Source organism: Phyllobacterium sp. LjRoot231, assembly GCF_964253365.1.
GTDB lineage: Bacteria > Pseudomonadota > Alphaproteobacteria > Rhizobiales > Rhizobiaceae > Phyllobacterium.
The window spans coordinates 1-56,901 of record NZ_CAXUQT020000001.1 but is presented as its reverse complement, the minus strand read 5'-3'; the positions used below and the strand labels follow the sequence as shown (position 1 = coordinate 56,901).

The window sequence follows — 56,901 nt, the reverse complement described above, 5'->3', positions numbered from 1 at the left end:
GAGAATGCCGGACCGAGCATGTTTTCCGGGGTCGATCGCGCGAAGATCGTCGAGACGTTGCGAACATCGGGCTTGTTTTCCGGTCTTGTTCTGCCGGACGCCGTTCACGAAGAGATTTCCCGTTTTGCCCGGCAGACGCCCTGCTTTGGCAATTTCGACCGCCGGCTTGAGTTTTTGCCCGGAGACCATGAGGAAGCCGAACAGAGGTTCAATCGCTCGATACTCAGTGGACACTATTTCGAACGCGCCCTCCAATGTGAAGCGGTCGTCGCGGTGCAACGGGATCCGTTGCTCTTCGACATTGCCGCGCACTATCTTGGCGGCCAGTCAAAACTGATCACGACGCGGATATGGTGGAGCTTTCCGACAAAGTCGGCTTCGCAGGCGGATATGAGTCTCGCTTCACAGGACAAGTATCACTTCGACCTCGACGATTGGCGGATGCTGAAATTCTTCTTCTATCTCACGCCGGTCGACGAAGAGTCCGGGCCCCATATTTATGTCCTGGGTAGCCACAAACGGCGGATACTCAAGCACCAGTTGACGCTTCTCGTTGGACATCCGGCGGACGAGGTCTTGGGCGTCTACGGCGATGAAAGCTCGGTGACGCTTACCGGGGACGCGGGTTTGGGTTTCGCCGAGGATCCTTTCGGATTTCATATGGGAACAGTGGCGCGCCGATCGCCGCGGTTGATGATGGAAGTCGGCTTCGGCGTTTCCCGTCCATCCCGTCGCCGCTTTCACGGAGAGCCGGTTGTTCGCTGATTGGCAACCGTTCACGGTGGTCACAGCAAAAGATTTATCGAAAGTGCGCGGATAGATGGGCCAGCGCTGTCTGGTCGCTATCCGCCAATATCGTTCACATTACGGGATAGAGTTTCATGAAAATCATTGTCGAGAACACGGTCTGCCTGAATACTGGCGACGCGGCAATCCTTCTCGCCATCAGGCACATTCTAAGGACAATCTGGGGCGAAGATTTGCGTTTTCAGGTCTTCGATAGCCAGCCAGAAGTGGCGGCAAGACTTTATCCCGAGAGCGAATATCCGGATCTTGAGTTTCACAAACTCCTGTCGGAATCGGTCTTCAAATACAACTATGATCAAAACGTCCTGAAAAATGCAGTCAAGCCGCTATACAATCGACTTGTGCTCCAGGCGTTGCGACGCTTCGGCAAAAGCGGGCGTATCGATGAGATGATGTTCAGCCAGAGCGACCGCCGTTCGCTCGAGATCTATCGGGACGCCGACCTTGTGATCACGACGGGCGGCACCTATCTCGTCGAGAATTACAACCTCGAAAGACGTCTCAATCAATTCCGGATCGACGCGATTCTCGGCAAGGATCCCGTATTCTTCACCCAGTCGCTGGGGCCCTTCAACAAGGACTACAATCGCCAGGAACTGAAACCCGTCTTCGACCGAAGCCCGCTCATTCTTCTTCGCGATTCCCGGTCCAGGGATCATATTCTCGATCTCGTGGACGATCCGAGCAAATGTCACGTGGTGGCGGATGCCGTGTTTGCGCTTGCCGACACGGACCGGATTGCAGGAATTCTGGCTTCGGGCCAGCCACCCATGACGGGCCGCGTCGCTATTTCCGTTCGGCACTGGAACTACGTGAAGGGCGGTGGAGACGGCATGCGCCGCTATCTTGATTCCATCCGCAACATCGTGACCATTCTGGTGAAGGAACAGGGGAAAGAGGTGACCTTCCTCTCGACTTGCCAGGGTGTGCCGGAATATGCCCATGACGACTCCAAGGCCGCACAGGCGATTGTCGCCGAACTCGACCCTGAGATTGCCAGCCATGTCAGCGTAGACACGTCATTTCATACGCCAGAGCAACTGATGGCGCTTGTGAAAGGGTTCGATTTTGTCGTCGCCACGCGCATGCACATGATGATCATGTCGCTGTGCGTCGGCACACCAGTGCTACCGATCGCCTATGAGTTCAAGACCAAGGAAGTCGCCAAGCGTATCGGTGTTTCGGACGTGCTGCTCGACATCGACACGGTTACGGCGGAAGAGGCGCGCGAAAAGCTCGACAGTTTTACCCAAAATCTGGACCAATACCGCAGAACAACGCTTCAGGCAGTTCTTGACGAACACGCTTCGGCAATGTCGGCGACCGAGCTTCTGAAGCCGCTTCTTGCCGCGCCCTCAGCGGATATTGCTCGCAACCTTGGACCAAGCGGCCAACAGAGCGCTGCGTGACTGGGGAAGAAGAAGCATAAGAGCCAGCGCGATCGCATAGTTTAACAAGACTGCCAAGATGACCGAGAGGAAGGCTGATCGAGCGGTCAGTGACAAGGGAAGCAACCAGTACGCGAGCCAAGAGAGCAAGGACGAAACGATGAAGAGCCCTTGCACCAAAAGGACATCCATAGCGGACACGGGACCGACACGCTGCACGAGCACGGCAAGGACAGGAACCCGAAGGATATAACCGCTGATCGCATAGGCCGCGGCGACGCCGACAGCACCCCAATGCAGGCCGACGATAAAAGAAACGACCGTCGTCACAGAAGAGTACATGCCCCACCGGAACATCGTCTTCGTTCTGTCCTGGCAAATGAAGATCCAGCCTGTCGTGCTTGAAATGGGCTGGATGAGACCGGCAATCCCAAGCCATGCGAAAATCGGAGCGACGGGCAGCCATCTGTCGCCAAAGAGAATCCCGACGACTTGCACCGAGGTAAGGGTTAGCGCAGCGATAGCCGGTACCGTGACGGCAGCAAGGACCCAGTTGGTCTGCATGTAGATATCGCGGAACCGTTTTTTATCGTCCTGGATACGGCTGAGCAGCGGGATCATCAGGCGTGTCAGCGGCTGATTTATGTTCTGTAACGGGAACAGCAGGAGCTTGTAGGCGCGGTCGTAATAGCCGAGTTCGACAACGCCCGAAAATTTGCCGATCAGGATGTTGTCGAGGTTACGCGAGAAGAAGTTGACGAGGTTGAAGCCCGTCAGATTGGCGCCGAAGGACATGATGTCGCGATCAATCTTGAAAACCGGCTTGTCCGGTCTAAATCGCGCCACCCGCCACGCTGCAAGCAACCCGACTGCTGCCGAGGCTGCCGGGCCAAGAACCAGCGACCAATAGCCCATCCCGGCATAGGCAGCCAACGCTGCCGTCAGAAAGCCGGCGATTGCCGTCACCACATCGTTTATCGCGAGCTGACCGAACTGAAGATGGCGGTTCATCAGGCTGAGCGGCATAGCCGCCAAGCTTCCGAGGAAGAGTGGCAGACCAGCGCCGATCGTGATCCCGACCATGCGCGCATCACCATAATAGGCGGCGACGGCCGGAGAGAGGGCTACAACAACTGCCGTGCTGGCCAAGCCGGCTATGGCGCTCATCCAGAAGACCTGATTGAGTTGCCGCTGACTGATCTCCTTGCGCTGAACGACCGCTTGCTGAAGTCCGAGATTCTGGAAGAGCGCAACGAAGGCCACGATCGGACTGACCGAAGCCACAAGCCCGAAATCTTCGGGGATAAGCAGACGCGCGAGTATGATGACCGAGAAAAACTGGACAGCGATTTTGATGCCTTGGGCTATTACGGTCAAAAGCCCGCCGCGAAGGGCAATTCGACCAAACTGAAGCGGTTCAGCACTCATGCGTTTAACTTCGCTTCGGCCAGACGCGTGATGATCTGCGCGAATTGATCATTCAGAACATCCGCGTTGAAATCCGCTTCGATCTTTCTTCTTGCTGCCAAAGCGATGTGCTCGCACTCCGTTGGATTTCCGGCGATCCATAATAGTTTGCCCGCGAGTGCCCCGATATCCTTTTCGGGCACAAGAAAGCCGGTCTTCTGGTCCTCTATGAGTTCGGGAATCCCCGAATGGTATGTACTGACCACTGTCAATCCTGCAGCCATCGCCTCCATGAGGGATACCGGAATACCCTCCACATCTCCGTCATCCGCGGTTACGCTTGGCAGCAGGAAGACATGGGCTTCTCGCAAGCGTTGTTTGACCTCGCTGTGCGGGCGCGGCCCGAGAAATATCACTCTGTCCGCAATATCCAGTGTTTTAGCGAGTTGCTTCAGGTCGTCGAGCAGCTCGCCGCCGCCTATTATCGTGTAGGACCAATCGAGATGCGGGTTTGAGTTTGAAAGCTCGCCCAACGCGCGCAAGGCAAACTCAATGCCCTTTTTTTCGGTCAAGCGGCAAACCGAAATGAAGTTCAACGTGTCATGTTCCCAAGAGCGCCATGAATATTCGATCTCGTTGATTCGTACGCCCATATGGTGCACGACAACTTTTGTTGCTGACGCGCCGGCGTCCACAAGAGCCTTTCGGAAATAATCGTTCACTGTCAGTTGCAGCGCCCCCTGATCGAACAGGACATTATATTGCCAGAGGGAGTTATCGCGAAGGGGACGGCCGACGTCGCGGCCATGGAATATGGTGACCAGGGGAGCGCCAAGTTTTTTCCGCTTCAACACGCGAGCTACACGTAAACCATTGTTCCCGAAATGGGCGATGATCACATCGAAATCTTGGAGCTTTTGGGAAAAAAGGATGTCGAAAGCCGTGGAAATCTTGTCCCAAAGGATTGTCGGCAATTTTCGCAGGGACGGGCGCAACGGCGCCAAGCCACCCCACCAGCAAACCGTATTGTCAGACAGTGCCTGCCAATTCGGCGTACGACTACCGCCGTGTTGCTTCAGGGTATTCGCGTTGCAGATGACGCCAACCTCAAATCCTCGCTCAAGAAATCCATTTACCTGATCCAAAATGAAAGTCTCGGACAATGATGGGAACTTGTCGACAACAAAACCAACTCTCATTACTGAGCATTCTTTCAATACAATTTTAGAATATTGGCGGCGTTTATCACGCCACCTGTTTGATATTTTGGGTGGCGGCTTGGTCGAGAACGCCGAGGAAGGTCGAAAACTGGCTCTTCGGGTCCATCTGCGGCCGTTCCGAGAATTTCCTTGCCGCTGACGAGAGCCGGTCGTACTCGCTCTTGTCGGTCCAGAGCCTGCGGATCGCGCCGACCCAATCCTTTACCGGCGCGGTATAGTCCAGAATCAGGCCACCCTCGCCAATCGCTTCCGGCAATCCACCACGCCTCGATCCCACGACAGGAATGCCGCTGCAATGCGCTTCCGACGCGACGCGGCCCCATGCCTCCTCCCATTTGCTGGGTGCAAGCAGGATTTTTGTGCGCCCGTAAACTGTCTTCATGTCGCTGGTGCGGCTTTCCAGCCTGATATTCTTGAAGGGTGCGATTGTTTTTTCGATGCTGGCCCGGTGGTCGTCGGCGAGTTTCCAGCTTTCGACAAAGAGAAACGGGATGTCAGGACACTGCTCGGCAATTTGGACGGCGAGCTCAAAACCCTTTTCGTTGTAGGGATTGATGAACGTCACATATTCGCCCGTCGTCGGCGTTCCATACAGCACGGGGTCGATCGTCGGAGGAATGACGGTAGAATCGATTCCGAACTTTTCCTTGTAGGTTCTCGCGGTGAATTCCGAGTTCGCAATGTACAGCGCTGGACCAAGGTCCCGCAGGTCGCCGGCAAGTTCATGGAATTCCACGTTTCTGAGATAGATGACGAGCGGTATGCCCTCAGCCTGTAGCGCTTTACCGATCGGGACCGACTTATGGCACTGAACAACCGCCACATCCGGCCTGAGCCTTTTGACCGCGAAACCAGCCGCCTCCCAGGGAAACCAGGCCCTGACCACAGGATATCCCGGAAAACTGTCGACTGCCGCGCGCTGGCCCATGATTTTCATCTTGGCGCGCGCCTTTAAACCGAACATCCCTTGGCCGAACAAAGCAGCCAAAACCGATGCCTCGTGTCCCTGATTGCGCAATTGTTCGACCAGATGATGGGTACTGGATTGAACGCCACCGCTGAACTGGGGATAGTATCCATTACCGCCCGCAAAAAGAACTTTCATCGCGTGGCTCCTTGTTATCCTATTTTCGGCTCTGCATGGCCTAAGCAGCCTGCCTGCCGATGCTGTGATACTCCAACCCATGGCGGGCAATGACCTTCGGGTCATAAAGATTCCGGCCATCGAAGATGATGGGCGTCGTCAGGGCATCCCTCATCAGGTCAAAGGACGGCGCCCGGAAACTCTTCCATTCGGTTACGATGAGCAGAGCGTCCGCGCCGCGCAACGCCGCTTCCTTGGTTCCGCAGAGGAGCAGGTCGTCGCGCTGGCCGTAGATGCTCTGGCATTCCTGCATCGCTTCCGGATCGAATGCCTGCACATTTGCTCCGGCTTGCCAGAGCGCCTCCATCAGCGTGCGGGACGGGGCTTCACGCATGTCGTCGGTGTTCGGTTTGAATGCCAGCCCCCAGAGCGCAAAAACCTTGCCCTTGAGATTGCCCTTGAAATAGCGGTGAACCTTTTCGAACAGGATCGATTTCTGCGCGTTGTTTCTCTCGTCGACCGCCTTCAGCATTTTGGCATCGAAACTGATGCCCTCCGCGGTCTGGATCATGGCGCGAACATCCTTCGGAAAGCACGAACCGCCATAGCCGATACCTGGATAAATGAAATCGTAGCCAATGCGCGGGTCACTGCCGATACCTTTGCGGACTTCCTCGATATCGGCACCGAGCCGCTCCGCCAGACCAGACATTTCATTCATGAAGCTGATTTTGGTCGCGAGAATGCAATTGGCTGCATATTTCGTAAATTCGGCGCTGCGCACATCCATGACGATCATTTTATCATGATTGCGGCTGAAAGGAGCGTAGAGCTCGCGCATCAGTTTTTCGGTTTTATCGCTGCTGGTTCCGACAATGATGCGGTCGGGCTTCATGCAATCCACCACAGCCGAGCCTTCCTTGAGGAATTCCGGGTTTGAGACGACGTCGAAATCGAGTTCTTCGCGCCCTCTCTCCTTGAGCATTTCAGCGATTTTCAACCTTATCTTATCACAGGTTCCTACCGGCACTGTCGATTTGCTGACAACGATCTTCGGATCCTCCATTTCGCGCCCGATCGCCTCTGCCACGGCGAGCACATATTTGAGGTCGGCCGATCCGTCCTCGCTCGGCGGTGTGCCCACCGCACTCATCAGAATCTGCCCATGTTTGACGGCAGCCGCTACGTCCGTGGTGAACGTGATGCGGCCTGCCGCATGATTTTCTCGAACGAGACTCTCGAGACCTGGCTCATAAATCGGGATTAGCCCCTGATTCAGCCGTTCTACCTTGCCGGCATCGATATCGACGCACAAGACATTATGTCCCACTTCAGCCAGCACGGCGGCCTGTACGAGACCGACATAGCCAATTCCAAATACCGTCAAATTCATCAGGTTGGTTCCTATGCAAGACGTCGGATCACCCTTGGATCCGGTCGTTTAAACCCGTTTGCCAATCGCTAAAGATCACAGACCATGTGAAAAGCCCGCAAGCGAGCCATCCAGTCCGTGATCGTAATTTTCCGATCGTATCAATAACTGCCTCTGGCCATGCAAACCGCAGGTACGGTCTTGATGATAATGTGTAAGTCGAGTTTGAGTGACCAGTTCTCGACATAGTGCCGGTCGAACGCGACGCGGCTGTCGTATGATATGTCGTTGCGCCCGCTTACTTGCCAAAGCCCTGTCAGGCCCGGGCGTGATTTGAGGTAGAAAACCGCGGCGTTGCCATAATTCTCCAGTTCGTCGTGCACGACGGGGCGGGGCCCGACAATGCTCATGTGACCCTGAAGAATATTGATGATCTGTGGCAGCTCGTCGAGGCTCAGCTTTCTAAGCACAGCTCCGACGCGGGTCACACGCGGATCGTCCCTGAGCTTGCGGGTAGCTTCCCATTCCGCCTTCGCCTCCGGATTGGCTCCGAAATAGCTGGCCAGCACGGCGTCGCCATCCTCCACCATCGTACGGAATTTGAGGCAAGGGAAAATGCAACCGCCGCGCCCAATCCGGCGATGACCATAAAACACGGACCCGCCATCGGACAACCTCACGAGGAGTGCAATGAGCAGGAACAGCGGACTAAGGGCAATGAGGCCTGCCAAGGCCCCAGCAATATCAAATCCACGCTTTAGGAATCCGCCCAGTGCCGGGTCGAAATCGGTATCAATATGTGAGAAGCTCAAATCGGACGATTTGACTGAATCGCTCATGGCACAACTCCGGGTCGGGGTAATTGAATGGCTGATGCGACGATATCAAATGGCTGATGCGACGATATCAATGGGTACATCGAATGGTGCATCAAAAATATGGTGCATCGCAACACACAAAGTTAAAGCCTGTGAAATACTTAGTGATGGCTACAAAATGCCCATAAGTTGCCCAAATTTTGACCTTTTCGACTGTCATATCCTCCCACTATCCTCGCACAACTTTGCCGACTACTATCAGCTGCGATGCCGCTTGCCGCGGATTGCAGCACAATAAAAGGGCAGAGTTTTCAATAGCGACGCGTCAGAGCCCGCTTCGGCGTAAATTTGGCGTCTGACTTGCCATTTAGCTTACGATGCTGCCCATTTTGGGAGCACCTGAGCGCGCATTTTGCTGCGGTGCAATAATTACATGTGTGCATAAAGAAGTGGCGCGGCACGTGGCGATAATTAACAATTCGGGCTACGATACGACCAAGCGGAATTAATCCACATATCGATCACGATATTGTTACGCCTCCAAGCGGGTTGGCTGCATCATTTTGAATGTGGTGCGTTGAGGGATCGCGAGCAGGCCGGCCGAATAGTACAGCAGGAATGATCCGATCGTGTAAGGCTGGATGAAGTCGATCTCGAAGAATGAACGGATCAACAACAACAGCGCGATGCCAAACATGAGGTGCCCTTGTGGCGTGTACTCCTCCGTCAGCAGACGTCGCAGGAAGCCGACCACCACCCCTCCCAGGAGCAAGGTGATCAGAACAACGCCGACATAGCCAAGTTCGACAAGCACTTCGATATAGGTATTGTGGAAATGAAATCCGGTGCGCGCAGGGATGTAGAACTCAGCCCATAGTCGCTCGGCTTCTGAGAATCCTTGTACCCAGTAAGCTTGATATCCAATTCCCATGAGCGGGGCCTGATGAGAAGCTTTAAACCCTTCCTGCCAGAGATAGGTACGTCCCGTCAGTGTGGAATTCTTGCCGAAGGCGCCGAGTATCAGATCAATCGCGCCAGAATTTACAGCCACGGCCGCGAGCACTAGTGCTAAAGCGAGGCCGACCAGGAAAAATGACCGGCGGTGTTTCGGCGAAAATTTCAGTGCAATGCCTACGATTACAGTGCTCATGAATATGGCAAGCGTTGCAATGACCGAGGTGGCGGAACTAGACGCCACCAGGCAGTAGGCAGACAGGATACCGCACACGACTGCGATGCAACGCCATAGAATGCTGGTGCGCAGGACGAAGAAACTGGCAAAGGCGAAATAGACACCCAAGGATGCGAAAAAGCCGAGCTGGTTCTTGGAGGCGAACGCTCCGACGAAACTATAGGAGCCGTCCAGCGCATCATATTGGTATTGGCCAAAGCCAAGCGAGTAAAGCAGGACGAGGGCGACACCCACGCTTACCCCGCTGGCAAAGGTCCGCGAGTCGATGATGCGAGATGCGATCAAGGCGCAGATAATCGTCGTCAAATATTGAATGCCAGCGCGCAGGGTGACCGAGGGCGCTGCCGACCACGAAAACGACATGCAAGCGAAGAGGACGAAGGGCAATACCCAATAGAAACGCGCGTAATTACCGATGACTTTTCGGTAATCCACGAGCACCAAGGGCAACCACAAAGCGTAGAAGACCAGAATGGATAGAAATCCAAAGTTTGTCGAATAGGCAAAAACGAAAACCGACAAGGCTACGGCTAGCGTTCCGTACCAAAAATTCGTACCTGGTTCGACAAACAAAGATTTTGCAATTCTCATCGTGATAACGTCCGTAGGGGAGCATTGTGTTTTTCTCTTGGACGGACTTCTGTTTTTGTTGTCCAGAGGTTGCGTCGAACTCTTTCGCATCCTTAAGTTCGGTCCGAGAAACTTGCACTATCAGCGGAATTTGTAAAATTCAAAAAACCGCAGCGTTTTTTTGGAAGGCTGAACGTGGATAAATCTGCCAAAAACAGGGGCTTCCGTTATCTGACTTGACAGGATTGAAACCGGAAACAACCATTGCGTAGCGCTAGAGCAAGTTTTGTCTGCGGCTCAGGATACGGTATTGCGGGCGCCTTTGCGTCTTAAGAAATGGGGTGAGAAATGGCGCTATTCAGCTTCCGGACAAGAAACCCCGAAAGGGATCGTCGATCAGACGCCACACGTCTCCAAAGCATCAAACAGGCGATAAGGGACGTGGTTGTTGAGACAGAGCGCGAGCGTGATGGCTTTCGCCGCCGCTATGATGACGCTTCGGTCAATGCTGCATTTTCTTTCGAAAACATGGAAAACGAAGGCGAAACAGAAAAGACGTCTGCACAGGTGGACGATCTCACGCAGGTGCTGACAAAGTTTTCCCAGCGCATCGATTTCCTGGAAAAGCAGATGGCGTTTATGCTGGAAATGGATGAGGCCATAACGAGATTTGAGAACGCGAATGGCATTGGCCAAACGGATACGAAATCCGACTGATACGACGAGTTTTGCACCGTGAAAGGCTACCTCCACGAGGAAAGAAGACTGCGTGAATGCGACCTTAAAAAGGCAAAGTTCTTCGCGCCGTTATCTGGCATCGCAACTTAACTTATTGATTTATAAGAAAAAAAGAATTGCGTTTTTCATTTTTTTACGCGGTTGACATGGCTTACCCCGCGTTGTGATAATGATGCAGTGCAGCAAAGAAGTGCTACACAATTAGGATTATGTCCAATTTCGGCTTCTGGCTGATGCGCCTTTTCTCAATTCAGAAAGGAAGATCGATGGTCGCCATGATTTCACGCTCTATCGCGTTTTCAGGCCTGGCGCTTGCCATTTCCGTGACCCCGGGTTTCTCGGTTGCTCACGCACAGGAGACGGGAAAATCCTTCGTCGAGAACTTCGCGAGCTTGAACAAGAAGCGATGGTATGTGTCCGACGGATGGTCCAATGGCGCTCACCAGAATTGCACCTGGTCTAAAGGACAGGTCAATCTCAAAGACAACACCTTAACCCTCGGCTTTGCACCTCAAAAAACCAAGGATCGCGACTATGTCTGCGGCGAGATCCAGACCAATGATCGTTTCAGCTACGGTACCTATGAAGCACGCATCAAGGCCGCCGCGGGTTCAGGCTTTAATACCAGCTTTTTCAGCTATATCGGGCCCACGCAAAAGCAACCATGGGATGAAATCGACTTCGAGTTTCTCGGAAAGGACCCGTCCAAGGTTCAGTTGAATTCTTATGTCAACGGAAAGGGCGGACATGAGAAGCTGGTTGAAGTGCCGGGAGGGGCGAATAGCGGCTATAACGACTTTGCCTTCGTTTGGGAAAAAGACCGCCTGCGTTACTACGTAAACGGCCATTTGATGCAGACGGTCACCGATCCGGCGGCACTGCCCACCCATCCGCAGAAGATATTTTTGAGCCTCTGGGCTAGCGACAAGATGAAATCCTGGCTTGGCGCTTTCAGCAATCCTGAAGAGCCTGTTTCAGCTGAGTTCAGCCGGGTTGCGTTTACTGCGCTGGGAGAACCTTGCCAGTTCCCGGAATCAGTTGCCTGTTCGCCGGATTAGTTTTCCAATGTCATCAAACCTGCGCCCAATTCGTTACGATAATGCCACAAGGTCCAATATGGATCTTGTTGCAGTGAAGCATAAATGTTGCACTGCGGCAAAAGGCGTACTAAGCTGCCTATGCAGATCAATTGTGGGATGACCTCATGCTGCATGTCTTGTACCTGGTGCATGATCTTTCCGACCCAGCGGTCCGGCGCCGTGTGATCATGATGCAAGCCGGCGGCGCAACCGTGACAATTGCCGGTTTCACGCGAAGCCGCGAGCCGATCACCAATATCGCGGCAGTCGCTCCGATCGATCTCGGCAGAACGAGTGACGGCAGGTTTACCCAACGACTCGCCGCCGTTGCACGCGCGGCATTGACGCTTGCCTCGACCCTCAAGGGTGTTGCCCGACCCGATCTCATCATCGGCCGCAATCTGGAAATGCTTGCGCTCGCCAATCGGGCGAAGACACTTTTTGCCGGTGATGTGCCAATTGTCTACGAATGTCTTGATATTCATCGCCTGCTTTTGCGCCAGGATCTGACCGGTAAGGCGTTCCGCTTCGTGGAGCGAACGCTCAGCAACAAAGCGCAGCTCCTTATCACCTCGTCGCCAGCTTTTGTCAGGCAGTATTTCTCTCCTTTCGGCCAGATGAATATGCCGGTCGAAGTGGTGGAGAACAAGGTACTGGAACTCGGGCCGCAGGAAACAGAAGCGATAAGCCATGCGGGCGAGTCCGATAATGACGGGCCGTGGAAAATCGGTTGGTTTGGTGCCTTGCGCTGCCGTCGATCACTGGAGCTTCTGTCTGCCTTCACACGAAAGATGGATGGCCGGGTCGAGATCGTTCTAAGGGGGCGTCCCGCCTATTCGGAATTTAAGGATTTTGACCGCTTCGTTGCCGATGAACCGTTCATGCAATTCCATGGCGCTTATGCAAATCCCGAAGAGCTGCGGACAATCTATGACGAAGTGCATTTTTCCTGGGCCGTTGATTTCTTCGAGGCAGGGCAAAACTCCGACTGGCTTCTGCCGAACAGGCTTTATGAAGGATGCCGCTATGGATGTATTCCGATCGCCATGCAGGGTACCGAAACGTCATTATTCTTGAAAGAACGGGGCATAGGTTTTTCGTTGAGAGAACCGACCGTCGACGCTCTTTCCGGCTTGTTCGAGCAACTCGACGCACAGCGTTACGAACGCGCTCGGCAAGACATTGTAGCGCAGGAACGTGGCACTTGGGTGTTTGATCAGAATGATTGCCGCGCTCTGGTGCAGCGTCTGGGACAGCTCACTCATGCACATGAGCGGGCCGCCGTACTGCAGGTCGCAGCTTGACCTCGGGCGAAATGAAAACAGGAGACGTAGTACCAATGCCAAGCGCTACAAAACCGGATTCTGTTGGCCGGTGCATTGTTATTGTGCCTTGCCTCAATGAGGCCGAGCACATTCGCGCGCTTCTTGAAAAACTGGGTGCCGAAGCCCAGCGTTTCGACTTGAAGATCATCGTTGCGGATGGCGGCAGCAGCGACGGAACGCAACAGATCGTTGCGGAAATAGCGCAGAGCGATCCACGTGTTGTTCTCCTGCACAATGAGAAACGCATCCAGAGCGCAGCCATCAATCTTGCAGTGGCAAGCTATGGCGACGGGTATGACTACCTGATCCGTATCGACGCGCATGGAAAATACCCGGACGATTATTGCGAGAAGCTGCTCGATGAGGTGGAAGCTACTGGGGCTGATTCGGTCGTCGTTGGCATGGCCACAGAGGGGTTTGGTACCTTTCAAAAGGCGACCGCCCTGGCACAGAATTCCAAACTCGGCAACGGTGGGGCCAGGCATCGCCACGGCGCAAAAGGGCATTGGACCGATCACGGCCATCATGCCCTGATGCGTGTTTCGATGTTCCGCCAAGTGGGCGGTTACGACGAGAACTTCACCCATAACGAGGACGCCGAGCTTGATTGCCGGCTGAAGGCTGCCGGTGCACGCATATGGATGACCGATAAGACTTTTATGGTCTATTATCCGCGCTCATCAGCCTTGGCGCTCTTCCGGCAATATCTCGGTTATGGAAGGGGTAGGGCAAAGAACCTCTTGAAACATCGCATGATTCCGAAGGTTCGTCAGGCGCTTCCACTTATGGTTCTTCCCGTAGTAGCGGGCGTTTTTCTCGCTGCCCTCAACTGGTGGGCGGCGGTACCAGCCGTACTATGGATGGCAATCTGCCTGGGCTACGGTGTCTGGATGGCTGTTGGCGAACGCAACCCTTATGGTCCGTTAGCATCCATATCAGCAATGATCATGCATTTTGCCTGGTCCACAGGCTTCTGGCTGCAATTGTTTGATTTGCGTAAGCGTGGGGATACCCATTGATGGCCGGCTTGAGCAAACATGCCCCTAATGCTGCCGGGGAAATTTGGATCGACATTTGCATCTGCACATATCGTCGTGAAGAGCTGAAGGCGACCCTGCTTTCGCTCGGCCAAATGACATTGCCGGAGAAGTGCCGCATACGTGTTATCGTCGCTGACAATGATGTCGAGCCCAGCGCAAAAGAACGGGTCACCCATATTGCGCCGCAGCTCCCGTTTGAAGTGCGTTATATCCATAGCCCGGCTGCAAACATATCATTGGCTCGCAATGCCTGCCTCGACGCCAGCACCGGCGATTACGTTGCCTTCATCGACGATGATGAAACGGCGTCGGAGGACTGGATAGCACGTCTGTTGACCACGGCGCGCGACACGAATGCCGTTGCAGTACTCGGACCGGTACAGGCATCCTATACGGCAGATGCGCCGCGCTGGATGAGGAGAGGTGATTTCCATTCGACCTTTCCGGTATGGGTGCGCGGCGAAATCCACACCGGCTATACGTGCAATGTCCTGTTGCGCCGCTCCTCGATATCCGTCGGGAGCCGGCGTTTCAGTTTGGCACTGGGACGCAGCGGCGGTGAGGACACGCAATATTTCACGGAGCTTCACGAAGCGGGCGGCAAGATATCGTTTGCGCCCGAAGCCTGGGTTTTCGAACCGGTACCCCAGACCCGAGCGAAATTTTCATGGCTTTGCAAACGGCGCTTCCGCGTGGGCCAGACGCATGGGCGGATGCTCAGGAGCAAGGTAGCAGGCCCCAAACTCGCCGGACAGGTCGTGCTTGCGGGTGCAAAGGCCGCTTTTAGTTTCTCTGGGGCAATCGCAACTGCTTTTTCTGCTACCCGACGCAACCGATGGTTCCTGCGCGGCATTATGCATATGGGTGTCGTCAGCGGCCTGATGGGCATCCGCGAGATCGAGCAATATGGTGAGGTAGCGATGGTTCCGGCAGGGAGAGACAAATCTCGTGCAGCCTGATGTCACCTTCGTCATTGCCGCCTATAACGCGCAGGACACTATCCGGCGCGCGATAGAAAGTGCGCTGGCACAGCGCGGAGTCAGCGTGGAAATCGTCGTGGCCGACGACAGGTCGTCCGACAATACGGCCGCTGTCGCCGGTTCGTTTCGGGACGAACGGGTCCGCGTCGTGACGCTGGAAAGGAATCGCGGCCCCGGTGGCGCGCGCAATGCCGCTCTTGCCATCGCGAAAGGCCGCTGGATCGCAGTGCTCGATTCCGACGACGAGGTATTTCCCGACCGCATTATGAAGATGATAACCGGTGCGGAGAATGCGGGGGCGAACGCCGCCGTGGACAATATCGAAGTGATAAAGGAGGGCGACACAAAGGGAGAGGCAATGTTCCCCGCCAACCATCTTGCGAAAATCCATGAGATTACACTCGCGGATTTCATAGCCTCGAACCTCGTTTTCAAGGCCACCTTCAATTTCGGCTACATGAAGCCGATCTTCGAGCGCCGGTTCATCGAGACGCACGGCCTGCGTTATGAAGAAAACCTGCGCATCGGAGAGGACTATATCTTTCTCGCATCCCTTCTGGCGAAGGGAGGAAAATGCATCGTGGAACCGTCAGTTGGATACGCCTATCATGTGCGTTCTGGCTCAATCTCGCGTGTCCTCGAAAAGCATCACGTCATCTCCATGTTGGAGGCGGATAGGACATTCCTCGCAAAATTCGAACTCGATGCTGAGGCGAAGGCTGCGCAAGCGCGACGGACGCGCAGCCTGGAGGAAGCGCAATCCTTCCTCTCTCTCGTCGATCATATCAAACGCAGATCGATCAGTGGTATCATCGAGGTGGTAATGAAGGACCCTGTGGCGCTGCGCCATCTTTCTATGCCCATCGGGGTGCGTCTCAGACGCCTGATCCCTTCGGTCCCATCCTAACGGCAGGCAGGTCCAGCTAATATCTTTTCCGAATGCAAACAATCGGCGGTAATATGCATCAAGGCAATAGACTCTTTAATGTTCGGCTGGCGGGGAACCCGGAAGGGGCAGCGAACGCCGACAATTTTATTGACCTCGAGCAGCTCATGGCTATCGCCCGGCGGCAGGCGAAAACAGTCGCCATAACCGCTGCGGTGGGCCTCTTGCTCGGCGTAATTTACATTATCGTTGCCACGCCAGGCTATACGGCCGCGACCAGCATTCTGCTTGACGACAATCTTGGCAGGTTCGCTGACGAAGTTTCGCCTGCAGCTGAAAATATGCAGACCGATACCACGATCCTCAGCCAGATCGCGATTTTGAAGTCTGCTGAGCTTGCGGAAAAGGTGGTGGAAAAAGAAAAGCTTGACGAGAACGATGCTTTTATGAGTCCGCCTCGTTCCATTTTCTCTACTGTCATCGCTAGCATGCGCACCATCATCGGGCTTTTTAGCAGTGATAAACCAACCAATACTGATGGTGTATCCGCTGCGGAACTCAAGCGCGAATATGCGGCATCACTCCTGCAGGCCAACCTGGATGTCGAACGGCAAGGCCGCAGTTTCGTAATCGACCTCACCTATACATCGAACGACGCGGAACTCGCTGGAAGAGTTGCGAAGGCCTATGCTGACGTCTATCTCTCGGATCAATTGGACGCAAACTTCGATGCGACGCAAAGGGCGACCGTCTGGCTTCAGGGACGCTTGAATGAACTGAAGGAAAGTTCGCAGGCAGCGGCACTTGAGGCCGAGCGCTTCAGGGCTGCCAATGGTCTGACTGCGGCGAAGGGAGCGCTGGTCTCCGAGCAACAACTCTCAGACATCAACAGCCAGCTGATCTTGGCGCAGGCGGACACTGCACGGGCACTTTCACTTTATAATCAATACAAGTCGATATTGTCCGCCGGTCCCGAAGGTGCTGTCAACAACGCGGCTGTAGTGTCGGATCAGGCCGGCACGTCCGTTATAGGGACGCTCAGGGCGCGCTATCTGACGATCACCAAGCGTGAGCAGGAAATTGTCAGCCGTTTCGGCCAGGATCATCCGCAAGCTGTCAGTCTTCGCACCGAGCAGCAGGACGTGGCACGGCAGATTTTCCAGGAACTCCAGCAAATAACCGAAAGCTACCGCAATCAGTATGAAGCCGCGCAGTCGCGTGAGAAATCCCTGCGGGAAGGTTTGAACAATGCCACTGGAAAAACATCCACTGCGAACGAAGCGCTGGTACATTTGAGGGATCTGGAACAGAATGCTCAAGCACTGAGTAATCTTTATCAAACCTATCTCGGTCGCTACCAGGAGGCTTCGCAGCAGCAGTCCTTCCCGATCGCCAAGGCGCGCGTGATTTCTGTTGCATCGACACCGACAGACCCATCAAGTCCCAAGAAGAAATTGGCGCTCGCAGCTTCCCTGCTGCTTGGCCTTTTTGGCGGTGCCGGCCTCGGTGCATGGCGTGAATACCGCGAACGTTTCTTCCGGGTGGCCGAAGAGGTCCGGGCTCTTCTCGGCGTCAAATTCCTTGGTTACGTGCCAAAGCTCGAGGGCATAGCAGAAGCCAAGAAATCACCTCTACCGGCGGAGGGACAAACGCAGCCTGCCCGTACCAACATCATCCGGATGGCTGTTGACAATCCGTCTTCGCTGTTTGCTGAAACATTGCGTAACATCAAGATCGCTGCCGACGTGGTGCTGCAAGGCAAGGACAGCAAGGTAATCGGTGTCGTTTCCGTTTTGCCGCACGAAGGCAAAACCACCATTGCGGCTAATTTTGCCGGGTTGCTGGCCGCAAAGGGCGCCAAGACGCTTCTTATCGATGGCGATCTGCGCAATCCCGGACTGTCCCGCGCCCTGTCGATTTCAACTCAGAGGGGGCTCGTGAAAGCGATCATGGATGATCAGCCATGGCAGAATTCCGTGAAGATCGAGAACAAGACCAAGCTCGCCATTATCCCGACAGTGCTCCACCGGAATTTGCGTCACACGAGTGAGATCCTTTCGAGCCCGGGTATGAAAAAGCTTCTGGATGAAGCGCGCAACGTATTTGAATACATTATCATCGATCTGCCGCCTCTGGGGCCAGTGGTCGATGCCAAAGCCTTTGCGCCATTCGCCGATGGTTTCGTCATGGTGGCGGAATGGGGTGTCACGCCCCGCGCGCTCGTTAAATCAGTGCTGCAATCGGAGACCGAGATTGCGCCGAAGGTTCTTGGGATGGTTTTGAACAAGGTCGATATGAAGCGGCTCGCAAAATATAGCTCCTATGGAAGCTCCGAGCATTTCATGGACCGATATTCAAGCTACTACATCGATACGCCTCGATCGGGTTCGGCCAAAACGTAGAGCCTTTTACGTAGTGAAGACGCGGCCCTTCTTATTCCAGAGCCGCAAGGCACTCAGTTTGCCCGTGTAGAAGGCGCCGGTATCAAGATTGAAGCGTTTGCCTTCCTGGCGCGGGTTTTTTATCGGCGTGTGGCCGTGAACGACCCATTGCTGCAGCAAATGAGCGTTTTCGAAAAACTCGCTGCGGATCGAAACGAGGTCTTCGTCCTTTTGTCCTTTCAGGGAAACAGAGGGCCTGATTCCCGCATGCGCAAACACGAAACCTCCCGCGTTGATCATGATAGGCAAGGAACGCAAAAATTGTTTATGCCGCTGGGGAATTGAAGCACGGATAGTGTCATCCAGCATTTGCGGTGTACGATGGACCAGCCGCAGACGTTCCACGTCAATGCCATAGGACAGCAATGTCGAATTGGCCCCCATGTACCACCATTGCGATAGAGACAGGCGCCTTTCCAGATAGTCGAGCATCGCCATATCGTGATTGCCAGTCAGGCAGATGCGCTGGAAATCAGCAAGCGGACGATGGATCAGGTGTTCGATAACCTGCGCGGAGGATGGCCCGCGATCGACATAGTCGCCGAGCATGATGATGAGTTTTCCGCCGGGCAATTTGGCCGCGTCTTCAGTGATCTTGCTTTCCAGCTCGAGCAACTGATCGTAGCAGCCATGCACATCTCCGATTATGTATACCGCGATCTGCGAGATATCGATCGAAAGACGGCGTCTGGCGACCCGCGGCACGGGCCCGCCGGACCTTAACAATCGAAGAAGTCTCTTCAATGCTGGTTCCCCGCTCATTAGCCAGCTATTCCAACACGTATAAGCGAGTGTGGTATCCAAGCCAGATTTGTCATCTTAATCGATTCGAGAAATATGACGCTGAAAACAACGGCTTATAACGAATAAACACGTTCAAATGCAATCTCTCCGAGCGGGTGGCACGAGATGCATCATTCGTTGGGCTAATTGGCGATTTTGGGGCTGTATCGGATTTGGAGCCTTTCCGGTCACATTGGCCGGAAAGGGCTCTAATGCCGGACATGCAGGCAGCAGCGTATGCTGACAGCTCTGGTATCCACTGTCTATGTCGTCAACTGTGGCCGGCGGTGGAACTCATCGCGGCCTAACAGCTATTTCGTTCACAGGTTTCTCTCGCTGATTGGTTGAGCTTTCACAGCACCGGCAATCGTCTGTTTGAAGATCGCGCGTTCAAGTGGCGCAGCCAGAGATTCCGCGTAAGGAGTCGCAATATGATGACGATCACGGAAGGTCAATTTGCCGTCGATCATGGCATGACAGAGCGTGTTGCTGCAGAAGAAATCAGTCATATCGACATATCTTGTATTCTTGATGCCCAGGATGATCCCCTTCTCTGTTTGGGCATCGCCGTCGTCGGCAGCTGCAGCCCGGGGCGTATCGCACACCGACGGTTCTCTTCCCTGCCAAAGAGCGCGTGCCACGCACTTGTCGAGATAGGAGGTGTGGGTCGGGACATCGCGAAGGAAAACGACCCTGATGCCGGCATTGCTCAGCGCCTCGACAGTCGATTTTATCCCATCCGCCCACTCCTTTTTGCGGGCGGAATACTCGGACGGATCATCAATTTCTTCAGTCAGATGGCTTATCGAGAGCTGGGAGATAATTACCATCCGTGGTTTCATTGCAATAATTTCTTTGATCGCAAGCTCTCTCCAGTCATTGCACTCCGTATAGTCCCGCCTCAGCTTTGAATCATGCGTGGTTATCCGCGTCGCACGGCACGATGATTTCAGGTAGGTCACGAGGCGGATATTATCCTTCTTTGCTATGTCGACGAGCGGTGTCGACCAATGATCTGCATGCGAATCGCCGAAAAGGACGACAGTTTCGTTTGAAGATGGCGAGCCGAATACGCAGGGTTTTGGCTTGACCGTTTCAAGGTCCAGCACACAACTTTCATCCTTTGCGCGCACTGCGGAGGGGCGTTCTGCCGTTTCAACGATCATTTCCTGCTGCGGACTGAGATTGTGTTTTGCGAGCGTGGCGCTCGCATACGCGACCGTAACGCCTGTCATCGTCAGCAGTGCAGCGAAGGCGAGGGAACGACGTGTGCCGGCCATCAGCCAGGCATTCCTGCGTATCGGGTTTTCAACGAAGTGGTAACTGAAAAGAGACAATACCAAGGTCAGCACCAAGAGCAGGAGGCGCTGAACGCTCGTCAGTTCAGGCATCAGCATCGTTGCGTAGACGATGACAGGCCAGTGCCAAAGGTAGAGCGAATATGACAGCTTCCCCACCCACTGAGCGGGTTTGACAGCGAGAATAGCCTTGGGTCCATAGAAACTTTGGTGCACGCCGCTGAGTAGCACCATGACAGTTCCTATCGCGGGCACCAGCGCAATAAAGCCAGGGAAGGGAGACTGCTCGGATATCGTTAAATAGGTTGCAGCGACCAATACGAGACCAATCCAGCCCATAACCGGCGAATATGGAAAGCGCTTCGCCCAATTGTTCAACAGCGCCATGGAGGCAAGGCCGCCCAGGGCAAATTCCCACGCCCGGAACGGTGAAAAATAGAATGCCCAGGGTTGGGAAACGGCGGTCAGCCACGCGCAAAGCGTAAACGAAATGGCGGCCACGGCAGCCATCAGCAAGAAAACACCATGCTTGCCTGGGCGTATCCAGGTAAACAGCAAGAGAAGCGCGGGCCAAGCGAGATAGAACTGTTCCTCGACCGACAGCGACCAGAAATGAATGAACGGGTTATTCGCGGCGTCGACGGCGAAATAATCAAGAGACCAACGAATAAGCCACAAGTTGATTATATAGGTCGAAGCGAACAGCGCTCCCTTGGAATAGAGCTGCTGCTCGGATGGAGCGAGGATAAAATATCCCGCCAAAAGGGTAACGAGAATGACGAAAAGCGAGGCGGGAAGCAGGCGGCGTGCCCGTCGTGCGTAGAAGGTCATGAGATTGACCGTCCCGTGCTTCGTGATTTCCTGCTGAAGATGCTGGGTAATGAGGTAGCCGGATATCACAAAGAAGATGTCCACGCCGACGAAGCCGCCGGGTAAGCCGGTGTAGCCGAAATGGAAGGCAATCACTCCAGAAACTGCCAGGGCACGCAGCCCTTCGATATCAGGGCGAAACGATTTTGATGCGGTGACGGCACTCATGGGTTCGTCGAACTCCCTTGTTCGGGGAAATCTTCTGGAGAGCAGCATAGGGGAGTTTTGATGCGTCGCAACACCTTTTGGTGCGACGCAATATCGCCTCAATAGACGAAAGCTGTTCAAGATTTCCCGGGAAATGATTGGCGGATTCTCGCCAACCTGTTGATGTAGTGTCGGGTTTGGCTGCAGAAGCCAACCGGTCGGCGTCATTGGTCAGGCGTTCATTCCTGTTCGGCGAAGAATGACGTTTTCTCCATCTTCGAAACTAAAATCTGGGCGCATTCGCAAGAATTCGTCTGTCGCGACCCGGCATCCGCCGTAATCATGATAGTCGTCGATCAAGATAACACCCTGCTGGCTTAGCCGATCAGCCACTTTGTTCAGGCAGTACATGACAGGATCGTACCAATCGCAGTCGATATGAGCAAAGGCGATCTTTTCCATCTTGGTGTTCGGCAGTGTATTTTCGAACAACCCTTTGTGTAGGCCGATGGTCGAATTGTCGATGTCGAGGCCATACTTCGTAAATGAGCGACAAACGTCGTCATAGAGATTGTCACGATATCCGTAATACTGATCGCCGCCGAGCCCGGTGGATTTCCCACTCACGATCTTTTGATAACGGTCCTTCGATTTCATATCGTCCTTCTCCGAAGTCGGAGGAGGGATCATCGCGAAAACATCGAAGCCATGAAAGCTCCGCCCATGGCGTGTTGCCGTCTTGGCCAGGACGATAGCGCTTCCGCCGAGGGCAACCCCGAATTCCGCCACGTCGCCGGGCACCTGCCGCTGGGTAACCTCGCCCAATGCGACCTCGAGGCGTCTCAGTTTACGTGGTGACAGGTAGGTGAGGCGATCGCGCCGGACCGATCGCGCCGTGGTACTCAAGAGAGAGGCGTCAATCACGCGACGGGCACGCCTGACAATAGCATTCATGGTAGCCATTACGTTCTCCTAAAGGTGTGCCCCCAATGTTCGAATCGTCTGCTCGCATATGCAACCGTACCACTAGCAATCGGTTGTGGTGATTGCATGACGATACAGATTAGCGTTGCCTAGCTAACGGCGGACTCTGGCCGAAGTTTGATCCTGTTCGACCTCAAGCCGAAAAGATTTGGGCGTCATGCGATCGGCATCTTCGCCTACTCTGGTGCTGATCCAAATGTGATCAGACCAACAGCCAGGATTGCGAACACGATCCCGAATGACTGAACCAACGTCAGCTTTTCACCAAAAAAAGTCAGGGCAATCAGATTTACTGCAATGAGCTGGATGACAGCCGACAAGCTAAAGGCCGATGCCATTCCGAATTCGCGCACCAACCGCAGCATGATCAGATTACCCACGGAGTACAAAACGATCGTGAGCACCAATTTGAACATGCTTGGTCCCATTGCCCAGGACTTCGCACATGTTGCAGCGAGCAGGAAAGTAGCCGTTGAGGCGGCCAGCTGAAGGGAGGCGGTGAGGGTCACGTCAAACTCCGGAATACTGGGAGAAAGGCAAACCATATTCTACGAGATTCGTTATTGCAATATTGTCGACAATCTGATTTTCTAAATATGCGCACAGGATTTTCAGCCAATGAGCGGAACTGATTTTGATCCGATAGTCGATACCACGCGGCGTGCAGAGATTGTCTCTTTGCTCAGGCGAGCTATCCTCACAGGCAAGCTGGAGCCGGGACAGAAGCTGAACGAGCTTCGCATTTCCGAGCAAATGCGGGTCAGTCGCGCGCCTTTACGCGAAGCGATGCGGGAACTGGTTCAGGAGGGTATCCTTACCAGCATTCCATACGCGGGTACCTTTGTCATCGAGGTTACGGCCAAGGATATCGAAGATGCTTATTCGCTCAATCAGGTGCTTGACGAATTCGCCATCGAAAAGACCTGGCCCAACAGGACAGAGCGGTTTTTTGACGAACTCGACCGGCGCCATGATGCTGTCAAACAGGCTACGCTCGAAGTGGATACAACCCGGCAGATCGAAACCGCGCTGCAACTGCACGGACTGATCTATGAGTGGGCGGATCATTCATTGCTGCTCGATACATGGCAGCGCCTGACCAGCCGGCTCCAGATGTATTTCGCCCTGCATCAGCGTGCGCGAAACGAGCCGGTTCCATCGGTTGATGTCCACGAAGAATATGTGCGGCTGCTCAAAGGCAACAACATGAAGGCTGCCCAGCGTCATGCCCGCGAGCACATAGGCCTCGACTTCGAGGAACTTGTTGCCTTCGCAAGGAGCCTTGAGAAGCGAAGCGCCGGTGGTGAGCCGGTTGAGCGTTCAACTGGCGGAAAGGGCAAAAACTCCGGCGCCTGATTGCTGGCAACGTTCGCCTGCTGTTCTTCCATTTACCAACCATAGGATCGAATACGCCGTGTATATCAAGACCATCAAAGCCTATCGCATGATGCAGCCTTTCGTTGATGGCCGCTACAATATGTCAAAAGGGCGCGGCGCGGATGGATTCGACGCGGTCATCGTATCGGTCACTTCAAATACCGGACTCACGGGCTGGGGCGAAATGGCACCCTTGGGAAATTTTTACTCGGCCGCTTTTGCTGCCGGCGCTCAGGCGGGTGTGACAGAAATCGCGCCGCATCTCCTTGGGCAGGATCCGCGTGCGCTTGCCCGGATCAACCGGCTGATGGACACGGTGTTCAAGGGCCACCCCTATATCAAGTCCGCGCTCGACATGGCGTGTTCGGACCTGACAGCACGCGCAGCTGGTGTACCTCTCGTCACCATGCTCGGTGGCCGGGAAAGCGATATGGCGGACCTTTACAAGGTCGTCACCCATGGCCCTGTCGACGCGATGATTGCCAACGCAAAAATAATAGTCTCCGAGGGCTTCCATCGGCTGCAGGTCAAGGTTGGCGGCAACGTACATGACGACATCGAACGCGTCACCGCGGTCACCGCGTCGGTTCCGAAAGGCACGGTGATCTTTTGCGATGCCAACGCCGGCTGGTCCGCCTATCAGGCGCGGCAATTCGCCGATGCGACGCGGGAAATCGACTACACGATGGAACAGCCTTGCGTCACGATTGATGATTGTCTTTCGGTTCGGCGCTCACTCAACAAACCCATGGTGCTCGACGAATCCGTCACCTCGCTTGAGGAGATGCTGGATATTCATCGCAAAGGCGCTGCCGACGGGCTGACATTGAAAATCTCCCGTCTGGGAGGGGTGACCAAAACACGGCATATCCGCGATCTCGCGGTCGATCTGGGTTTCATGGTCACTGTCGAGGATACGGGCGGAGCAGAAATCGACACCGCTGCCATGGCGCACCTGTCGCTCTCAACGCCAGAGGAACGGCGACTGCACGCCATCGCCTTTCACGAATGGGTCACCGTCCGTACGGCCAGGAACGCACCGCCTGTCATCGGCAGCCGGATGGGTATTCCCGATGGTCCAGGCCTTGGCATCGATGTCGACCCGGACCTGCTGGGTAAGCCTTTTCTCGAATTGAGCCAATGACATGAAGATTCGTCGTATCACCGCAACGCCGATCAATCTGACGCTCGAAGCGCCCTATGTCTGGGTGTTTGGCGAACTTGACGGGTTTTCGCCGACAATTGTCGAAGTCGAGACCGAGGACGGGCTGATCGGGCTTGGTGAAGCACCAAGTGCAACGGCTGCTGCGATTATTACGGACACGCTGGCGCCGCGGCTGATCGGGCGGGACGCCTTCGATATTGCCGGTGCTGAAAATGTTTGCCTGCCGTTCTGGACTGGCGTTCAAAGCATCAATGACCGCAATCGCATCATGGCATTCGGCGCGATCGAGATGGCATTGTGGGACCTGCGTGGCAAGGCTTGGAATCAGCCGCTCTACCAGCTGCTCGGCGGCGCTGTGCGCAAGGAGATACCGTTCACAGACTATTTTTCGCTTCGCGGTGACGGACCAGGGAAGAAGGGCGAGAAGACCGCCGAGGAAGTTGCAGACTATTGTGTCGAATTGCACGAGACGTACGGCACCACGTTCTTTGAAGGAAAGTTCTCGACCGGGGACCCAAGAGTCTCCCTCCGAATGCTCGAACTTATTCGTAGGAAACTAGGCGACGATGTGATGTTGCGCATCGATTCCAATCAAGCCTATTCGCTTGCGACAGCACGGCAACTGGTGCGGCCGCTGCAAGAACTCAACGTCCGCAACTGGGAGGATCCGGTCGCGACGATCGAAGAAATGCGCGAATTGCGGCGCCATTGCTCGATTCCGTTTTCAACCCACAATATCGATATTGCCCGCGCCATCGAATTGCGGGTGCCCGATGCCATCGTTGGCAATCCGGCAGTACATGGCGGAATTGGCAGGCTCATCCGCTTTATTGGCGCTTGTGAACACGCCGCGATCGATTTCTGGTGCTATAGTGGCGACTCCGGTATCGGAAGCGCCGCCTATCTTCATCTATGCGCTGCATTTGGCTGGATCAGGGAGCCCAACCAATCGCTGTTTCGCATGCAACTGACCGACGTCATCGAAGAGGGACCGTTCTCGCCTCGAAACAACGTGGTGTCTGTCCCGGAAGGTCCGGGCCTCGGCGTAACATTGGCGCGCGACAGACTGGCCGCCTGCCATCGCGATTATGTCGAGAACGGCCCGACGAACAAATATCATGATCCGGCAAAACCGGGGGCATACCGTCGCCTGCCCTTAAACTAAGGAATGATTTGTTTCGTACAAAATACCGGCATTGAAGACCGGAAACGTCGACAATCGGAGGAAATGGGATTTTAATCATGTCGGCCATGGACGGACCGGCAAGTTGGCGACCAAGGCGCCGGCAAATAGTCGTCCACTAAAAACCAGAACATAGGGGAAGACCAAAAATCATGAAGAATTACCGAATTCTCGACATTCTCCGGCGTGGCCGGACTGATCTCGAAAACCATCTGATCGATGGCCTCGTGGACGGCAGAGTGAGCCGCCGCGAGTTTATTCGGCATGGCAGCCTGCTCGGTCTGTCATTGCCCTTTCTCGGAAGCGTCGGGTTCGCCGCAGGTTTCGGCGGCATGCCGAGCCTGGCCCGCGCGCAGGGAACCCCGGGCGCGACCATTCGCGTGGCGAGCAGCGTTCCTGCCGCAGCGATAGAACCAGTTAGCGTTGCCGACGCCGGCGGTCTTTTGATGCTGCAGCAGGTTGGCGAATTTCTCTGCCTCGACGGTCCGGATCTTGTCTTGAAGCCGATGCTGGCGGAGAGCTGGAAACCTAATGACAAGGGCGATGTCTGGACGTTCACCTTGCGCAAGGGCGTCAAGTTCCACAGCGGCGGCGAAATGAAGGCCGACGACGTGGTGGCCAGCATCGACAGGCTCGCCGATCCCGCCAATTCGTCCAATGCATTGTCCGTATTTACCGGGTTCCTGCAGAAGGGTGCGACGAAAAAAATCGATGACTATACGGTCGAGTTCCATCTGGATGCGCCGAATGGCAATTTCCCGTATCTGGTATCGTCCGACAACTACAATGCGATTATCGTTCCCGCGGACTACAAGGGCGATTTCGAAAAGAATTTCAACGCGACAGGTCCGTTCAAGCTCGAAAAATATACGCCGAAGGTTGGCGCCTCATTTGTCAGAAACGATGATTACTGGGGTGAGAAGGCGCTGCCGGAGCGTACGGAATTCACCTTCTTTGGCGATATCCAGCCAATGATCCTGGCGCTTCAGGGCGGACAGGTGGACGTTATAAACCAGCTTCCGGTCTTGGCCGGTGTCGCTCTGCTCAACGATCCTAACGTTGAAATCCTCAGCCTCAAGTCGGTGGCTCATCACCAGGTCCACATGCGCACGGACATGGACCCGTTCAAGGATGCGCGTGTGCGCCGCGCTATCGCCCTGAGCATTGACCGGAATAAACTGCAGAAGGGATTGATGCGGGGACGCGCGTCACTCGGTAATGATAGTCCGTTTGCTCCAGTCTTCCCTTCGACGGACACGAGCGTCGCGCAGCGTCAGCAGGACATGACGCAGGCCAAGCAGCTGATGGAAGCTGCAGGTGTCGGCAAAGGCTTCAAGGTCACGCTGACGACGGAGCGCTATCTGGAAATCCCGGAATATGCGGTTCTTATCCAGAACGCGGTCAAGGAAATCGGGATTGATCTCGAACTCACCATCCTCGATCAGGGCGCATATTACGGCGACGCTGTTTTCGGCAAGTCGAACTGGCTCGATTCGGTCATGGGTATCACCGACTACGGCCATCGGGGCGTCCCGAATGTCTATCTTTCGGCCCCGCTGAAGAGCGATGGCACGTGGAATTCGGCGCACTTCAAGAATGCCGAATACGACCAGTTGGTCTCCGGCTACATTGCGGCTCTTGACCTTGAAAGTCAGAAGCAGACGGCAGGCAAGATCCAGCGCCTGCTTCTGGAAGAAACACCAGTCATCTTCGGTTATTTCTTCGACTATCTGACTGCTACGGCAAAGGGGGTCACGGGAGTGCAACCCACGGCGATGTCACAGAACTATCTCGACCGCGCGTCGAAGGCCTGACCGGGAGGAAACGGACTTCCTGCAACAGCCAGCTCCGATGGGAGCTGGCTAACCAAGGAGCACAGCCATTCTCCCCTTCCTGTTAAGACGCATTGCTTTGTCGCTTGTGACACTGTTCCTGCTCAGCATCATGGTGTTTCTGGGCGGTCAGGTGCTGCCCGGAAACGTCGGCCGTGCCATATTGGGACCGCTCGCCGACATCCGCGCTGTCGATGCGCTCAATCATTCGCTTGGCCTTGATCGGCCGCTTCTCGTGCAATACTGGGACTGGATCTCAAGTTTTCTCCAGGGCGATATGGGAACGTCCTATATTTTCCGGGCTCCGGTGGCGCCATTTGTCATTGATGCGCTGGGCAATTCCATGAAGCTGGCACTGGTCGCGTTCGTCATGGTGGTGCCATTGGGGATACTCGGCGGCATCATCGCAGCCTTGAATGTCAACCGGCCCATTGATCGCATCATCAGTCTCGGTGGACTGTCGGCAACGGTTTTGCCGGAGTTCGTCACTGGCATCATCTTCATCCTGATTTTCGGCGTCTGGCTGCACTGGTTGCCCATCGCCGCCACGTGGCCAAAGAACGCGGGATTTTTCACACAGATTTACTATCTGATCCTGCCGGCGCTTCCGCTTTTCCTGGTGCTGTTCGGCTACATCGCCCGCATGGCACGCTCCGGCATGATCGAGGCGCTCGATTCCGATTACACGCGAACCGCTGTCCTCAAGGGACTACCCTGGCGCGTCGTCATATGGCGGCATGTCCTGCGCAACGCGCTGCTTCCGACAATCACTGTTATCGCCACGCAAACCGGGTATCTGATCGGTGGTCTGGTCGTTGTCGAGACGTTGTTCCGCTATCAGGGGATAGGCTCGCTGATCTTCACGGCGGCGCGCGGCAAGGATTTTCCGATCCTCGAGGCCGGTATTCTGACAATCGGTATCGTCTATTCCGTCGCGACGCTGGTTGCCGACGTTCTCTATTCAGTCCTAAACCCGCGTATTCGGCTGGGGGCAGAACAATGAGCGCAATCGAAGCCAAACAACCCGAACTGCCGAGTTCCAGCACGCGCAGTCCCGTGACCGAAGTTCTGGTCTCACTCAGCCGTTCGGGGTCATTTTTGACCGGACTCGTGATTGTCGTTTTCTGGGTCGTCTGCGCGCTGTTCGGCGAACACTTCACGCCCTACGATCCGTTGGCGGATGACATCATAAATGCGCTCATGCCGCCGTCAGCAGAACGTTGGTTCGGAACCGATCAGCTTGGCCGCGATGTCTTCTCGCGCGTCATCGTCGGCTCTCGCGACATTCTGACCGTAGCTCCGCTTGCCACATTGCTGGCCACGGTCGCGGGGACGACGCTCGGCCTTTTCACCGGTTATTTTCGCGGCCTGGTCGATGATATTATCAGCCGTGTCCTCGAAGCTTTCATGGCGATCCCGGTCGTAATCGTTGCTCTTCTTGCCATCGTTGCTCTCGGTACTTCCAAGTCCACAGTGATCATTGTCATTGGCCTGAGTTTTTCGCCGATCATTGCCCGTACCGTGCGCTCGGCAGTCCTTTCCGAACGCGAACTCGACTATGTTGCCGCCGCACAGCTGCGCCGCGAAAGCGCACTGCATACGATGTTTGTCGAGATATTGCCGAACGTGGTGCCGCCGATCCTCGTCGAAACGACCGTCCGCCTCGGCTATGCAATCTTCGCGGTTGCGACACTGAGTTTCATGGGTTTCGGCATCCAGCCACCGTCGCCGGATTGGGGCCTGAGTATTTCCAGTAATTACGGAATGATCGCGGGCGGCTTCTGGTGGACCGTGCTGTTCGACGCTCTTGCCATCGCTTCGCTCGTTATCGGCGTCAATCTCGTGGCCGACGGAGTTCAGGGAGCTCTCAATGACTGAACCCACCATCAAGGACAACGCGCTTGAACTGCACAACCTTTCCGTCGCTTACCGTGTGGGTCGGCGCAATCGGGCAGTGCTTCGAGACCTTAGCCTGACCATTCGTCCCGGAGAGGCCTATGGTCTCGTTGGTGAGTCGGGCTGTGGAAAATCCACGGTTGCGCTTTCAGTCGTGCGCTACCTGCCGAGGAACGGCGTCATCACCGCCGGAGAAATCTTTCTCGCGGGCCAGAATGTCATGAAGCTCGACGGCGAAGCGCTGCGGCGGATGCGCGCCGAAAGTGTTTCCATGGTCTATCAGGATCCCGGCAAGGCGCTCAACCCGTCCATCCGTATTGGACCGCAATTGACCGAGATATTCGAATTGCGCGGCATTTCCGGGCAAATGGCATCGGATCATGCGATTGCCATGCTAACCCGGGTGCGCATTTCCGATCCAGTACGGGTGATGCAGCGATATCCGCACCAGCTCTCGGGCGGCATGCAGCAGCGCGTCGGTATCGCCATGGCACTCGCGAATGACCCGACGATGCTGATCCTCGACGAACCGACCACGGGGCTTGACGCGACCGTCGAGGCCGAAGTGCTCGATCTGATTGCCAAGCTTCGACAGGAGTTGTCAGCCTCTATTCTTTTCATCAGCCACAACCTCGCCGTGGTTTCGCGTATGTGCGACCGGGTTGGTGTACTTTATGCCGGCATGCTGGTGGAGGAGGGACCAACGGAGGAAGTCTTTAACAATCCTCGGCATCCCTATACGGTTGCACTGCTCCGTTGCCTGCCGCGAGGCGGACAGCGCAAGGATCAGATACGGCTGGATACAATTCCGGGATTCCTTCCAGCCCCCGGCGCGACAATCAATGGTTGCGCCTTCGCTGACCGATGCGCGCTCGCCGACAGAAAGTGCCACAGTGAACTGCCGCCGCTACATGATCTTGGCGGGCGGCTTTCCCGTTGCCATTACCATGAGAAAGCTCATACGCTTCCCCGTACCACGCCCGGCAACATCTCAATTTCGACTGCAGGTGCTCCGCTGGAACCCGTCTTGCGAATTGAGGGGTTGAACAAAACCTATGCCAGCCATGGCCATGCCTTGCGGGCAGTGAACGATGTTTCGCTCGACCTTCTGCCGGGTCAGACGCTTGGCCTTGTCGGTGAATCTGGAAGCGGCAAGACGACCTTCGCCCGTTTGCTCCTCGGACTCATTCCTGCCGATGCCGGCGGTACCATGCAGCTCGAAGGCAAACCTCTCGCTTCCAAACTCGAAAGTCGAACTGCGGATCAGGTAAAGGCGATGCAGATCGTTTTCCAGAATCCGGATTCGGCACTCAACCGGTCGCATTCCATCAGGCATATCATGGGGCGTGCTCTTCATACGCTTGCTGGGCTCAGCGGACCCGCATTGCGCACCCGCCTCATCGACCTTGTTCATTCCGTCCGCCTGACAGAGCGGCATCTGAGCGTCAAGCCGCGCCAGCTTTCCGGAGGTTTGAAACAGAGGGTGGCAATTGCCCGCGCCTTTGCCGGTGATCCTCGGATCGTCGTCTGCGACGAACCAACATCTGCACTCGATGTCTCGGTTCAAGCAGCAATTCTCAATCTGCTCGCTGACCTGCAGATGAAAGAGAGTGTGAGCTATATCTTTATCTCACACGATTTGGCTGTCGTTCGCTATTTGTCGGATCAGATTGCCGTGCTTTATCTCGGCCGCATCATGGAGCTTGGTCCTTCCGAGCGTGTATTCTCCGGCCCGCACCATCCCTATACGGAGGCGTTGCTTTCTGCGGTTCCGAAACTCAATGAAAGCGAACACGTTCGCGTCCGGCTTGACGGGGAGATTCCGAGCGCCGTCAATCCTCCCTCGGGCTGTGTTTTCCACACGCGTTGCCCCCGCAAGATCGGTGCAATTTGCGAGGAGCAGGAGCCTCCGTTGATCGTTGCGGAACCGGGTCATACGATCCGATGCCACATTCCCTACGAAGAACTCGCAAGACTGCAAAAAAAGACGCAAGAGGAAGTAAACGCATGACTGATTTGAGAGAGCTGACATTCGCTGAAATCGAATCCTTGGCGACGAAGGCCTTGATCTCTTCAAATGTCAGCATTGAAAACGCGTGGGCAGTCGCCAGATCAATCGCGGCCGCAGAGCGTGACGGGCAGGCGATCGTTGGCCTTTCATACTTGCCGACCTATTGCGATCACGCGGCATGCGGCAAAGTCGATGGCCACGCGCGGCCGCGTCTCGAAAATCTCTCGCCCGCTGTTCTGCGGGTAGACGCTGGAACTGGTTTTGCCCACCCCGCAATCGCATTGGGCTTGCAACCACTGGCCGAAGCAGCCCGGAAAAATGGAATTGCCGCATTGTCCGTCGGCAACTCCTACGCGTGCGGCTCACTTGGCTATTTTGTCGAAGAACTGGCGCAAATGGGTCTTATCGCGCTGATGGCCGCGAACGCGTCGCCGTCGATCGCGCCGTTTGGGGGGAAGACTCCTTTCTTCGGCACCAACCCATTGGCGTTTGGCGTTCCGCGCGAAGGACGCGAACCGCTTGTCATCGATCAATCGTCGAGCGTCGTTGCAAAGGTCGCCGTGATCGATGCCTATAATCGCGGCGTAGCGCTTCCCGACGGTTGGGCGATCGATGCCGATGGCGTGCCGACCAACGACGCGGCCGCCGCGATGGAGGGCAGCTTGTTGCCGATCGGCGGTTATAAGGGTTTCGGTCTTGCCCTGATGGTCGATATCCTTGCGGCGGGTCTCACACGGTCACACTGGTCCTTCGAGGCTTCTTCCTTTGGCGACTGCGAGGGCGGCCCACCCAGAACCGGCCAGTTGATCATTGCTCTTGATCCAGGGCTGTTTGCCGGCGACGACTTTGCGGCACGGTTGGAATTGATGTTGGGCGCGGCTCAAGAAACACCGGCCGTGCGCCTTCCTGGCGATCGCCGCATCGAAGCGCGCAAGAAGCACGGCTCAGGAATTCAGATCCCGGCCGCTGTGGTCGAAACGGTTGAGCGATATGCGCGCGAAGGCTCACCGATGCTTCGAGATATCGATGCTCAGGAAGTCTCGATTTAGCCCCTCATGGTGAGCGTGTCGAACCACGCATCTGCCAAACCAACTCTAGTTGTCGAATTTCTCGTCCGGGTAGGCGCCCCAGATGTCCGACTGGCGCATCCAGCCGCTGGCGCCGCTGAACACCACGCGGCAATAATCGCCATTGCAGGTCTTGAGACTGCCGAGAACACCGGGCTGTACCTTGGCGACGACGTTCGCCTTGTCATCGGCGCTGCGGTAGACATTCAGCATCACGCCATCCTTGTCGCGTTGCCAGGGCGCGGTCATCGCAGTGCGCTTGCCGGACAGCAGCGACTGGTAGACCCAACCCTCGGTGCCTTCCGAATCCCTGATCCGCCGCCAATTGTCATATTCCTGCACAATCTCGACCGGCAGGCCGGATTTAAGAAAGAGCCATGTCACCGCATAATCACGTCCCGGTCCGACGCGCAGATTGACGCGCCCGGGCTTCAAGCTGACGAAACGCGGCAGCGGCAGACCGCTTGGCCCAATTTGCGCCGCAGCTTCCGCTCGCGTAAGCGCCGGCATGCCGAGGGGAATTGCTGCAAGGAGTGCAACTGCAATACCACCTGCGATTGCGAAAAGGCGAAAATTTCGAATATTCAACAAGTCAGTCCTTCATCGTCCCGGGCTTGCAACCGCCAAATTGCGGCCGAATGGAGAACGATCTCTATTTTTCTTTGTCTTTGATGCGCCGCCTTGATAGACAGGTGCAGGCGCGGCACAAGAGCAATTGCAGTTTGCAATGACTTGGTTAAAGAGGTCTCAATGGTGCCGCCGAATGGAGGGGAATATTGGTGAGCAAGAAGCCTCTGGTCGTCATCACCCGTAAATTGCCGGATTCTACAGAGACGCGCATGCGTGAACTCTTTGAGGCGCGGCTCAACGTCGATGACCGTCGGATGACCAGGGCGGAACTGATCGAGGCTGTCAGCCACGCCAATGTCCTCGTACCGACCATTACCGACCATATCACCGAGGAGATCATCAGCGCGGCTGGTCCCAATCTCAAGCTCATCGCCAATTTTGGCAATGGCACCGACAATATCGACGTCGTTGCCGCCGCCAAACATGGCATTACCGTTACCAACACGCCGAATGTATTGACCGAAGACACGGCGGACATGACCATGGCGCTGATGCTGGCGGTGCCGCGGCGTCTGGTTGAGGGCGCTTCGATATTACTGGACGATGGCAAATGGGAGGGCTGGGGCCCGACCTGGATGCTTGGCCGCCGCATCTGGGGCAAGCGCCTCGGTATTGTCGGCATGGGGCGCATCGGCACGGCAGTCGCGCGGCGCGCCAAGGCGTTCGGTCTGTCGATCCATTATCACAACCGCAAGCCGGTGAGCCCGAAGACCGAAGAGGAACTGGAGGCGACCTACTGGGAAAGCCTCGACCAGATGCTGGCGCGTATGGATATCATTTCGGTCAATTGCCCCTCGACACCTGCGACCTTCCACCTGCTCTCCGCCAGGCGGCTAGCCCTGATGCAGCCGACGGCCTTCGTCGTCAATACGGCGCGCGGCCAGATCATCGATGAGCACGCACTGATCGAACAATTGGAACACGGCAAACTTTCCGGCGCGGCGCTCGATGTGTTCGAGCACGAGCCCGCGGTCAACTCCAAGCTGCGCAAGCTCGCCAGGCAAGGCAAGGTGGTGATCCTGCCGCATATGGGCTCGGCAACGCTCGAAGGCCGTATCGACATGGGCGAGAAGGTGATCATCAACATCCGCACCTTTATCGATGGGCATCGTCCGCCTGATCGGGTACTGCCTCGCGACCGGTGAGAATCCATCCTGACGGCCATCTGATGCGGTTTTCTCCGCTTCCGGTGCTCACGGACGAATAAGTCCGCTGCGCTCCGGTTCTCGAAAAACCACACCAGCTGACTCATCAGTCCGAATTCTCACAGAGCCTAGCTCCGTGTGATCAAGCCGTCGGCGCCGATTTGAAGATTTTGACCGGCAAAGCCCGCGAATTCCCCGCGATCCACCCGCAGTGCCATCGGCGTCTGGTGGCCCATCTCCTGCGCAACGATCAACCCGAGCAAGAGGATCGCGTCGGGTTCGTGCAGGATGATCGCGGCGGGCGCCAGCCCGGCGGTGACCAGTTCCAGGAGCACGGCGGCAGCAGAGGACGAGCCGATCGTGCCGGGCAGGCACAGCACCTTGCCGCTGATCGATACGCCATGCTGCGGGTGGCGTACATCGGCGATCAGGCCGGTCTTGGGATTGACCCCGCCCCAGAAGCTGATCGGCGCGGTGAGAACCAGCGCTGGCGCTTCCGCAGGCTGGCCTTCGACGAGGATTTCCGCCCTCATGCGGCGCCCTCGAACACCGGGCGGCCGAGAACGGCGCTTTCGACACATTCGGCCATGGAGCCATAGATGACGCCATAGCCGGTATTGCCCGGAGCATAATGGGCGAACTTGCCGGAATTGGTCATCAGCACGGCACCTTCGATATCCGGCAGGATTGGCGTGACGACGACGCAGGTATCAGCAACGACGACCACCCCCGCAGCTTCCAGCGCCTGGCGGCGGCCATTCTCCTCCAGCACAGCGAGCACATGGCGGCCGGTGCAGGCATAGAGCGTAACCTTGAGCTTACGCTTGCCGATCAGCGCTTCCAGCCTGTCGAATTCGGCAGCCGACAGATGCGGGCTGCCGATGGCGACGGCATCGATCCGGTCCAGATCAAGCGCTGTGGAGAGGCGGCGCCGCGAGTCCGCGATCATCTCCGCCGTCACCTTGATCACCGCTTGCGGCGGCTGGTTATGCAGGGCGGTGGCAAGGTCCGGCGCTTCCGGGGTGACGCCCGCCACGTGGAACAGGCCGACGGCGCCGGCCGAAGCGGAAGCCGCGCCGAAAGCCTTCAAGGCATCCTCGCCGGGATGGGAGGCGATGCCCGCCACCACGCCAACCGCATCGCCGATCTCGCGGCCGTAGAGGCTGCCGAGGATTGGCCAGGCGACTTCGGATGCAAGGAACGCCGGATCGAGCCCGGACACATCGAAAACCACTGTGGCGCGGCGGTTCTCCGGCCGGTGAAAACCGTAATATGGCGCAAAGCCGGATATGGCGCAGGCGATATCGAGGAAATCGCCATAGCGGTTGGTGCGCGCGCCGAGCACCGAATTGCAGAACACCACCGCGTTGGATTCGCCCCAGGCGACGTCGCTGCCGAAGGCCGGGCGGTGACCGGCCTGATAGGGTGCGCAGGTCCAGCTTGGTTCGCAGCCAAGCGTGCGATAGGCGTCCATCATGCGCCGCGCCATGCCGCGCTCATGGCTTGGCAGGCGGTCTTTCGAGCAGCCGGTCAGATCGAGCGAGCCGACATTCAGCGTCGCGCGCACCGCAACCCTGGCGCTGCCCTCGACCAGCTTTTCGGCAAACAGCGTGCCGCTATCGCCGTGATAAAGCGCGCCGTCGATATGCGCCGAAGCAATCGGGATCAGCGATGGCGCGCCCATCAGCCGCGCGGTGGCGGCGACGATGCGCATCGCCATGGCGGCACCTTCCCCGCGCGCGCCATTCGCAATCGCCTGCTGTTCGGCGGAAAGCGCGAGCGCCATCGCTCAGGCCTTGCGCGCTTTATACTTGATGGTCTCGAAGCGCGAGGTCAGCGCATCATAGAGCAAAAGCCGCCCGATCAGCGGCTCGCCGATTCCGGTGATGAGCTTGATCACCTCGGTCGCCTGCAAGGTGCCGATGACGCCCGGCAGGACGCCGAGCACCCCGGCTTCGGCGCAGGCGGGCAGCAGGCCCGGCGGCGGCGGATTGGGGAAAAGATCGCGGTAGGAGGGGTTCGGCTCGCCCGCCGCATTTGCCGCGTAAGGCATCAGCGTGGTCACCGACCCGTCGAAGCGCCCCAGCGCCGCCGAAACCAGCGGCCGCTTTTGTTCGAGGCAAATATCCGCCAGCATATAGCGCGTATCGAAATTGTCGGAGCCATCGACGACGATGTGATAACGGCTGACGAGATCGGCGACATTGTCCGGCGCGATACGCAGCTCATGTGTCTCGACCGTCACATGCGGATTGATCGCGGCAATGGCGCGCGCCGCGCTCTCAACCTTCGGAGAGCCGACAAGCTCGGTCGAATGGATGATCTGCCGCTGCAAATTCGACAGCGACACGCGATCGTCATCGACAATACCGAGCGTGCCGACGCCCGACGCCGCCAGATATTGCAGCACCGGCGCACCAAGCCCGCCGGCCCCGACAACAAGCACGCGGGCGCGCTTCAGCTTCTGCTGGCCGGGTCCGCCCACCTCGCCAAGGATGATATGGCGGGCATAGCGCTCGATTTCGGAAGAGGTGAGAGGCGTGATCTGCTGTTCGGTCATGAGATTACACTAAGATATCACGGGCACATAAGAAACCAATGCCGCTGCTTTATCTCTCCCCTTGCGGGAGAGTTTGCAAAACCATTGTGCGTGGTTCGACAAGCTCACCATGAGGGAGAAGGGTTGGTTGCAGGGAGCCACGATCTGAAACGTTGGTGATTATCTTTGCCATCAATCAATCTCCCTCATGGTGAGCTTGTCGAACCACGCACACCCAATATGCAAACTCACTTCAGCCTCTCACGCAAGAAATTTCAGCCCGCCGATTCCGGCAACGATCAGCCCGATGCAGACGAGGCGGATCACTGTCGCGGGCTCGGCGAAGAAGTACATGCCGAGCAGCGCCGTGCCGACCGTGCCGATGCCGGTCCACACCGCATAGGCGCTGCCGACCGGCAATTCGCGCAAGGCAAGGCCGAGCAGAACGACGCTGATGACCATGCTGCCGGCGGTGAGAACGGAGGGGGTGAGTTTGGTAAAACCATCGGAATATTTGAGCCCGATGGCCCAGCCGATTTCGAAGAGACCAGCCGCAACGAGAATAATCCAGGCCATGACGACCATCCTTTAACGTTCGATCGGGCCGTCCCGGATTGTTCTTGGAAACGCCGCAAGGGGTGCAGCGCGGAGGTCGTCCTCCGGGGATTTATGTAAGGAGCAGGGGAGTGAATGGCAAGGAGGCGAGGGGATGAGTAATTTTGAGGGTGAGGTTCAAGGGGAGTGGATGATAGACCCACCACATCTGCAACAGCTAGAATTGTTTTAATTGATGCGCTCTTCTATTGAGAGCGAATAATCAGTTCTTCAAGCAGGTCCTACGCCATGATAGTTCGTTATCCAATTGAGTGTAAAACATGCGGACAACCCCACACTCTCCGAATCGGAATGGGACAAGAACCCACTCAAACTCATCGCTTCTCTTGCAGGAAATGTGGCGAAGAAATAGTTGTACGGATGGATATTGACTATATCAATGTCTCCACAAGTACACATTGCGATGAGAACTGCAATCCTGCAGCAGAGGCAGCCGGCGCTCCAATTGTAAACTTGGACGCCAATTTTTTGGTTCCCTCGCATCAACAAGGCGTTGATCGTGTCTTCCCGCGTATGGGTCAAGGCAGAGAAATGTTCAAGATTGCTGAGAGGGCAGGGTCACTCGTCGATCCAAACGCCGTCCCCAAAGCTAGTCGAAATGCGCGCCCATATCGCGCCCCAGATTTCGCAGAAGAATGGAAGCTTTTGAAAAAAGCATGGTCGTTGACACGAAATGGCCATGCCAAATTAGCAGATCGACGCAAGACAGATGCATCTCAACAATACTATTCGGACGATCCACTGAAAGACTTACCAGATTGGATCTGGCGCTTCGCATTCTTCTCATCGCAGGCGAGTTATGAACCTAAGTTTCGATCAGTAATGATTGAAATACAACCAATCTTCAAGTCTGGCATTCCTCAAGGATTTCTGGATGAATATGAGAATACGAATGAAGAAAGAGGCCTAAAATACTACAGTGTTATTAGAGATTTTTATGCAGCATACTCAGACTTTGGACAGGTATATTTTCAGATATTGCGTGGAGTTAAAATCCCCGACGAGTTTGAAGCTGGATCCGTGAACTTTGATGCTGTAAAAATGTTCTATGGAAACACCTACGAAAGCTTTTCTGTATTGATTGAAAATATCGCATTTATGAATAATGTCCTTCTCGGCCGCAAGTTTGACCAGTTCGAAAAACTTAATAGAGAGGAGTACCGGAAACTCGACAAGCCCTCACGTTTCGGACCTTTTGCCGCGAACGCTGCATTTGCAGCGATTTCCAATGAGGCTGACAATCAGATACGAAATGCTTCGCACCATGGTTCCATGGCATTCGATCAGAAAAAACAGATCATTTCCTACCGATCAGGCAAAGGTGGCGCAGGTCCATTGGAGGAGATGACATATTCACGATATATCATTCGATGTGTTCATCTTTATTTGCAAGTATTATTGCTGCTTCGACTTGATTTAATTCTCTCGAACAAATTAAAAATTCGACCGCCGATATAGCTTGAATGCAGCTGGTCTCTAGAGGCCGATTACCTTGTTCCAATCAGAAATATACATGTATATCCTTTGAAATTCGCTCGGCAATAACATTCTGTTATGAGCAACAAAGTTGCGAGCCTTTTCAAGCTCCGTCATGCGTTGCTTTATCCAGTCCTGGCTTGGCATCAGGTCTTTGAAATGTTCCCAATTCTGCAAAATGATGCTGGCTAAGTCCCCAAAGTCAACAAATTCAAGGCGATCAGCTTTCGCACCTTCGAGCCAGGAATCTTTTTCGGCAGTCTTCTGCCGCGACTCGGCCATCTTCTTAACCCCACTTGGAACCGCGTTTGTATCCCACCAATTCGACTCTAATTTCTCATCAAGTGTGTCGCGTAGGAGTGATCGAACTTCATTTTCGAACGCGTGTAGAACAGCATATAGACGGGCCATCTCCAATGCATCATTGCGTCTTTGAACACCAAATGGGGCGAGCGCCGAAAGCAATAATTGCTCTTCGGCCTCGCCAAGGTCAATTCCTACATTAATTCCAGCGCGTCTGAACACTCCCGCTTCAGACTCAAACAACAGGCCGCGAAAAACAAAATCTCGAACGTTTCGGCGTGTGTCAGTCAATAAGATGCTCCCTCAAAGATTTGAATATTGCATTATACACTTCAATGTCCTTGGTAGCCGGCAAATGTATCTGGATATTATAGTGAAGACCCACGGGAATCTTGAGCAACCCAAGCGAAGCATTATCCAACGAAGAAGGGGTTGCAACCGCCTTATTAACGGGAGGTGATGTCTCGTGTTGAGGTTCGGGCGGGACAACTATGCGCTCACCCGTTCCATACAGTGTATCCTTATCGGACAAGTCTAATAGCGCAAGGAATGTTCGCGCTGATCTATCAGCTTGGATGCCAGAAAGATTGTATGTGCTCTTAAATTTACCAGCTATCATCGCGAGATCAGCGTTAGTGGGTTTGGCCTTGAGAACGATTACATCGAGCGCTTCTACAACCCAAGGCGTCGCCACTCGACATTGGGCTATCTCAGCCCGAACGATTTTGAAACCAAGGTGGGATTAGCTTAACCTCGTGTCCGAAAAACCGGCAGCAGGCCATTCTTTAAGAAATTGTCTCGTGAAACTAGTAGGTGCTGTCCCCGATCTTAGCGTTTCAAAAAATTTTGGTATTTGGCCATAAACTTGGACAGGTTGGTTTAGCAGAGCCATCGAAATCCCCCCGATATAAACTCGGAGGCATACTATGCAAGAGCTAAAGAAACGCAATGTGGTACTATTCTACAGATACGATAATTAGGAGCGTATTTATGGAGTATCGTAAGAAAGCCATATCTGATCCAGAATTACTTGTTGTACCTTTTGTCACCCTGCGCCTTGCCTGCCACTTTACCAATCACCACCAGCACCGGAACCCCCACCCATGACACATTTCCACAAAGGCGCGAGAGTTGAATGGAACTGGGCCAAGGGCGTTGGTACGGGCAAGGTCGTCGAGGAGTTCACCAAGTCGGTGACACGGACCATCAAGGGTGTCGAGGTGACGCGCAAAGCTTCGAAGGAAGAGCCCGCCTATATGATCGAGCAGGATGATGGTGGGAGGGTTCTGAAAAGCGCTTCGGAGCTCAAGGCCGCAAAATAGCGGCGGCCTCATTGCGCGCCCCTCCACACATTTCATTCAAACATTCGTCGCCGCATAAACCGGTTGGTAACCAACATTCTTCATTCTCCATAAAAGTCAGCATGACGGCGTGAGCCAGGTTTTACGTCTTGTGGCCTCAGTTTTGCCACGGGAATAGTGGTTTTGCCGCGCTGGCGCGTTGGTTCAGTAGTGCGGGTTGCGTGTATCATGGGGTTTGCAGTCAAGTCGGCCAAGGGCGTCAAGCCTTCTGGCGAGAAGGGCCGTTATCGCGGCCGCCGGGTGCTGTCCGCTGCTTTGCTGGCGGGCTGCAGTGCCGTCGCTTCGCTTGGGGCGCTCGCCGCAATGGCAACCATGCAAGGCGCTTTCGGCTCCCATGCCGCGAATAGCGGCGCCTTTAGTCTGGCAGAGCGCTCTTTTACGGCGCGTTCGGTCGCGCTTGCCAGTCCCTTGGACACTGTAGCTGGCACCTCGAAATTTCCGCGCGTGCCGGAATTGAAGCACACCGCCTGGCAGGTCAGCACCATGGACGAAGGCTCGGTGATTTTACCAACCGGAGAGATCAGCGTCATCACACCGCCACAGCCCAAGGTGGTGGTTGCGGCGCAAGTTCCCTTGGCCGCCGAGGTGTTTGGCGCACGCGCATCCGGCGACGACACGATCGCGGGGCATGCTCCCTTGGAAGCAGATGCTTTCGGCGCCCGCGCCTCGGGCATCGATACGATGCAGGTCGCATCGATCCAGACCTACAGCCTTTTCGACGCGGCGCCGCCTGTTACCGCGCCTTCCGCCCCGGCACCCGCCATTGCGGTGGCTGCCTTGCAGGACGCGCCGCCGCCGGTGGGGACCTTGCCGCAGGGACCATTCAGGCTTGTGCTCGCCGAGGAGGAACCTGCTGCGGAGGATGATATCGCTGCGATACCGCTGCCGGGAATACGGCCGCGCCGGCCGGCCGACGATGGCGTCTTGCCTTCGGCTAAGACATTGAAACGCGCGCCTGCAGACCTGCTCGCCTATGCGCCGCAGGACAATGCCATTCAGGACAATGCGCCAAGCTACAGGCCTGCACCGCTCTTTGCTTCCCGTGGCCGCACAGCCATCTACAGTATCGAGGCGGCAACGGTCTACATGCCCAATGGCGAGAGGCTGGAAGCGCATTCGGGGATGGGGCCGATGCTCGACAATCCCCGTTTCGTCAACAAGAGGATGCGCGGCGCCACGCCGCCGCACACCTATAATCTGACGATGCGCGAGGCGCTGTTCCACGGCGTCGAGGCGATCAGGCTCAATCCCGTCGACCCGAGCAAAATCTACGGCCGGGATGGGCTGCTGGCCCATACCTATATGCTCGGCAGGCGGGGCGATTCCAACGGTTGCCTGGTGTTCAAGGACTATCGCCGCTTCCTCGCCGCCTTCAAGCGGGGCGAGATCACGCAGCTTGTCGTGGTCGCGCGCCTGTCGTCCGCATCAACACGCGTGGCCTCCAGATAATAGGCTGGCGCCTGTTGGCGGAATACCGGGACTTTTGTGTTGCAGGTCTGTGCGGCGTTCGCTAGCCGAGCGAGGCGATGATCTCGCGATAGGCGGCCTCGGGGAAGGCCTTCAGCGTTTGCGAGCGCACATTGCCCTTCATGCCGAGACTGAGCGCGAACCGCGCCATAACCGCGTCATCGGACGCCTCGCATACCACCACCATGTCGTATTCCCCCATGGTGAGGTAGAATTGCTTGAAGGAACCGCCCATCTCGCCGAGCAGCTTCCGCGCTGCGTCGAGCCTTGTCGGCGACTCGCGCACATTCTTCACGCCGAGCTCTGTCCAGTTGAGCAACATCACATAAGTGGTCATGGCAAACCTCCGGCGCGGCTCGGCTCGCGCCGGAGGCCGCGAATTGATCCGCCCTCCGCCCGTAGCGACTATACGCCTGTTGACGCAGGTCAACAATTAAGCCGGATGTGTTAGAGAATAGTAGGTGCTTACTTTTCAACGAATGCGCGAAGCCGCGACAGGGCATCGCCCCATTGCTGCGAGACACCGTCGAGATAGGCGCGGATCTCATCGATAGGCTCGGGCCTGAAGGCGAACTGGCTCTCCCGCCCGACCTTGCTGCTGATGACCAACCCCACCTCTTCGAGAACGCGCAAGTGCTTGGTGATGGCCTGGCGGGTAAGATCTGTGCCGGCGGACAGCCCAGCGATCGAGCGCGTCTGCCCGTCGCTGAGCTTCGTCAGCAAGGACAGGCGCGTGCTGTCGCCAAGGGCTGCAAAGAGCGGCGCGGGATCACGCCCGGCTGTTTCACTCAACATGCGTTTTGATGTTCTGGATCTGCATAGCCCAGCCGCCTTCGTTCATCTGCATGGCCTCCGGCTTGCGCTGCGGCGGCAAGCCATTGAAGCCGGATTCGACGATAGTCAGCTTTGTGCCTTGACCCTTGGGTTCAAGCTTGAATTCGACCAGCGTCGGGGGTTCTGCCGAGTAGTCGACACCGGGCTCGATTGCATAGGGATGCCAGGTGAAGGAGAAGAGACGCGGCTTGTCAATCGCCTTCACCGTCACTTCCCATTTAAGGTGCTCATAGCCGGGATAGGTGATGCGGCCCGTGGCGACTTCGCCCGCTTTGAACGGACCGTCCAGCTTGACGCGAAACCATTCGCCGAACTCGCCGTGATCCGTCAATGCGCGCCAGACGCGCTCGACCGGCGCGTTCAGCTCAATGCTTTTTTCGATACGATCAGACATAAGGGCAACCTCCTGGTTGCCCTTACCATGCCAGTATCAGTTAAGAAGTGCAACCATAAAGTTGCTCTTTTTATTCGGCGGTGGCTGGCTCGATGATGTTGCGCACCTGTGAGATCTTGTTCGCCGGGAAGCCGGCCCGCTTCGCATGTTCACGGATCAACTCTTCGTTGGTGGCCTGATACACACAATAAATCTTGTCGTCGGTGACATAGCTGTGGATCCACTGGATGTCTGTTCCGAGATCGCGGAGCACGGCGCAGGATGTCTGCGAGGCGCCTTTAAGGTCCGGTTGTGTCAGCTTGCCGACACCCGGCATGTCGCGCTCGATCACGAATTTTGGCATTCTATCCTCCTTGTTGACCATTTGCCGCCGCGGTGCGATTTTACACTCCGGGGGAGGGCGAGCATCTGCTGGATGCGCACCGATGACCATGATCGAAACGCCGGAGCCATTGATTGAAACGCCGCCTCTGCCGGTTGCCGCTGACAGGGCTGACCTGTTGTCGGACGTGCTCTCGCATATCAGGCTTTCCGGCGCGATGTTCCTGCGCGGCGAATATTCAGCGCCGTGGACACTGGATTCGCCCGATCCTTCAGACCTGGTTGCTTTGCTGGCGCCCGGTGCGGAGCGCCTGATCCTGTTTCACATCGTGCGCGAGGGGCGCGCTTGGGTCAGCGCTGGCGGCGAGCGTATCGAAGCCGACGCCGGTGACGTCATCGTTTTGCCCCATGCGCACCGGCATCTGATGGGCAGCCCGGAGCCTGCCAAGCCAATCCCCATCGCCGAGCTTTTGCCGCCGCCGCCGTGGGAGGGCGTGCCGTTCTGCCGCTTCGATGGCGGTGGTGAAAAGACTGGCATTGTCTGCGGCTATCTTCGTTGCGAGGAACTCCTGTTCAACTCGTTCCTGCGACGCTTGCCGCCGCTGTTTCGCGTCAGGCCAGCGCCTGGGCCTGCTAAGGACTGGATGCAGGCGTGCGTCACCTACGCGCTCGACGAGAGCATGCATTCGCGCCAGGGCGGTGCGATGCTGAGGGCGCGGCTGCCGGAACTGTTGCTGATGGAAGCCCTCAGACTCTACTGCGAGCAGAGTCCAGCCGATACTGGCTGGCTGGCGGCGATCAGCGACCCTGTCGTTGGCCGTGCGCTGGCGTTTCTGCATGCGGAACCAGCTCGCAAATGGACGGTTGAGACGCTCGCCCGCGCTGCGGCCACGTCGCGGTCGGTACTGGACGAGCGGTTTCGCAATCTGCTTGGCCAGCCGCCGATCCATTATCTGGCCGAATGGCGCATGCAACTCGCGGCAGGTTTGCTTCGAGCTACCCGTATGACGCTCGCTTCGGTTGCCGAGCAAGCGGGCTATGGGTCGGAAGAGGCATTCAGCCGGGCGTTTCGCCGCTATCTCGGCCGCTCACCCGGGCAATGGCGTGAGGCGGCTCTAGGTGTCTGACGCCGTTGCATATCCGTTGGGGTTGAGGTGCGCAGGGCTCTCTCTCTCTCTCTCTCTCTCTCTCAATCTCATGTGCATCACCTCCGGACATCGTCCGAGGGCGGATTTGTTATTCTTCAGGGAGTGACAAACATGGAAGGACTGACACTTCGACAGAACACCAAGAGAACCGCGCCGCCTGAATTGTTGCAGCAAATCAAGGCAACAATTCCGAAAAAAGCCGGCGAGCCATATACGTCGTCCGAAATCCTAAGGCGTGCCAAAGGCGGATGCATGCGCCGCTGCTGTAGAGGCAGGTGGGAACTGAATGCCAAGTTCCGCAAGGGTGTCTTGACCGTGACCCTGCCGAAAACTGCAAAAGCACAAGCGAGTGCCAAACACATCGCGATCAGCAAGGACAAATAGGCCCCAGCGATCAAGCCGGTCCGGTTTTTGCCAAGCCGGCTCCTTGAGTTTACGACCTAATAATCCATGCCTCCGCCGCCGGGCAGGGCATGCGCCGCGCTCTTCTTCGGAAGTTCGGCGACCATTGCTTCGGTTGTCACCAGCAGGCCGGCGATGGACGCCGCGCCCTGGAGCGCGCTCCGGACGACCTTGGCGGGATCGATAACGCCCATGTCGTAGAGATTGCCGTATTCTCCCGTCTGCGCATTCCAGCCGTAGGAAAAACTGTCATTCTCGCGCAGTTTGCCAACGATAATCGATCCTTCGGCCCCTGCATTCTCTGCAATCTGGCGAATTGGGATCTCTATGGCACGCCGTATAATGCCGATACCAACGCGTTGATCTGCATTCGCCGCTTGCAGGCCATCAAGTACCTTGGCTGCCCGCAGCAGTGCCACGCCGCCTCCTGGAAGGATGCCCTCTTCGACCGCTGCACGGGTTGCATGCAGAGCGTCGTCAACGCGATCCTTCCTTTCCCTGACCTCGACTTCCGTGGAACCGCCAACCCGGATGATTGCAACACCGCCAGCGAGCTTTGCCAGTCGCTCCTGCAATTTTTCGCGATCATAGTCGGATGTCGTTTCTTCGATCTGCGCCTTGATCTGGATGATGCGCCCGTCGATCTCTGCCTTTGAACCGGCACCATCGACAATCGTGGTGCTTTCTTTATCGATCACAAGCTTCTTGGTACGGCCCAACATGTCGAGAGTGACGTTTTCAAGCTTGATCCCCAAATCCTCGCTGATTGCCGTGCCACCGGTGAGGATGGCGATATCCTCGAGCATGGCCTTGCGGCGGTCACCAAACCCCGGAGCTTTGACGGCCGCGACTTTCAGGCCACCGCGCAATTTATTGACGACGAGAGTAGCCAGCGCTTCGCCTTCGACGTCTTCGGCGATGATAAGCAGTGGTTTGCCGGACTGCATGACCGCTTCGAGAATGGGCAGCATGGCCTGCAGGTTCGAGAGCTTCTTTTCATGAATGAGGATATAGGGATCTTCAAAATCGACCCGCATCTTCTCCTGATTGGTGACGAAATACGGCGAGAGATAGCCGCGGTCGAACTGCATGCCCTCGACGATTTCGAGCTCGGTGTCGGCGGTCTTGCCTTCCTCGACGGTTATAACGCCCTCATGCCCGACCTTTCCCATGGCATCCGCCAGATATTGCCCGATCTCGGTATCGCCATTGGCGGAAATCGTGGCGACCTGGGCGATTTCAGAATTGTTCGAGATCTTGCGTGCATTCCGCTTCAGTTCCTCGACAACAGCTGCAACCGCGAGGTCAATTCCGCGCTTGAGGTCCATCGGGTTCATCCCGGCCGCTTCAGCCTTGGTGCCTTCGCGAACAATCGCCTGGGCAAGGACTGTCGCCGTCGTCGTGCCATCGCCGGCTGTATCGCTGGTCCTCGACGCGACTTCGCGCAGCATCTGCGCGCCCATGTTTTCGAACTTGTCCTCGAGTTCGATTTCCTTGGCGACCGTAACGCCATCTTTTGTAATGCGCGGCGCGCCATAGGATTTATCGATGACGACGTTGCGGCCTTTCGGACCAAGCGTCACCTTGACGGCGTTGGCCAGTATGTCGACGCCTTGCAGCATTCGGTCGCGGGCGTCAGCGCCCAGTTTGACTTCTTTTGCAGCCATTATCCCTACTCCCTTTTTTCACGGAGAACTGTAATTTCCCCTTGAAAACACAACAGAATCTGACAAGCTTCAGTATGATGCATGAGTTGATCCATAAGGGTAATATTCATGACCAGCAGAGCATTCGAACTTCAATTGAAGGGATACGGGCTGACGACTGCGGAAATACATTATCGTCTCCCTGATCACCCTAGCTTTCTCCAGCTATACATATGGCAGGAGTATGATCTTGCTCCGACTTTTCCGCAATTGAAAGGGTTTCTTGATTTCTGGTGTAAGGACATCGAAGGACCGTTGCACTCGGTCCGCATCGTCCACCAGCGCCTGATTGAGCCGCGAGAATGGCGGGCGGTTGACGGCATCATTTCGATACACTGACGGAGCCCTTTGCCAATCCACCCCGATGGGCAGCTGATGCGATTTTTTGCGCTTCCGGAACAGCCGCTGCGATTGCGAAAGCAAAATTTTACGCCCTGTACAACCGTATCGGGCTTGTTTTCTCGCGTTTCACCAGCCCCTTCGCTTCGAGATCGAGCTGGACGGTCTTCGCCCACCAGCCAGCCTTCGCGCCCCCAGGATAAATATCCTGAGGCAGCATGGTAGCCAAGCGACCGGCGATTTCGGCGAGGGTCAAGCCGGGCGACTTGACAGGAAGCAGGCTGAGGTAAGCCTTCTTCATGGCACCGTACATGGCCCGGTCAACCTTCCTCCTTTGGCCGGGATGATTGATGTTTTCGACTTCGATCCTGTCCTGCGGTGTCATTTTCGTTCCTTCCTCGTACTTGTTTATTCAAGGACGAATGAGGAACATCAAAACCGACAGGGAGCCAATTTCATCCGGGTCGCTTGGGGATATCGAGGCCGCGTTGTACGGCCGGACGCGCAAGGCCGCGCTCCAGCCATGCGGGCACGCGCTTCAGACTGTCGAACTCGACGATATCGCGCGCGCCGTAGAAGCCGACGAGATTGCGAACCCAGCCCAGCATTGAGATGTCAGCTATACTGTAGTCGCCCATGATCCAATCTCGGCCGTCAAGGCGTGTTTCCAGCACGCCGAGCAAGCGCTTCGACTCGTCCCGGTAGCGCGCGAGCGGCCGCTTGTCCTCGAACTCGCGGCCGGCGAATTTGTAGAAAAAGCCGACCTGACCGAACATCGGCCCGATTGCCGCCATCTGGAAGAACACCCACTGGATGGTCTCGTAGCGCGAAGCCGGATCAGCCGTCATGAGCTTGCCGGTTTTCTCGGCAAGATAAAGTAGGATCGCGCCGGATTCGAACAAGCCAAGCGGCTTGCCGTCCGGCCCGTTGGGATCGATGATCGCCGGGATCTTGCCGTTCGGGTTCAGCGCAAGAAATTCCGGCGTCCAGCTTTCGTTCTTGCCGATATCGACGGCGTGCGCTTCATAGGGCAGCCCAAGTTCCTCAAGCGCGATCGAAACCTTGACACCGTTTGGCGTCGGAAATGAATAAAGTTGCAGGCGGTCTGGATGTTTTGCCGGCCATCGTTTGGTGATGGGGAAGGCGGATAGATCACGCATAGAAACTCCGTAGTCTGGCTGAGGGGCTGATTCTGCGGCTGACGTTAACATGGGAATGGATGAGCTTCCACGTCGGCACTGCTTCGGATTGTCCGCTTTTTCCGAATACGAGTTCCGGTATTCGCTGACTTATCCGAACAGAACTGTATCACCATACTTATGGCAACAACGGGAGAGCCACTCCCGATCAATCGGAGAAAGAACATGGATCGCTTATCTGGAAAAGTTGCACTCGTTACCGGCGCCAGCGCTGGCATTGGCCGCGCCACGGCAAAACTCTTCGCGCAAGAAGGCGCCAAGCTGGTTGTAGGAGCCCGCCGCAAGGAAGAACTCGACGCGCTGGTGGCCGAAATCGAAGCCGATGGCGGAGAAGCCGTGGCGTTGACAGGAGACGTGCGTTCCGAAGACTATGCCAAGGCGCTCGTCGCGTTGGCCGTTGAGCGGTACGGCAAACTCGACATTGCCTTCAACAATGCCGGTACGCTGGGCGAGGCCGGACCAAGCACAGGTGTTTCCGAGGCTGGCTGGACCGATGCCATCGCCATCAACCTCACCGGCTCGTTCCTCGGCGCGAAACACCAGATCGCCGAGATGCTCAAACACGGTGGCGGCTCTGTGATCTTCACCTCGACGTTCGTCGGTTACAGTTTTGCCTTTCCGGGCGTTGCTGCCTATGCGGCAAGCAAAGCCGGACTTATTGGGCTGACACAGGCGCTTGCTGCTGAATACGGCCCGCAGAACATACGGGTAAATGCCATTCTGCCGGGTGCAGTCGACACGGATATGTACCGCGAAATGAACGATACGGCGGAAAAGCAAGGATTCATCACCAATCTGCATGCCCTGAAGCGCGTCGCTACGTCGGAAGAATTGGCGCGTTCGGTGCTCTACCTTGCGTCGGACGATGCATCCTTTGTAACGGGGACGGCATCCCTGGTGGATGGCGGCGTTTCAATCACCCGGACCTGATCGGAAAAAGGGGGCCAGCGGCCCCCGTTTTTGTACTCGCCAACAATCGTGCTGCCTCAAGGCGGTGTTACGATCATCCAGGTGAAGACGTAGGCCTGGAGCATCACCAGAATACCGACAAGACACGCCAAAATGATCGAGTGCTTGAAGACGAAGCGCAGGATCGTGCCTTCGTGGCCATACCAGTTGGTAGCCGTCGAAGCGACGACGATGGACTGCGCATCGATCATCTTGCCCATGACACCACCGGAGGAGTTGGCGGCGGCCATCAAGATGGGTGAGAGGCCGAGTTGCTCCGATGTGATCTTCTGCAGATTGCCGAAAAGAACATTGGACGCGGTATCCGACCCCGTCAGCGCCACGCCGAGCCAGCCAAGCAATGTCCCGAAGAACGGGTAGAGCACGCCCGTTGCCGCAAAGGCGAGGCCGAGTGTTGCATCGATGCCGGAGAGGCGGGTGAGCGTCCCGATCGCCAGCATTGCCGAGATGGTGATCAACGAATAGGCACAAAGCTTGATCGTCCGGCCATAGCTTCGGATGAGTTCGAGCGGCGTGTAACCCATGATGAAGCCGGAAATGATTGCCGCGATCAGCATGCCCGAGCCCGTATAGGAAAGCCAGGTGAAGGCGAAAACAGCCTTCTCCGGGGTCGGCTGAGGGGCAATCGGCGCTACTTTGGCAATCATATTGTTCAGTCCCGGGACTTCGTAGCTAAGCGTTGCCCATGGGTTGACCATCCCCTTGAACCAGTCCGTCCCCCAGAGGAGCAGGACGGCGCAAACGATGATCCATGGTGTCAGTGAGGCCCAGACTTCCGCGCTGGTCGGCTCACGTTTGGAGGTTTTCACCTGGGGCGCCTGGCTGGCTGAATCATCGCGGATCCGTAACTTGGCGGACGTCCAGATAACCTGCGGCTGCCAGATGCGCAGGAACCCGATGAGACAGGCCATCGAGATCAGCGAAGCGCCGATATCGACGATCCATGGATTGATGAAGTTGGAAATCAGGAATTGCGGCACGGCGAAGGAAACACCGGTCACAAGGATCGCCGGCCAGACTTCCTTCATGCCCCCTGTAGCCGGCAAAGGCCCAGACCACCCAGAACGGCACGATGAACGAGAAGAACGGCAGCTGCCGCCCGACCATGGCACCGAGCAGGAAGGGATCAATTCCGGTGACACTGGAAAGCCCGGCAATCGGCGTTCCCAAAGCGCCATAAGCAACGGGCGCTGTATTGGCGATCAGGGACAGGCCCGACGCTGCCAGCGGCGAAAATCCGAGCCCGATCAGGATGGCTGCCCTCACGGCAACGGGTGTGCCGAAGCCGGAAGCGCCTTCGAAGAACGCCCCGAAGGAAAAGGCGATGAGCAGGATTTGCAATCGCCGGTCGCGTGTCACCCCGCCGATCGTATTCTGCAGCGTTTCGAACACTCCTCGCTCCACCGTCAGGCGGTAGAGGAAGATCACGTTCAGGACGATCCAGCCGATAGGGAAGAAGCCGGTGACGACCCCGAGCAGGGATGCGCGAATGGACAGGCCCGCGGGCATAGTAAAGATGAAGATCGCGACCAAATTTGCCAGGACCAGCGCAATGATGGCAGCTATATGTACCTTGACCTTGTTGGAGGCGATCAGGACAAGCAAGACGACAACAGGTATTGCCGCTGCCAGCGTTGAAAGAACCGAATTATCAAAGGGATTGTAAACCTGGTTCCACATAATGAATGCTCTCCCTCATTGATATATGTGTCAGATTTCATCATTTGGTACGACGATATTAAGAGAATGCAAGGGAAAGGTCCGCCTGCTCCGTGATGACCTCGAATAATCCACTTAAATCATTGGGACTACTGTCCGCGGAAAGACAATCAGCCCGCCGCAACGGGTATCGCGCGTTCCGCAAGTTCTGGTAGAAACGTCGAATGAACTACCTGCAGCGTTCCTTCCGCGGTTTCATCAATCTCTGGCCGACGGTGCTGGGCGAGCTACGCTCCTTGGCGCAACCTGGGCCGCGCATGATCGACGAGTTCGAGTGCGTCATATCCGTGTTGCTTGCCATCGTCTTCGCCCATGCTCTCGGAGCGCAGAATATCGGCTGGGCGGCGTTCAGCGGCTATGCCGTGATGCGATCGCGGCTGTCGGAAAGCCTGACACGGGGCACTTTGCGCATCATCGGGACCGCAGCCGGTGCTGGTGTCGCCCTGCTGCTCGCGCCTTATGTCTTGGCTTCTCCGTATTTCTTGAGTCTGGCGCTCGCAATTGTCGGTGGTTTCACGCTGTACTTCGCGCTGATCGGCCGGCGCAGCTATGCCTGGCTGTTCACCGGGTTGACATTCTGCATGATCCTGATCGACGGAATGAGGCATCCTGCGGCCAGTGTTGTGCCTTTCGCGCGATCGCGCTTTCTCGAAATAGTAGCCGGCACGCTTGCCAGCCTTCTCGTCAGCGCCGTTTCGGCATTTATTCTCCGGCACTGGAAGAGCGATCAAAAGCGCGAGACAGCGTCGCAGGCGGCCGTCAGGCATTCGATGCTCTGGCATGCCGGGGCGCTCCAGCATTCGATACAGGCGGCAATTGCGCTGGCATTCATCCCGTTTGTGTGGATGTGGTTCGGCGTCACATCCCTTGCTCAGTCGAGCGTGACGATCATGGTGGTGATGATGATCCCCGTTACGAGTCTCGGCGCAAACGCATTCAATCCCGTCACGTCCAAGCTCGTCCTGCGTTTCGTTGGATGCAGTCTGGGCGGTGTGATAGCCATCGCAATTCTTCTCGGCAGCCATCATTCACCTGTTCTGATGACGCTGGGTGTCTGTCTGGGTGTGCTGGTGGGTCGACATATCGAAAACGGCAACGCCACAACGAGTTATATCGGCACGCAATTCGTGCTCGCCTTTCTGGTCGTGCTCGTGCCGGACAACTACTTGAACGCGATGCCCGACCCCGGTATCGATCGGTTGGCAGGCATTCTGCTCGGTATGGTCATTCTCGAACCGGTTCTGATCCTGACGTACTTGGTGTTTGGCCGGCGGAAAGAATTCACACAGAGTGAGGACGGCGAAAAATCAACGCCGCGCGGGGGTGAGCCTACGGAATGATCGTGTCGACGACGTCTCGATGAACTCAGCCTGACCGCACTTCGCCGTGCGCCACTTCGAAAAACTGGGCACGGCCTTCGAGGCTTTTGAACAGAGCCTTGTCGGTGCCGGTCATGAAGGCCTGGCCGCCGAGTTCCTCGATAATGTCGAACAGTGCAGCTCTACGCCCCTCATCGAGATGCGCGGCGATCTCGTCGAGGAGAAGGATCGGTGCCATGCCCGCGAGTTCACCGGTAAGCCGTGCATGGGAGAGGATGAGGCCGATCAGCAGCGCTTTCTGCTCGCCAGTCGAGCAAAGCTCTGCCGGCATGGCTTTCGGGCGGTGGCGGACGAGCAGATCGGAACGATGCGGGCCATCGAGCGTGCGCCCTGCGGCACGATCACGGCTGCGTCCGCCATGCAACGCGCGGCGGAAGGTTTCTTCCACATCGGTTGCAGCTTCGATACCGACGCGCTGTTCGAGCTCACCTTCGAGCAGGCAGTCCGCCTTGGGGAAGGGGGTGTCATCCGGCAGCCGTTCGATCATGCCGTTGATCAGGCGCATGAGTTCCGCTCGCGCCGCCGCAATAGCGATGGCAAGCTCTGCCATCGGCGTCTCGATCGCATCGAGCCAGGCGTCGTTGCTGCGCTCTTCCGTAAGCAAACGATTACGGCTGCGCATCGCCTTCTCATAGTCGAGAACGCGCCTGCCATGGGCCGGATCGATGGCGAGAACCATGCGGTCGAGGAAGCGGCGCCGGTCGGCGGCAGGTCCAGTGAACAACCCGTCCATTGCCGGAACCAGCCAGAGAATGCGCGAATAGTCGAGGAGTTCGTCCGCGGTCGCAGCGGTGACGCCGTTGATGCGAACGCGGCGGGCGGTATCGCCCGGCGCATTGCCGGCAAGGCCCGTGCCGATTTCGACCGAACCTTCCGTAGTCTCGATGGCGGCGTGAATGGCAAAACCGTCGGTCGCATTATTACGGGTGACGTCGGTATAGGTTGCACGACGCAGACCCCGGCCTGGCGACAGGAACGAGATCGCCTCAAGAAGATTGGTCTTGCCGGCGCCGTTCTCGCCGGTCAGCACCACGTGCGAGGGGGCCAGCCGTAGCGACAGGTTTTCGTAGTTGCGGAAATTGGCAAGCTTCAACCGGTTGATCGAAACGCGGACCGGTCTGCCCGCGTCCGTATTCGGATCATCGGTCATGGGATCTATGCTTGGCGGTGCTAAACCCGCATTGGCATGAGCACATAGAGCGCATTTTCATCGCCCGTATCACGCACCAGCGTTGGCGAACCTGCATCAGCCAGCATGAAGATCGCCTCGGAGCCGGTCAGTTGCGCCGTGATATCGAGCAGATATTTGGCATTGAAGCCAATCTCGATCGGTTCGGAATCATAATCCGCTGCAAGCTCGTCGGTGGCGCTGCCGGAATCCGGATTGTTGACGGTAAGTGTTAATTGGCCATCGGCGATCGTCAGCTTGACGGCGCGGCCGCGCTCGCTCGAAATCGTCGAGACGCGATCGACGGCGGAAGCAAAGCTTTGGCGGTCGATCGTCAGCTTCTTGTCATTGCCGGAGGGAATGACGCGCTGGTAATCAGGGAAGGTGCCGTCGATCAACTTGGAGGTGAGGACGACCGAGCCAATGGTGAAGCGGATCTTGGTCTCCGAGAGTTCGACGGTCACGACGATGTCCGGATCATCGACGAGCTTTTGCAGTTCAGCGACGGTCTTGCGCGGAATGATGATGCCGGGCATGCCTTCAGCGCCTGACGGGGCTTCGAGCTCCGCGCGGGCGAGGCGGTGGCCATCTGTGGCGACAGCTCGCAACTTCAGCGCACCGTCACTCTCGATTGCATGGAGATAGATGCCGTTGAGATAATAGCGGGTCTCTTCGGTGGAAATGGCGAATTGCGTTCGATCGATCAGGCCCTTGAGCGCGGTCGACGGCATGCGGAATGTGTGGGTGAAGGAACCGGCCGTGAGCTCGGGAAAATCCGACTGCGGCAGGCACTGCAGGCGGAAACTCGACCGGCCGGAGGTGACGGCCATGGAATTGCCGTCCGTATTGGTCGCCAGCATCACTTCCGCGCCATCCGGCAGCTTGCGAACGATATCGTAAAGAAGGTGCGCTGGAACCGTGGTCGCGCCAGCCTGGTCGATCTGCGCCGCCGTCGCTTCTGTCACTTCGAGATCAAGGTCGGTGGCTTTGAGGGCGAGGCTCGCGCCATCGGCGTTCAAGAGAACATTCGACAGGATCGGTATGGTGTTGCGCCGTTCGACCACGCGATGGACGTGATTGAGCGACTTCAGAAGATTGGAACGTTCAAGAGTTACACGCATGATAAACCGGTCTCGCTGACTTCAATTCCAGTCAAAGCACTGCGGGTTTGCCGCACTTTACTGGCGAGGGAACGCAATTTTCCCAAGGACAAGCAAATTGGCAGAAATTTACCGCAAAAAGCAAGTCTGCGGCTGGCATCAGCGTACCATACCGCAGGCTTTCTGTTGATAAACTATTGAGCCTGATCGTTGATCAGGCGCTTGAGCAGTTCCAGCTCCTGCGACAATTTCTGGTCCTTGCCAACGATATCCTCGATCTTGCGGACCGCATGAAGAACCGTAGTGTGATCGCGGCCACCGAAGCGACGGCCGATTTCCGGCAGCGAGCGGGGTGTCAGTGTCTTGGCGAGATACATAGCGATTTGACGAGGTTTGACGATCGTGCGCGTGCGCCGGTTCGATAGAAGGTCCTGCTTTGACACGTTGTAGTGCCTCGCGACGATGCGCTGAATCTCCTCGATACGGATGCGCTTGGCTTCGCCGCCGCGCATCAGATGGCTCAAAAGTTCATCGACCCGATCGACTGAAAGGTTCGGCTCGAACGTCTGGCGAAACAGGAGCTGGTTGAATGCACCTTCGAGTTCGCGGCCGCTGCCGGTGACGGACTGGGCGACATGATCGAGAATTTCCGGCGAGATGTCGAGCGAATGGTCTTCCGTTTGGGCGGCAGCAAGGCGGCGCTTCAGGATCTCGAGGCGCATCGCATAGTCCGGCGAGATCATTTCGAGCGCGACACCGCCCTGAAGACGCGAACGAACGCGCGGATCCAGCGATTCAAGCTCAGACGGCGGACGGTCGGCAGCGACGACGACCTGCTTGGCGCTGTCGAGCAACGTGTTGATCAAATGGCAGAATTCATGCTGGATCGACTTGCCCTGCAGAAACTGCATGTCGTCGATGATCAGGAGATCGATATCGCGCAGTTGCTCCTTGAACGACAGCGCGTTGTTATCGCGGATGGCGGTCGCAAAGCGCCACATGAAATATTCGGCGGTCAGATAAACGACACGGGCGCGCTCCGGACGCTTCAACGCTTCGGCGGCAATTGCCTGCAAGAGATGCGTCTTGCCGAGGCCGACAGAGGCGTGGATGAACAGCGGGTTGAAGCGAACGGCGCTCGCTCCCGCATCGGCGATCGTGCGCGCAGCAGCAAGCGCAACGCGGTTGGGCGTGCCATCGACAAAGGTGTCGAATGTATAGCGCGGGTCGAGCGGCGAACCGAAGACGGAATTCTGGGCGCGGTCGACAAAATGCGCAGGCGCCTTCTTGTCCTGAGTGGTGTTGCCAACCGGAAAGACGGGCTTTTCGCGCGTAAGGGCGCGGCTGTCGGCGCGCACCGTGGTTTCCGTATCGCAAGCCGGCCGGGCGGCACGGCTAGCGCTGCGGAAGACGATTTCCACCTTAAGTGTCTGCTCATCTTCTTCACGCCACAGGGCGGTGATCATGTCTGAGTAATGATTGTTGATCCAGGAACGCAGGAACGCTGTCGGAACCGACAGGCGAACGATGCTCTTTGATGTCTCATCCAGTTTCAGGCGGCCAAACCAGCTCGAATAGACTTCGCTTCCGAGTTTTGCTTTCAGTTTGAGCTTGACGCGCTCAAAAATCAGCTCTCCCTGACTGCCGGCCGTGTCCATATTATCCCCTTCCATATGGAGCGGGACCATGGCTGCCTTTGAGCCGTTCTCCATTATTCCGCTGGTCAT

General features: G+C 56.4%; 52 protein-coding genes and 2 pseudogenes (1 of these 54 only partly in view). 27 read left to right on the top strand and 27 right to left on the bottom strand.

The window, feature by feature from the left end:
- A protein-coding gene (locus tag ACSQ3H_RS00270; RefSeq protein ID WP_436115181.1) for a hypothetical protein crosses the window boundary here: on the top strand, positions 1–765 show its 3' portion. It extends 210 nt beyond the left edge of the window; the window shows 765 of its 975 coding nt (coding positions 211–975); its start codon lies off the left edge, out of view; its stop codon occupies positions 763–765.
- Positions 766–881: 116 nt separating this feature from the next.
- A complete protein-coding gene (locus ACSQ3H_RS00265) occupies positions 882–2,216 on the top strand; it encodes a polysaccharide pyruvyl transferase family protein (protein ID WP_436115180.1) in 1,335 nt (444 codons plus the stop codon).
- Here ACSQ3H_RS00265 and ACSQ3H_RS00260 read toward each other — a convergent pair.
- The 6 genes from ACSQ3H_RS00260 to ACSQ3H_RS00235 all read right to left on the bottom strand — a co-directional run bounded on the left by ACSQ3H_RS00260 (position 2,163) and on the right by ACSQ3H_RS00235 (position 9,879).
- On the bottom strand, positions 2,163–3,623 hold the full coding sequence (locus ACSQ3H_RS00260) for a lipopolysaccharide biosynthesis protein (RefSeq protein ID WP_436115179.1): 1,461 nt from the start codon (positions 3,621–3,623) through the stop codon (positions 2,163–2,165). The two genes, ACSQ3H_RS00265 and ACSQ3H_RS00260, sit on opposite strands and share 54 nt — an antisense overlap.
- Entirely contained in the window at positions 3,620–4,801 is a 1,182-nt protein-coding gene (locus ACSQ3H_RS00255) for a glycosyltransferase (protein WP_436115178.1), read from the bottom strand. The genes ACSQ3H_RS00260 and ACSQ3H_RS00255 overlap by 4 nt, the downstream gene beginning before the upstream one ends.
- Positions 4,802–4,847: 46 nt before the next feature.
- Complete coding sequence (locus tag ACSQ3H_RS00250) at positions 4,848–5,927, bottom strand: glycosyltransferase (RefSeq protein ID WP_436115177.1); 1,080 nt, start codon at positions 5,925–5,927, stop codon at positions 4,848–4,850.
- 40 nt (positions 5,928–5,967) lie between these two features.
- Positions 5,968–7,299 carry a UDP-glucose dehydrogenase family protein gene (locus ACSQ3H_RS00245; RefSeq protein ID WP_436115176.1) on the bottom strand — a complete coding sequence of 444 codons (1,332 nt, stop codon included), beginning with the start codon at positions 7,297–7,299 and terminating at the stop codon, positions 5,968–5,970.
- A gap of 140 nt (positions 7,300–7,439) precedes the next feature.
- Positions 7,440–8,117: a sugar transferase gene (locus ACSQ3H_RS00240; protein ID WP_436115175.1), complete on the bottom strand. Its 678-nt coding sequence runs from the start codon at positions 8,115–8,117 to the stop codon at positions 7,440–7,442.
- A gap of 511 nt (positions 8,118–8,628) precedes the next feature.
- Entirely contained in the window at positions 8,629–9,879 is a 1,251-nt protein-coding gene (locus ACSQ3H_RS00235) for an O-antigen ligase family protein (protein WP_436115174.1), read from the bottom strand.
- Between the two features lie 420 nt (positions 9,880–10,299).
- Between ACSQ3H_RS00235 and ACSQ3H_RS00230 the strand changes: the two genes are divergently transcribed.
- The 7 genes from ACSQ3H_RS00230 to ACSQ3H_RS00200 all read left to right on the top strand — a co-directional run bounded on the left by ACSQ3H_RS00230 (position 10,300) and on the right by ACSQ3H_RS00200 (position 18,308).
- Positions 10,300–10,575, top strand: coding sequence for a hypothetical protein (locus ACSQ3H_RS00230; RefSeq protein ID WP_436115173.1), 276 nt, complete (start codon positions 10,300–10,302; stop codon positions 10,573–10,575).
- 296 nt (positions 10,576–10,871) lie between these two features.
- Complete coding sequence (locus ACSQ3H_RS00225; protein WP_436119297.1) at positions 10,872–11,654, top strand: family 16 glycosylhydrolase; 783 nt, start codon at positions 10,872–10,874, stop codon at positions 11,652–11,654.
- A 146-nt stretch (positions 11,655–11,800) separates the two neighbouring features.
- On the top strand, positions 11,801–12,979 hold the full coding sequence (locus ACSQ3H_RS00220) for a glycosyltransferase (protein WP_436115172.1): 1,179 nt from the start codon (positions 11,801–11,803) through the stop codon (positions 12,977–12,979).
- A gap of 35 nt (positions 12,980–13,014) precedes the next feature.
- Positions 13,015–14,019, top strand: a complete 1,005-nt coding sequence (locus ACSQ3H_RS00215) for a glycosyltransferase family 2 protein (protein WP_436115171.1) — start codon at positions 13,015–13,017, stop codon at positions 14,017–14,019.
- Positions 14,019–14,999, top strand: coding sequence for a glycosyltransferase (locus ACSQ3H_RS00210; RefSeq protein ID WP_436115170.1), 981 nt, complete (start codon positions 14,019–14,021; stop codon positions 14,997–14,999). The genes ACSQ3H_RS00215 and ACSQ3H_RS00210 overlap by 1 nt, the downstream gene beginning before the upstream one ends.
- A complete protein-coding gene (locus ACSQ3H_RS00205) occupies positions 14,989–15,927 on the top strand; it encodes a glycosyltransferase family 2 protein (protein WP_436115169.1) in 939 nt (312 codons plus the stop codon). Before ACSQ3H_RS00210 ends, ACSQ3H_RS00205 begins: the two co-directional genes overlap by 11 nt.
- Before the next feature lie 32 nt (positions 15,928–15,959).
- A complete protein-coding gene (locus ACSQ3H_RS00200; protein WP_436115168.1) occupies positions 15,960–18,308 on the top strand; it encodes a polysaccharide biosynthesis tyrosine autokinase in 2,349 nt (782 codons plus the stop codon).
- A gap of 6 nt (positions 18,309–18,314) precedes the next feature.
- Here ACSQ3H_RS00200 and ACSQ3H_RS00195 read toward each other — a convergent pair whose 3' ends face one another.
- The 4 genes from ACSQ3H_RS00195 to ACSQ3H_RS00180 all read right to left on the bottom strand — a co-directional run bounded on the left by ACSQ3H_RS00195 (position 18,315) and on the right by ACSQ3H_RS00180 (position 22,938).
- Positions 18,315–19,091: a metallophosphoesterase gene (locus tag ACSQ3H_RS00195; RefSeq protein ID WP_436115167.1), complete on the bottom strand. Its 777-nt coding sequence runs from the start codon at positions 19,089–19,091 to the stop codon at positions 18,315–18,317.
- A 359-nt stretch (positions 19,092–19,450) separates the two neighbouring features.
- A complete protein-coding gene (locus ACSQ3H_RS00190; RefSeq protein WP_436115166.1) occupies positions 19,451–21,466 on the bottom strand; it encodes an acyltransferase family protein in 2,016 nt (671 codons plus the stop codon).
- A 210-nt stretch (positions 21,467–21,676) separates the two neighbouring features.
- Positions 21,677–22,408, bottom strand: a complete 732-nt coding sequence (locus ACSQ3H_RS00185) for a TylF/MycF/NovP-related O-methyltransferase (protein ID WP_436115165.1) — start codon at positions 22,406–22,408, stop codon at positions 21,677–21,679.
- Between the two features lie 197 nt (positions 22,409–22,605).
- A complete protein-coding gene (locus ACSQ3H_RS00180) occupies positions 22,606–22,938 on the bottom strand; it encodes a hypothetical protein (protein ID WP_436115164.1) in 333 nt (110 codons plus the stop codon).
- A gap of 109 nt (positions 22,939–23,047) precedes the next feature.
- Between ACSQ3H_RS00180 and ACSQ3H_RS00175 the strand changes: the two genes are divergently transcribed.
- From ACSQ3H_RS00175 to ACSQ3H_RS00140, 8 genes are all read left to right on the top strand, one after another.
- On the top strand, positions 23,048–23,785 hold the full coding sequence (locus ACSQ3H_RS00175; protein WP_436115163.1) for a GntR family transcriptional regulator: 738 nt from the start codon (positions 23,048–23,050) through the stop codon (positions 23,783–23,785).
- A 58-nt stretch (positions 23,786–23,843) separates the two neighbouring features.
- Positions 23,844–24,950 carry a mandelate racemase/muconate lactonizing enzyme family protein gene (locus tag ACSQ3H_RS00170; RefSeq protein ID WP_436115162.1) on the top strand — a complete coding sequence of 369 codons (1,107 nt, stop codon included), beginning with the start codon at positions 23,844–23,846 and terminating at the stop codon, positions 24,948–24,950.
- Between the two features lies 1 nt (position 24,951).
- Entirely contained in the window at positions 24,952–26,136 is a 1,185-nt protein-coding gene (locus ACSQ3H_RS00165; RefSeq protein WP_436115161.1) for a mandelate racemase/muconate lactonizing enzyme family protein, read from the top strand.
- Between the two features lie 167 nt (positions 26,137–26,303).
- Positions 26,304–27,968: an ABC transporter substrate-binding protein gene (locus tag ACSQ3H_RS00160; protein ID WP_436119296.1), complete on the top strand. Its 1,665-nt coding sequence runs from the start codon at positions 26,304–26,306 to the stop codon at positions 27,966–27,968.
- A 67-nt stretch (positions 27,969–28,035) separates the two neighbouring features.
- Positions 28,036–28,989, top strand: coding sequence for an ABC transporter permease (locus tag ACSQ3H_RS00155; protein WP_436119295.1), 954 nt, complete (start codon positions 28,036–28,038; stop codon positions 28,987–28,989).
- Positions 28,986–29,864: an ABC transporter permease gene (locus ACSQ3H_RS00150; RefSeq protein ID WP_436115160.1), complete on the top strand. Its 879-nt coding sequence runs from the start codon at positions 28,986–28,988 to the stop codon at positions 29,862–29,864. The genes ACSQ3H_RS00155 and ACSQ3H_RS00150 overlap by 4 nt, the downstream gene beginning before the upstream one ends.
- A complete protein-coding gene (locus tag ACSQ3H_RS00145) occupies positions 29,857–31,893 on the top strand; it encodes a dipeptide ABC transporter ATP-binding protein (protein WP_436115159.1) in 2,037 nt (678 codons plus the stop codon). The genes ACSQ3H_RS00150 and ACSQ3H_RS00145 overlap by 8 nt, the downstream gene beginning before the upstream one ends.
- Complete coding sequence (locus ACSQ3H_RS00140; protein WP_436115158.1) at positions 31,890–32,942, top strand: Ldh family oxidoreductase; 1,053 nt, start codon at positions 31,890–31,892, stop codon at positions 32,940–32,942. The genes ACSQ3H_RS00145 and ACSQ3H_RS00140 overlap by 4 nt, the downstream gene beginning before the upstream one ends.
- A 45-nt stretch (positions 32,943–32,987) precedes the next feature.
- Here the strand turns inward: ACSQ3H_RS00140 and ACSQ3H_RS00135 are convergent, their stop codons facing one another.
- Positions 32,988–33,470, bottom strand: coding sequence for an SH3 domain-containing protein (locus tag ACSQ3H_RS00135; RefSeq protein ID WP_436119294.1), 483 nt, complete (start codon positions 33,468–33,470; stop codon positions 32,988–32,990).
- Between the two features lie 263 nt (positions 33,471–33,733).
- Between ACSQ3H_RS00135 and ACSQ3H_RS00130 the strand changes: the two genes are divergently transcribed.
- Positions 33,734–34,735, top strand: coding sequence for a 2-hydroxyacid dehydrogenase (locus ACSQ3H_RS00130; protein ID WP_436119293.1), 1,002 nt, complete (start codon positions 33,734–33,736; stop codon positions 34,733–34,735).
- A gap of 128 nt (positions 34,736–34,863) precedes the next feature.
- Here the strand turns inward: ACSQ3H_RS00130 and ACSQ3H_RS00125 are convergent, their stop codons facing one another.
- The 4 genes from ACSQ3H_RS00125 to sugE form a co-directional block, all read right to left on the bottom strand.
- Positions 34,864–35,268: an aconitase X swivel domain-containing protein gene (locus ACSQ3H_RS00125; RefSeq protein WP_436115157.1), complete on the bottom strand. Its 405-nt coding sequence runs from the start codon at positions 35,266–35,268 to the stop codon at positions 34,864–34,866.
- A complete protein-coding gene (locus ACSQ3H_RS00120) occupies positions 35,265–36,521 on the bottom strand; it encodes an aconitase X (protein ID WP_436115156.1) in 1,257 nt (418 codons plus the stop codon). Before ACSQ3H_RS00120 ends, ACSQ3H_RS00125 begins: the two co-directional genes overlap by 4 nt.
- 3 nt (positions 36,522–36,524) lie before the next feature.
- On the bottom strand, positions 36,525–37,295 hold the full coding sequence (locus ACSQ3H_RS00115; RefSeq protein WP_436115155.1) for a molybdopterin-synthase adenylyltransferase MoeB: 771 nt from the start codon (positions 37,293–37,295) through the stop codon (positions 36,525–36,527).
- A 240-nt stretch (positions 37,296–37,535) separates the two neighbouring features.
- Positions 37,536–37,850, bottom strand: a complete 315-nt coding sequence (gene sugE, locus ACSQ3H_RS00110) for a quaternary ammonium compound efflux SMR transporter SugE (RefSeq protein ID WP_436115154.1) — start codon at positions 37,848–37,850, stop codon at positions 37,536–37,538.
- 399 nt (positions 37,851–38,249) lie between these two features.
- On the opposite strand from sugE, the gene ACSQ3H_RS00105 reads away from it, so the two are divergent.
- Positions 38,250–39,347: a hypothetical protein gene (locus ACSQ3H_RS00105; protein ID WP_436115153.1), complete on the top strand. Its 1,098-nt coding sequence runs from the start codon at positions 38,250–38,252 to the stop codon at positions 39,345–39,347.
- A gap of 18 nt (positions 39,348–39,365) precedes the next feature.
- On the opposite strand, the gene ACSQ3H_RS00100 is transcribed toward ACSQ3H_RS00105, so the two are convergent.
- Entirely contained in the window at positions 39,366–39,959 is a 594-nt protein-coding gene (locus ACSQ3H_RS00100; protein WP_436115152.1) for a Swt1 family HEPN domain-containing protein, read from the bottom strand.
- Between the two features lie 364 nt (positions 39,960–40,323).
- On the opposite strand from ACSQ3H_RS00100, the pseudogene ACSQ3H_RS00095 reads away from it, so the two are divergent.
- The 3 genes and pseudogenes from ACSQ3H_RS00095 to ACSQ3H_RS00085 all read left to right on the top strand — a co-directional run.
- Positions 40,324–40,419: pseudogene (locus ACSQ3H_RS00095) on the top strand (IS3 family transposase); the annotation flags it as partial.
- A gap of 352 nt (positions 40,420–40,771) precedes the next feature.
- Positions 40,772–40,990 carry a DUF2945 domain-containing protein gene (locus ACSQ3H_RS00090; RefSeq protein WP_436115151.1) on the top strand — a complete coding sequence of 73 codons (219 nt, stop codon included), beginning with the start codon at positions 40,772–40,774 and terminating at the stop codon, positions 40,988–40,990.
- A gap of 207 nt (positions 40,991–41,197) precedes the next feature.
- Positions 41,198–42,478, top strand: a complete 1,281-nt coding sequence (locus ACSQ3H_RS00085; protein ID WP_436115150.1) for a DUF2778 domain-containing protein — start codon at positions 41,198–41,200, stop codon at positions 42,476–42,478.
- A gap of 61 nt (positions 42,479–42,539) precedes the next feature.
- On the opposite strand, the gene ACSQ3H_RS00080 is transcribed toward ACSQ3H_RS00085, so the two are convergent.
- The 4 genes from ACSQ3H_RS00080 to ACSQ3H_RS00065 all read right to left on the bottom strand — a co-directional run bounded on the left by ACSQ3H_RS00080 (position 42,540) and on the right by ACSQ3H_RS00065 (position 44,067).
- On the bottom strand, positions 42,540–42,833 hold the full coding sequence (locus ACSQ3H_RS00080) for a GYD domain-containing protein (protein WP_436115149.1): 294 nt from the start codon (positions 42,831–42,833) through the stop codon (positions 42,540–42,542).
- A 128-nt stretch (positions 42,834–42,961) separates the two neighbouring features.
- Positions 42,962–43,291 carry an ArsR/SmtB family transcription factor gene (locus tag ACSQ3H_RS00075; RefSeq protein WP_436115148.1) on the bottom strand — a complete coding sequence of 110 codons (330 nt, stop codon included), beginning with the start codon at positions 43,289–43,291 and terminating at the stop codon, positions 42,962–42,964.
- Positions 43,281–43,724 (bottom strand): SRPBCC family protein, encoded by a 444-nt coding sequence (locus tag ACSQ3H_RS00070; RefSeq protein WP_436115147.1) that lies wholly within the window; start codon positions 43,722–43,724, stop codon positions 43,281–43,283. Before ACSQ3H_RS00070 ends, ACSQ3H_RS00075 begins: the two co-directional genes overlap by 11 nt.
- Before the next feature lie 70 nt (positions 43,725–43,794).
- The gene (locus tag ACSQ3H_RS00065; RefSeq protein ID WP_436115146.1) at positions 43,795–44,067 is read right to left on the bottom strand and encodes a DUF4242 domain-containing protein; all 273 of its coding nucleotides are present in this window, start codon (positions 44,065–44,067) and stop codon (positions 43,795–43,797) included.
- Positions 44,068–44,149: 82 nt separating this feature from the next.
- On the opposite strand from ACSQ3H_RS00065, the gene ACSQ3H_RS00060 reads away from it, so the two are divergent.
- Positions 44,150–45,172, top strand: coding sequence for a cupin domain-containing protein (locus tag ACSQ3H_RS00060; protein WP_436115145.1), 1,023 nt, complete (start codon positions 44,150–44,152; stop codon positions 45,170–45,172).
- A gap of 132 nt (positions 45,173–45,304) precedes the next feature.
- Positions 45,305–45,577, top strand: coding sequence for a hypothetical protein (locus ACSQ3H_RS00055; RefSeq protein ID WP_436115144.1), 273 nt, complete (start codon positions 45,305–45,307; stop codon positions 45,575–45,577).
- 56 nt (positions 45,578–45,633) lie between these two features.
- On the opposite strand, the gene groL is transcribed toward ACSQ3H_RS00055, so the two are convergent.
- Positions 45,634–47,262: a chaperonin GroEL gene (gene groL, locus ACSQ3H_RS00050; protein WP_436115143.1), complete on the bottom strand. Its 1,629-nt coding sequence runs from the start codon at positions 47,260–47,262 to the stop codon at positions 45,634–45,636.
- A gap of 108 nt (positions 47,263–47,370) precedes the next feature.
- Here groL and ACSQ3H_RS00045 point away from each other — a divergent pair, with 108 nt between their 5' ends.
- Complete coding sequence (locus ACSQ3H_RS00045) at positions 47,371–47,640, top strand: usg protein (protein WP_224495760.1); 270 nt, start codon at positions 47,371–47,373, stop codon at positions 47,638–47,640.
- Between the two features lie 88 nt (positions 47,641–47,728).
- Here ACSQ3H_RS00045 and ACSQ3H_RS00040 read toward each other — a convergent pair whose 3' ends face one another.
- Both ACSQ3H_RS00040 and ACSQ3H_RS00035 read right to left on the bottom strand, forming a co-directional pair.
- A complete protein-coding gene (locus ACSQ3H_RS00040; RefSeq protein ID WP_436115142.1) occupies positions 47,729–48,025 on the bottom strand; it encodes a DUF6958 family protein in 297 nt (98 codons plus the stop codon).
- A gap of 70 nt (positions 48,026–48,095) precedes the next feature.
- Positions 48,096–48,800, bottom strand: a complete 705-nt coding sequence (locus ACSQ3H_RS00035; protein WP_436115141.1) for a glutathione S-transferase N-terminal domain-containing protein — start codon at positions 48,798–48,800, stop codon at positions 48,096–48,098.
- Positions 48,801–49,004: 204 nt separating this feature from the next.
- Between ACSQ3H_RS00035 and ACSQ3H_RS00030 the strand changes: the two genes are divergently transcribed.
- Positions 49,005–49,769, top strand: a complete 765-nt coding sequence (locus ACSQ3H_RS00030) for an SDR family oxidoreductase (RefSeq protein WP_436115140.1) — start codon at positions 49,005–49,007, stop codon at positions 49,767–49,769.
- A gap of 56 nt (positions 49,770–49,825) precedes the next feature.
- Here ACSQ3H_RS00030 and ACSQ3H_RS00025 read toward each other — a convergent pair.
- A pseudogene (locus ACSQ3H_RS00025) lies at positions 49,826–51,488 on the bottom strand (L-lactate permease).
- A gap of 203 nt (positions 51,489–51,691) precedes the next feature.
- Between ACSQ3H_RS00025 and ACSQ3H_RS00020 the strand changes: the two are divergent.
- Positions 51,692–52,867: an FUSC family protein gene (locus ACSQ3H_RS00020; RefSeq protein ID WP_436115139.1), complete on the top strand. Its 1,176-nt coding sequence runs from the start codon at positions 51,692–51,694 to the stop codon at positions 52,865–52,867.
- Positions 52,868–52,892: 25 nt separating this feature from the next.
- Here the strand turns inward: ACSQ3H_RS00020 and recF are convergent, their stop codons facing one another.
- The 3 genes from recF to dnaA form a co-directional block, all read right to left on the bottom strand.
- Positions 52,893–54,056, bottom strand: a complete 1,164-nt coding sequence (recF, locus tag ACSQ3H_RS00015) for a DNA replication/repair protein RecF (RefSeq protein WP_436115138.1) — start codon at positions 54,054–54,056, stop codon at positions 52,893–52,895.
- 20 nt (positions 54,057–54,076) lie between these two features.
- The gene (gene dnaN / locus ACSQ3H_RS00010) at positions 54,077–55,195 is read right to left on the bottom strand and encodes a DNA polymerase III subunit beta (protein WP_436115137.1); all 1,119 of its coding nucleotides are present in this window, start codon (positions 55,193–55,195) and stop codon (positions 54,077–54,079) included.
- A 173-nt stretch (positions 55,196–55,368) separates the two neighbouring features.
- The gene (gene dnaA / locus ACSQ3H_RS00005; RefSeq protein ID WP_436119292.1) at positions 55,369–56,832 is read right to left on the bottom strand and encodes a chromosomal replication initiator protein DnaA; all 1,464 of its coding nucleotides are present in this window, start codon (positions 56,830–56,832) and stop codon (positions 55,369–55,371) included.
- Positions 56,833–56,901: the final 69 nt, after the last annotated feature.

What these genes read in the sequence shown, in the direction of transcription:
- ACSQ3H_RS00265 (WP_436115180.1), top strand. Translation starts at nt 882, where the DNA reads ATGAAAATCATTGTCGAGAACACGGTCTGCCTGAATACTGGCGACGCG.
- ACSQ3H_RS00260 (WP_436115179.1), bottom strand. Translation starts at nt 3,623, where the DNA reads ATGAGTGCTGAACCGCTTCAGTTTGGTCGAATTGCCCTTCGCGGCGGG.
- ACSQ3H_RS00255 (WP_436115178.1), bottom strand. Translation starts at nt 4,801, where the DNA reads ATGAGAGTTGGTTTTGTTGTCGACAAGTTCCCATCATTGTCCGAGACT.
- ACSQ3H_RS00250 (WP_436115177.1), bottom strand. Translation starts at nt 5,927, where the DNA reads ATGAAAGTTCTTTTTGCGGGCGGTAATGGATACTATCCCCAGTTCAGC.
- ACSQ3H_RS00245 (WP_436115176.1), bottom strand. Translation starts at nt 7,299, where the DNA reads ATGAATTTGACGGTATTTGGAATTGGCTATGTCGGTCTCGTACAGGCC.
- ACSQ3H_RS00240 (WP_436115175.1), bottom strand. Translation starts at nt 8,117, where the DNA reads ATGAGCGATTCAGTCAAATCGTCCGATTTGAGCTTCTCACATATTGAT.
- ACSQ3H_RS00235 (WP_436115174.1), bottom strand. Translation starts at nt 9,879, where the DNA reads ATGAGAATTGCAAAATCTTTGTTTGTCGAACCAGGTACGAATTTTTGG.
- ACSQ3H_RS00225 (WP_436119297.1), top strand. Translation starts at nt 10,872, where the DNA reads ATGATTTCACGCTCTATCGCGTTTTCAGGCCTGGCGCTTGCCATTTCC.
- ACSQ3H_RS00220 (WP_436115172.1), top strand. Translation starts at nt 11,801, where the DNA reads ATGCTGCATGTCTTGTACCTGGTGCATGATCTTTCCGACCCAGCGGTC.
- ACSQ3H_RS00215 (WP_436115171.1), top strand. Translation starts at nt 13,015, where the DNA reads ATGCCAAGCGCTACAAAACCGGATTCTGTTGGCCGGTGCATTGTTATT.
- ACSQ3H_RS00210 (WP_436115170.1), top strand. Translation starts at nt 14,019, where the DNA reads ATGGCCGGCTTGAGCAAACATGCCCCTAATGCTGCCGGGGAAATTTGG.
- ACSQ3H_RS00200 (WP_436115168.1), top strand. Translation starts at nt 15,960, where the DNA reads ATGCAAACAATCGGCGGTAATATGCATCAAGGCAATAGACTCTTTAAT.
- ACSQ3H_RS00190 (WP_436115166.1), bottom strand. Translation starts at nt 21,466, where the DNA reads ATGAGTGCCGTCACCGCATCAAAATCGTTTCGCCCTGATATCGAAGGG.
- ACSQ3H_RS00185 (WP_436115165.1), bottom strand. Translation starts at nt 22,408, where the DNA reads ATGGCTACCATGAATGCTATTGTCAGGCGTGCCCGTCGCGTGATTGAC.
- ACSQ3H_RS00175 (WP_436115163.1), top strand. Translation starts at nt 23,048, where the DNA reads ATGAGCGGAACTGATTTTGATCCGATAGTCGATACCACGCGGCGTGCA.
- ACSQ3H_RS00165 (WP_436115161.1), top strand. Translation starts at nt 24,952, where the DNA reads ATGAAGATTCGTCGTATCACCGCAACGCCGATCAATCTGACGCTCGAA.
- ACSQ3H_RS00150 (WP_436115160.1), top strand. Translation starts at nt 28,986, where the DNA reads ATGAGCGCAATCGAAGCCAAACAACCCGAACTGCCGAGTTCCAGCACG.
- ACSQ3H_RS00145 (WP_436115159.1), top strand. Translation starts at nt 29,857, where the DNA reads ATGACTGAACCCACCATCAAGGACAACGCGCTTGAACTGCACAACCTT.
- ACSQ3H_RS00140 (WP_436115158.1), top strand. Translation starts at nt 31,890, where the DNA reads ATGACTGATTTGAGAGAGCTGACATTCGCTGAAATCGAATCCTTGGCG.
- ACSQ3H_RS00135 (WP_436119294.1), bottom strand. Translation starts at nt 33,470, where the DNA reads ATGCCGGCGCTTACGCGAGCGGAAGCTGCGGCGCAAATTGGGCCAAGC.
- ACSQ3H_RS00125 (WP_436115157.1), bottom strand. Translation starts at nt 35,268, where the DNA reads ATGAGGGCGGAAATCCTCGTCGAAGGCCAGCCTGCGGAAGCGCCAGCG.
- ACSQ3H_RS00120 (WP_436115156.1), bottom strand. Translation starts at nt 36,521, where the DNA reads ATGGCGCTCGCGCTTTCCGCCGAACAGCAGGCGATTGCGAATGGCGCG.
- ACSQ3H_RS00115 (WP_436115155.1), bottom strand. Translation starts at nt 37,295, where the DNA reads ATGACCGAACAGCAGATCACGCCTCTCACCTCTTCCGAAATCGAGCGC.
- sugE (WP_436115154.1), bottom strand. Translation starts at nt 37,850, where the DNA reads ATGGCCTGGATTATTCTCGTTGCGGCTGGTCTCTTCGAAATCGGCTGG.
- ACSQ3H_RS00105 (WP_436115153.1), top strand. Translation starts at nt 38,250, where the DNA reads ATGGATATTGACTATATCAATGTCTCCACAAGTACACATTGCGATGAG.
- ACSQ3H_RS00090 (WP_436115151.1), top strand. Translation starts at nt 40,772, where the DNA reads ATGACACATTTCCACAAAGGCGCGAGAGTTGAATGGAACTGGGCCAAG.
- ACSQ3H_RS00085 (WP_436115150.1), top strand. Translation starts at nt 41,198, where the DNA reads ATGGGGTTTGCAGTCAAGTCGGCCAAGGGCGTCAAGCCTTCTGGCGAG.
- ACSQ3H_RS00080 (WP_436115149.1), bottom strand. Translation starts at nt 42,833, where the DNA reads ATGACCACTTATGTGATGTTGCTCAACTGGACAGAGCTCGGCGTGAAG.
- ACSQ3H_RS00075 (WP_436115148.1), bottom strand. Translation starts at nt 43,291, where the DNA reads ATGTTGAGTGAAACAGCCGGGCGTGATCCCGCGCCGCTCTTTGCAGCC.
- ACSQ3H_RS00070 (WP_436115147.1), bottom strand. Translation starts at nt 43,724, where the DNA reads ATGTCTGATCGTATCGAAAAAAGCATTGAGCTGAACGCGCCGGTCGAG.
- ACSQ3H_RS00065 (WP_436115146.1), bottom strand. Translation starts at nt 44,067, where the DNA reads ATGCCAAAATTCGTGATCGAGCGCGACATGCCGGGTGTCGGCAAGCTG.
- ACSQ3H_RS00060 (WP_436115145.1), top strand. Translation starts at nt 44,150, where the DNA reads ATGACCATGATCGAAACGCCGGAGCCATTGATTGAAACGCCGCCTCTG.
- ACSQ3H_RS00055 (WP_436115144.1), top strand. Translation starts at nt 45,305, where the DNA reads ATGGAAGGACTGACACTTCGACAGAACACCAAGAGAACCGCGCCGCCT.
- groL (WP_436115143.1), bottom strand. Translation starts at nt 47,262, where the DNA reads ATGGCTGCAAAAGAAGTCAAACTGGGCGCTGACGCCCGCGACCGAATG.
- ACSQ3H_RS00045 (WP_224495760.1), top strand. Translation starts at nt 47,371, where the DNA reads ATGACCAGCAGAGCATTCGAACTTCAATTGAAGGGATACGGGCTGACG.
- ACSQ3H_RS00040 (WP_436115142.1), bottom strand. Translation starts at nt 48,025, where the DNA reads ATGACACCGCAGGACAGGATCGAAGTCGAAAACATCAATCATCCCGGC.
- ACSQ3H_RS00035 (WP_436115141.1), bottom strand. Translation starts at nt 48,800, where the DNA reads ATGCGTGATCTATCCGCCTTCCCCATCACCAAACGATGGCCGGCAAAA.
- ACSQ3H_RS00030 (WP_436115140.1), top strand. Translation starts at nt 49,005, where the DNA reads ATGGATCGCTTATCTGGAAAAGTTGCACTCGTTACCGGCGCCAGCGCT.
- ACSQ3H_RS00020 (WP_436115139.1), top strand. Translation starts at nt 51,692, where the DNA reads ATGAACTACCTGCAGCGTTCCTTCCGCGGTTTCATCAATCTCTGGCCG.
- recF (WP_436115138.1), bottom strand. Translation starts at nt 54,056, where the DNA reads ATGACCGATGATCCGAATACGGACGCGGGCAGACCGGTCCGCGTTTCG.
- dnaN (WP_436115137.1), bottom strand. Translation starts at nt 55,195, where the DNA reads ATGCGTGTAACTCTTGAACGTTCCAATCTTCTGAAGTCGCTCAATCAC.
- dnaA (WP_436119292.1), bottom strand. Translation starts at nt 56,832, where the DNA reads ATGGACACGGCCGGCAGTCAGGGAGAGCTGATTTTTGAGCGCGTCAAG.